We start from the raw sequence: 57671 nt of genomic DNA on the forward strand, positions 1-57671 counted from the left end.
AGGGTATATTATAAGAATTTCAATATCAAAAACCAAATATATTAATAAGAAAGGAGAGGGCTTACCTCCCACGAATGAATTCGTGGGATTCACGCCCAGTTTTATTGAATAGAAATTCTTTTACGTAATTTAAATTGTATTAATTTTTTTAGTTCTAGCACTAACTAGGTAATAAAGAACAGCAGTGATGATCATAGCGGGGAAGGTGGCGCCAACTGTTTGAACTATGAAGTCTATTTTGTTTAGTCCTAAGTAACTCAAGACTCCGATTGCCCAAGTGATGACTGCCATTAGATTGATACCTTTTGTGTACCAGTATTTACCTTGAGGTTTGGAAAGTTCGCTGACTTGATAGTCTTTTTTCTTAATAAAGAAGAAGTCAACTAAGAAGATAGCAATTTCTGGTCCTAAGAACATTCCGATACCGTCTAAGAAAGTTTCAAAAGTAGTTAAGAAACTAGCTACGTAAACGGGAATGAAGGTCATGACAGTAGCAACTAGAGTGACGATCCACAGAGCTGGTGTTAATTTGAGTTTGTGGAAGATGTTAGTCATAGCAGATCCTGCAGCCATTAAATTAACTGCATTGGCCGTGGTACTAGTGATGACGATAACTAACATGGCTAAGATTCCAAGCCCTAGTTTAGCAGCAATCGTACTAGGGTCGGCGTTGTTAGGATCGAATTTGTTGATGGTGATAGCTGTAGCAATGGTTGCAATTAAACCGATAAAGGCAAACCAGAATAAACCGATATTAGCACCGAAGAATGAGACTGTTGTTGCGGCATGTTTGTCTTTAGTGAATCGACTGAAATCGGCAGCCGCAGTGACCCAAGCTAGGTTAAAGGCTGCTAAAATATCGACGATTTTTCCACTAGAAAGTTGGAACTTAGCAGCAGGTTGCCATTTAATGATTTCTTGGAAGGGAACAGTTTTTAAAACAACAACTGATTCCCAAGTTACTAAGATGATAACTAAGATAATCCCAAAACGTTCGATCCATTTTACTGATTTTTCCCCAACTGAAATACTGATTAGATGTAGAATGGACATAACGACAATTCCAATGATGATGCTGAATTGATTGTGGAAAGCTGAATTGTTCCAGCCTAAGATGTCTTTTAGGATGAAACTGATGGAAGTAGCAGCGATAAAAGTATTGATAGCCGCCCAACCGATGAATTGAATGACGTTGACTAGAGATGGCAAGATTGAACCTTTAACACCAAATGACGGTCTAGTCAAGGTCATAGCTGGTAAGCCAGTTTTATATCCCATGTAAGATGCTAAAGCTAATAAAACATAGGATAGAGAACCAACGATTACTAATGAAGTTGATGCCTTGATTAATCCGACAGCGGCGATAACACCTCCGATGTACCAAGTTCCATTATTGGCGTTAGCACCGATCCAAGTGGCAAATAGATCCCATTTGGACATAGCTCGTTGATCAGGCGTTGTAGCTTGAATGTGTTCTTTCATAGTTGTTTACCCCCATAATCAGAGCAGTAAAAAAGGGAACCGCACCTGAGCAGTTCCCTCAATAATTAACTATTTACCGCTCTTTTATCAGCCTCACTGGACTGCCTTTAAAAAGATTTTTATATTGTTGTCAGTTTAGTTTATGAACTTGGCAATGTCAACTAATAAATTGTATACTATATCAAAAATTCAAAGGAGTGTATCTCGATGTTATTACAACAAGTCAGAATCCAAAATCAATCCGCTCAAGATATTAGAATTGAAGATGGTAAGTTTACTGAAATTGCTGATCATTTAACGCCAAAAGATGGTGAGGAAGTAATCGTTGGTCACGAAAAATTAGTTTTGCCACCATTCATTGATCCTCATGTTCATTTAGATTCAACGTTAACAGCTGGTCAACCAGAGTGGAATGAAAATGGAACCTTGTTCGATGGGATTCGTATTTGGACTGAACGTAAGAAATCATTGACGTATCAAGATGTTAAAAAGAGGGCTACTTTAGCTTTGAAGATGCAAGCTAGCCACGGAATTCAATTTGTTCGTTCTCATGTTGATGTAACTGATCCTAGTTTGAAGGCTTTAAAAGCTTTGATCGATGTTCGTGAAAGCGTTAAAGATTGGATGACTTTACAATTAGTTGCATTCCCACAAGAAGGTATCCTTTCTTATCCAAATGGTAAAGAATTGATGCAAAAGGCTGTTGATTTGGGTGTTGATGTAGTCGGAGCTATTCCACATTATGAATTTAATCGTGAATATTCAGTTGAATCATTACGCTTTGCCTTTGATTTGGCACAAAAAAATGACTTGTTGTTCGATGCACATACTGATGAAATTGATGATCCTAGTTCTAGAAGCCTAGAAACACTTGCTACCCTAGCTTATGAAAGTGGTATGGGACAACGTGTTACAGCTTCACATACAACGGCTATGGGGTCATATAATGATGCTTACATGTATAAATTGATGCGTCTATTAAAGATGTCAGGAATGAACTTTATTTCTAATCCTTTGGTAAACATGTACTTAGGTGGACGTTTTGATACTTATCCTAAGCGTCGTGGCTTGACTAGAGTGAAGGAATTGACTGATGAAGGCATCAACGTGGCCTTTGGTGAGGATGATATTAAAGATCCTTGGTACCCAATGGGTAACGGTAATATGTTCGATGTCTTAGCTGAAGGTTTGCACGCAACGCAAATGATGGGTCATCAACAAATTATGGACTCATACAAGTTCATTACTTTGAATAGTGCTCGTGCTTTACAAGTTGAGGACCAATACGGAATTGAAGTCGGAAAACCTGCTAACTTCGTCTTGTTGGATGCACACAATTTCTATGATGCAATCAATAAGCGAGCTGCAGTTTTATTATCAGTTCATAATGGAAAAGTTATTGGTAAAACTAAACCTGCTGAAACAGAGTTGTATATTTAATAAATCGGGGGCAGCCAATAGGTTGTCCTTTTTTGTAAGGATGGAATAATGATATTAGAAAGACCCAATGTTATTAATTTACGTAAATTACAATCGCAATTAGGTGGTTTAAAAAATCGCCCAGATATTAATGAACTATCTAAAATGATCAAGATGTTTCAACTATATCAAGCTGGTCAAAAAGAAATCAGTACCAAGCTGGAAAATCTTGATTCAGAATTTCAAGTTAATTACGATTACAATCCAATTCATCACATGGAATCCAGAATGAAAGATATGCAAAGTCTTTTACAAAAAGCTGATCGTAAAGGTTATGAACTGACAGTTGAGAGTATTGAAAAAAATATTTTTGATATTGCCGGTATTCGGGTAATCACTAATTATGTCGATGATATTTATAAAATTGAAAAAATGTTAAAAAAACAGTCGGATGTTACGTTGTTGCGCCGAAAAGACTATGTTAAGCATCCAAAAACTAGTGGTTATCGTAGTTTGCACATTGTTGTCAAGGTACCTGTTTTTCAAGCTGAAGGACCAATCGATGTTCCAGTAGAAATTCAAATTAGAACTGTCGGCATGGATATGTGGGCTAGTTTGGAACATAAGTTGCGTTATAAGACTAATGTCGAAAAAAAATTAGTCGATAAGTATGGCGATCAATTGCAAGAATATGCGGATGAATTAGAAAAAATTGAACGTGGTATGCAAGATATACATCAAAGTTTAATCTAAAAAAAGGGCCTTAGTTCACTGATATTAGCGAATTAAGGTCCTTTTTACACAGCCTGTTCGGGGGTATTATTTATTAACCAATTTTCTTTGGTCAGCTCGTAAGCCATAACTGTTCTGATTTCTCCCGTATGTGGAGATGGGAAGGTGCCAATGGAACCCAAATCAGTCATACCCATTTTTTCCATAACCCGACCAGATCTAGGGTTGAGACTGGCGTAGTGGGCCTCTACTCGTTCGAAGTTTAAATCTTCGAATCCATAAGCCATCATAATATTGCCAACTTCAGCAACGAATCCTTTGCCCCAAGCACTTTGAGCTAGAGCATAAGTTAATAGTGCACTGTATCCCTCAGGATGGAATTCGTAAAAGCCAATTAATTGGTGGGTATCTTTAGTTTCGATACCAAAAGAATAGATTGATCCTAGAAAATGAGAGTTAAAAAGTTCAGCGAAATTATTCGCGGCTTGAACATTGCGATACCTAGTGTATCTAACTACCATAGGATCATACAAGATAGCTTGTAAGTCGTTAAAGTCCTCAACTTGAATCGGACGAATAAGTAATCTCTCTGTTGTAATTTGACGCATCTTTTTTTCTCCAAATCCTCGATTAGAATTAGAATATAAACTATTATTTTGCGTCTGTAAACTGTTTTATTTCGAAAAAAACAATAAATCAAAATAATTTAAATCATTGACAGCTGTATAAACATATTATAGAATTACGGCGTTAAGTAGGTGCATTTTTAAATTCAAATATTGAGGAGTTTTAATTAATGAGGGAATGGCAAAAAGAAACTGTGTATCAGATTTATCCACGCAGTTTTCAAGACTCTAATGGGGATGGTGTCGGTGATATCAACGGTATTATTTCTCGATTAGATTATTTACAAAAGCTTGGAATCGGTTTGATTTGGCTAACTCCAATGTATCGTTCACCAGGCAATGACAATGGTTACGATATCGCAGATTACTATCAAATTGATCCTGTTTTTGGAACGATGGAAGATTTCGAGAATTTATTGAATGAAGCTCATAAACGTAATATCAAAATTATTATGGATATGGTTTTGAATCATACGTCTAATGAGAATCATTGGTTCCAAGAAGCTTTGAAGTCAAAAGACAATCCATATCATGATTTTTATATTTGGAAAGATCCAGTCGACGGGCATGAACCTAATAATTGGGTTTCCAAATTCAGCGGTAGTGCATGGAAATACGTACCAGAATTAGATCAATATTATTTACACTTGTATGACGTGACAATGCCGGACTTAAATTGGCGTAATGAAAAATTGCGTAATAAAATTTTCAAAATGTTAAAATACTGGGCTGCTAAAGGAATCGATGGCTTCCGTTTGGACGTTATCAATAATATTTCTAAGGCTAAAGAGATGCCTAATGACACTTTTGTTACACCTCTAGACGACGGACGTAACTTCTATACCAATGGGCCACACGTGCACGAATACATCCATGAAATGTATGAAAAAGTTTTTGGACCTAATAATTTTGTGACAGTTGGAGAATTGTCTTCAACGCCGATTTCTGAAGCAATTAAATATACTAATCCTGACCGCCAAGAACTCTCAATGGCCTTTACTTTCCACCATGTCAAAGTTGACTATACTAATGGGAATAAATGGACGCTTGGACAATACAAATTGTCTGATTTAACGAGAGTTTTGAGCGAATGGCAAGTGAAAATGAATGCTCATGGTGGTTGGAATGCATTATTCTGGAACAATCACGATCAACCACGAGCCATTTCAAGATTCACTAATGATACGAAATATCGTGATCAATCAGCCAAATTGTTAGCGATGGTCGAATTTGGATTGCAAGGCACGCCTTATATTTATCAAGGTGACGAAATTGCGATGAAGAATGCTTATTTCACTGATATTAAGCAATATAACGATCACGAGTCGATCAATGCCTACAACGAATTGGTAAAAAATGGTGTTGCTGAAGAAACAGCTATTAAAATCTTGCAGCAAAAATCGCGTGAAAATGCCCGTTTGCCAATGCAATGGAATTCACAGCGAAACTATGGATTTACTACTGGTCAACCATGGTTAAAACCACTACACCATGATGACTATTCAGTTGAAAAAGTCTTAAAAATGAAAAATAATATTTTTGATTTCTATCGAGCTTTAATTTTTCTACGTAAGCATAAAGAAATTCTCATAAATGGACAATATAAATTATTAAATTCGCAAGATAATAGCGTTTATAGCTATGAAAGAATTAATAATAAGGGTAAAATTTTAGTAATGGCTAATTTCACTGATCAAATGCAAGAAAGAAAAATCGCTAATGGTTTTGACTTGCTGCTTGGTAATTATGAGGGAATCAAGTTAAACAAAGACACAGTAACTTTACGACCATATGAATCAGTCATGTTAGAAAAATAAAATATAATTTTGACTAAATTGTTACGGTTGCCAATCACAAGACTTGTGTGGAAGACGGAATATTACATTAGTCAAATTAAAAAAGCTCGATTAGAGAGGGTATTCAAATTTTGCACCACTGAAATTGAGGAGAAAAAAATGCCAAAGAACTTATATTCAGATATTTATCATATATTAAAAGGTGAAATTGATAGCAATGTTTATCCACCTAAGACAATTTTGCCTGGTGAGGAAGAATTATCGCAACGTTTCAGCGTAACTAGAAATACGATTAGAAGAGCGTTGAAAAAGCTTCAATCTGACGGTTTAGTTTATACAGTTAAAGGCCGCGGAGTGGTTGTTCTGGAACCAATCGTGGACAATCGAGTAATCTTTTCAGCAGCTAATCATTATGGATTCCAAGATTTGATGAGTTTTCCTCAGAATAAGTTCATTAAGAAATTGAGCACGAAAGTTTTGAAATTTGAAGAAGTTGAGATCGATGATGAATTATCGAAGCATACTTCTTTTTCAATTGGAGATATGGCCTACTATGTTGAACGTTTGCGTTTAGTTAATGGCAAAGCTATGGCTATGGATACTAGTTATTTTAGACAAGATAACATGCCTAATTTAACAATTGAAAATGCTCAAAATTCGATCTACCAATATATACGAGATGAAAAACTATTTAAGATTGCGGCAGCACGTTCAGTTGCTACCGTGGAAACAGTAACTCAAAAAGAGGCCGATGTTTTAGATCTCAAAGAGGCTAATTGTGTTGGCGCCTTAAAAAAATATGTCTACACTGATCTGGGTAATTTGTTCGAATGTACTGAAACGAAATATGTACCTGATCATTTCTCATTAGTGGGATTTGAATCTTATTAGAAACAAAAAAGTCGACCAAAACGGTCGGCTCTTTTTGTTTAAAATTTAATAATTTGATTGAAAATAAAGTTATCAGGAATAAAATGTGATTCCGTATATTCAAATTGTTTACCATCGTCATTAAAGGCAAAACTGACCATGTTACCGACACAATTGTTGATGCCAAGGTTAAGGTTTTCATAGTCGACTTGTTCGGCGTGCTCGATTCTTAATTGACGCTTAACTACAGCTATTTTCATTTGCATGTCATCTTTGATGTATGAATAAATGGAATCTTTAGCAATTTCTGCAGTGATACCGGGAACAATTTGCGCGTTGAAGTAGTTTAAATCTAAGACAGCGTTTTTATTGTTGATACGACGGACACGTTTGATTGCATAAACTGGAATACCAACGGCGAAAGAAGTTTTATGACTGAGTTTTTCATCAACAATTACTTGTTGGAAGTCAGCAATAATTGTTGCTCGTTTTAAATCTTCTGCCTTATTTAGATTTTGTAAACTGTTAATATCACGAAGACTCAAGTTGATTTCTTGAGTTTTGGGTGTTTGTTCTAAGACGACAACGCCTTTTCCTTTAACACTATATACAAGACCTTCATCGGAAAGCTGTTTGATTGCCTTACGGATAGCATAACGACTAGCTTTGAATTCGGCAATTAACGATTCTTCAGTAGGTAAACGCATTTTTATATTATATTTTCCATTGATTACACGTTGTTTAAGTTCTTGATAGATATCTTTATTTGTAGTCTCAGTCATTTATAACGCTCCAATACAATTGATCAATATATACTATTAATAATATATTATATTGAAAATGATTTAAATACGATATTGCAAGAAATAGTACATTTATGTATAATGCCATATTCCAAAATTTAATACTGATAAAAATTACGGGAATAATTAAAACATTCTTTTTCGAATTAGTTGTTCTTTGATATAATTTGCAACAATTTTACCGCCTTCATTAGAAAAGTGGACGTGGTCGCCGCAATCGAACTCTGATTTCAGATGATCATTTTCACTAACTAAGGTAGATAAATCGATGATGTGTGGCATTTTCAATAATTCACGATTAATAGCCAAACGTACTTGTTCTTTCTTATTGTCCCACCCAGGTACGCCATTGTTCATATTTCCGTTAGCAGGGGTTATCGTCATTGGAACAAAAGTTGTATCGTGTTTTTTACATTTAGCCTTTAAAAGATGGACTGCGGTGATGACTGCATTGGATGTTGGCAATTCGCTAATTGGAGTTCCAGTTCCAGGATGCAGTAAATCATTGATACCCTCCATAAAAATCACGATATTAGGTTGGAAGTTGGCTAACATGTGATCAAAGCGAGTAAATCCAGCTTCGCCAAAACTCGTGGACCATTGAGAAGTACTATTTCCCTGATGTAATAGGCGATTACCTGATATTCCAAAATTACCCGTCATAATATGAAAATTCTGTTCTAAATCCTTTGCTAAAGGTGCCGAAAAATTCCCTTGATTAGTTAGAGAATCACCGAAGAAGGCTATCTTTTCGTAAGTTTGTTCAGTTTGAACTTGAATGGCTGATATTCCAAAGAAATATTTGGGCATTTGGGGATGATTGATTTGTGTCTTGATTAAGTCATTAGAAATGGTTAGGCCAACTGAATGGATTTCAACTTTAGGTGAGGTAATGTCGATCGATAAGAATGTATTAGAAGGTAAGTCGACATCGATCCAGTCTGACCATTGAATTAAGCGTGGTTCAATTTTAAAACTAGTTTTACCGTTTAAAGTTACATAAACTTTGTGTGCTGCTGAGTTGTAAATTTCCAAATGTGAAATCGTAAGTGGCGTTTCGTCGTAAAGATTATTCATTTGAAAGCGAATTTTTTTAGTCGCCAAAGGTTGAAAAATTTTTAGATGTTGAAATTTAGCCTTGTTAATCTCAGTTAAATTGTCATAATTAGTAAAATTATGCTTCCACGTCGTCGTAATTATCATTTTTATGCCTTCTTTAAGTGGTAAATTATTCTCTACTAATATGATAGCATGTTTAAACAATTTAAACTTGATAAAAACATAAAAATTAATGAAATTTAAGCAAAAAAAATCCATAGAATCTGATAAGCAATTCTATGGCAAATAAGAAAATAATTATTGAGTAACACTAGGTTTAGCACTCAAAGTCCAAGTAATTACTGCATTTCTCTTCTTGGATGATTTTTCAGTACCATTATTAGTACCACCAACATGTAATTTTGCTGAATCAGGAGTGTTGAATTTAGCGCTGATAATACCAGCATTATAACTACCTTTTTCGAGATTCATAATAGTTGCTGGAGCGTCTTGTTTAGTGCTATCAATCGTTGCAGCCTGAGTAGATAAGTCTTTGGAACTGTTGGAAATATTTTGTTGATCACCATTTAATAGTGGAATAGCACTTAAATATAAAATGGCATCTAAATCGGCCGATGTATCAGTATCGATTGTTTTAAGAGGTCCCATTGAAGCTGTTAAAGTAAAACCAGGCATGTCGCTAGTCATGTTACGTGAATCAATGACTTCTAAAAGTCCGTCATCATTACCATCAATACCGGCAGTAGTGCCATCAGTAAAACCAGTTGTATCAGTAGTATTGCTCTTTAATTTACCAGTTGAATTGGCCATTAGAGTTCCAAAGTTGAAATCAGGAACCGCTTCCAAGGTTAAAATTCCAGAAAGAACGGTAACGTTAACGTTAGAAGTAGCTGTTGTTTGGTCAGAATTTGTACTGTCGGATTCTATAGTGGTGTCTAAAGTATCCTGAACTTGGATGGCATCTGCTGCTTGAGCTGTGGTTAAAGGAGACAGGGATAGACTAAGGCTGATTAGTAGCAATAAACGAACGACATTTTTAAACCATTTCATCATTTGTCCCCCTAACTTCTTATTTAGGTTTCAAAACACACCTATACCATGTCTAAAGTTTAGCAAAATAAATCATACGGTTTGTATCGTAATTCATAAATGTTTTTTATCTAAACTGAAACAAGATTAATTTTTACGAACTATTATTTTGGTTACTGAATATTCGATTTTTTTTGTTGAGACTTATAAATTGCTTTCAAACAAATTATTTGATAGTGTTTGTTTTTACTGATAAGTTTGAGATGATAAAAGAAATCACTAGTAATGACTTCCTAACAAACATAAAAAAGAGGTTAGGTAAGATATGGCTCGCAAAGCTAAAATTGAACGTGAAAAAAGATTACAAGAAACAGTGGCTCATTACGCTAATTTGCGTAAACAACTAAAGGCAGCTCATGATTATCAAGGATTGAGTGAATTACCAAGAGATGCATCTCCAGTTAGAATGCATTCACGTGATCAATATGATGGTCGTCCACATGCATACTTGAGAAAATTTGGTATGTCTAGATTAACATTTCGTAAGTTGGCACATGAGGGTAAGATCCCTGGTGTAAGAAAAGCTAGCTGGTAATAATAAATATGATTTGTGAATGAAGAAAAGACCTCGTTGGAATGAAATATTCTGGCGGGGTCTTTTTATATGCATTCTAATATAATTGGCTATTATTTTAATTATCAAAGATATTGATAGGAAATAACTACCTAACAATATCGTCATTAAGAAAACGCTTTATCTTACAAAAATGTCACACGGGACTAACACTTTGGTAATTGTATCAAGCATTCATTTACTTTTGAAAACTCACGGATAATAATAAAAAGCGGTTGTTGGGGAAATTTATCGCAACAGATTAAAAAATCAAAAAACAAAACTACAGAGCGTATATTTTGAAAAGCTATTATTAATAAATTATAATTAATTTGTTTAAACAGAAGTGATGAAAACCCGCAACGAAATAGTAAAAAATCAAAAAAGACAAAGATCTTTTACAAAATAAGCTGACTATTGATAATTATTTTTTTATTATAATGTTTATACAGGTGATATAGAAATAACAATATTCAATTATTTTGATTCATTTTTTGGTTTGACACCATTTATTTTGAATGGTTATATAGTTTCCGCATGAGCTAAGTCTTTTATCGAGGTGTTATTTATGAAGAATAACTTTCTAGATTTTTTAAAGAAACCAATCACAATGTTCGTTATAAAAGCAATTGTATTTTTCGCGATTTTTATAGTGCTTTTATACATTTATGGATACAACGGCGTCGGCAGTGCCAAATTTATTTATAACGAGTTTTAGTGAGAAGAAGGGAAAATCGTATGAATAAGATTATTGAGAAAATCACAACTACCGCATTACAAAACCCCGAAAAGATTTGCTACCAAAATGGTGAAGAGAAACATACTTTTCAAGAACTATTACAAAAATCAGATCAAGTTGCCAGTTTCTTGCAAGATAAATTCTTGCCTGCTAAAAGTCCTTTGATTATTTTTGGAGGGCAACAATTTGAAATGCTAGTTTTGTTTCTAGGTTCAATCAAAGCTGGACATCCTTATATTCCAGTTGATGATGCTTCTGATCCATCTCGTGTCATTCAAATTAACGGGGTAGCAAAACCAAGCTTGATCTTAAACTGGAGTAACATTACAGACTTTGGCGTGGAAACTCCCCAAGTCACTAAAACTGAATTGGAAGAAATCTTGTCATCAGATAACAATATTTATGACAGTAACAAGAGTGTTGGCTTAGATGACGATTTCTATATCATCTTTACTTCTGGTACAACTGGAACTCCCAAAGGTGTGCAAATAAGTACGAATAATATCTTAGATTTTTCACACTGGGCTCAAGAAGAATTTGATTATACCGACCAAATGAAGATGTTATTACAAGCACCATTTTCATTTGACCTCTCAGTCTTCGATATTTATCCAGGACTTATGAGTGGCGTTACTTTGAATATTGTGGATAAAGACACAACGAAGAACTTTGGTAAACTACAACAAGCTATTTTGAAATCTGATTTCAACACTTGGGTTTCAACACCATCATTTTTTGAAATGTGCTTGTTATTTAGAGAATTTGATGAAGAACATCTACCTCAACTAAATAAGTTTATGTTCTGTGGTGAAGAGTTGACCCATGCCACTGCTCAAAAATTATTAAAGAAGTTTCCAAGTGCTAAAGTTTATAACACTTACGGACCAACTGAAAATACAGTAGCCATCACATCTGTTTTGATCGATCAGACAGCGTTAGATAAGTACGACCGTTTGCCAATTGGTTACCTCAAGTCCAATATGGAACACAAAATTATAGGTAATGTCGATCCAAAGACCGGTATGATGACAGGAGAATTGTTAGTCAGTGGTCCCGATGTTTCTAAGGGATATTTGAACAATCCAATTCAAACTAAAAAAGCTTTTGAAAATATCGACGGCAAGATTTTCTACCATACTGGAGATATGGTTAGCGAGGCTAAAGATGGTTTATTGTATTACCACGGACGAACAGATTTTCAGATTAAGATGCATGGTTATCGAATCGAATTAGAAGAAGTCGATTCACTTTTGGGCAATCTTAAACAGGTTAAACAATCTTGTACGGTACCGCTTTATAACAAGAAGAAACAAGTTAGCAAAATGATTGCTTGTATTGTCTTAGAAGATGAATACGACAATTATGATACTAATGATCTAACAGATACGATCAAAAGTTCACTCAAAGAAACGACGATGGAATATATGATTCCTAATGTTCTCAAATTCGTTAAACAGTTGCCAATTAGTAAAAATGGAAAAATTGATAGAAAGACTTTGATAGGCGAGATTAATGAATAACATTACTCCTTATAGCAGTCCACATTACTTTATCTATTTACTATTACTTTTATTGCCGATCATGATTGGACTGTGGTTTGGCAAACGGCTTCACATTTATGATTTCTTCGCAACTGTTGTAATTCTTTGGATCACTTTCTTTGGCGGAAACATGTCGCAAGGAATTTCATTGATCTTTTACATTCTCTACGAAATGCTTCTAGTGTTTATTTACTTGTCGTATCGTAAAAAACACAATAATTTCTGGATTTTTACTATGTTTGTCGTACTAGCAATTATTCCGTTGGTCTTCGTCAAGCTAGATCCACTGTTGAAAAACGCTACGATTTCCTTATTTGGCTTCATGGGAATCAGTTATTTAACCTTCAAAGCGGTTGAAATTATCATGGAGATCCGTGATGGAGCAATTAAGAATATCAAGCCGTATGAGTTCGTTCGGTTCTTACTATTCTTCCCAACCATCTCTTCAGGACCAATTGATCGTTTCAGACGTTTCCAAAAGGATGTTTTAAAGGTTCCTAGTCGTGATGAATACATTGAGTTATTACATAGTGGTGTTAATAAGTTGATGCAAGGTCTGGCCTATAAGTTCATTATCGGTTATTTCTTCGGAACCTTGTTGTTACCAAAGATTCAAATATTGACCTTATCTTATCGTGGTGAAACGCCATTTGGAATTTCTTGGGCTTTGGTGACTTATATGTACGTTTATAGTATGTATCTGTTCTTTGACTTTGCTGGATACTCACTCTTTGCGGTATCAATCAGTAATTTTATGGGTATCAAGACGCCAATGAACTTCAAGGCACCATTTAAGTCCAAGAACATCAAGGATTTCTGGAATAGATGGCATATCACTTTGTCATTTTGGTTCCGTGATTTCATTTACATGCGTTTGATGTTTACGATGATCAAGCACAAGTGGATCAAGAATCGTGTTCATATTGCTAATTTCGGTTATTTGACCTTGTTCTTGATCATGGGATTTTGGCACGGTGAAACTTGGTACTACATCGTTTATGGTCTGTTCCACGCTTTTGCAATGATCACTAACGATGCTTGGTTGAGATTTAAGAAGAGACATCGCAAGAGTATTCCAAGCAATAAATTTACTCATGCGTTTGCGGTCTTCTTGACTTTCAACGTTGTATGTTTCAGTTTTATGATTTTTTCAGGTATTTTAGATAAATTATGGTTTTAGTTAGGAGAGCTTATTATGGACGAAATTAAAAACAAAATTGTGGATATTTTAAAAGATGTTACAGGTTTGGATGATGCAGGCTCAGATGCTGATCAAGATCTATTTAAAGATGGTGTTTTAGATTCAATGGCAACTGTAGAAGTTTTAGTTACATTACAAGATACTTTTGGTATCCAAGTACCAGTTTCAGAATTTGACCGTTCACAATGGTCGACTGTAAATAAAATTGCTCAACGTGTACAAGAATTGGAATAGAGTAAATTTAGAATAGAGTAGATTATGAAAAAAAAGTTATGGATGATTTTTGGACCTGTTATAGTTGCTATTGTTGCATTGTTGATCCTTCTATTTGCACCAATCAATTTTAAAACTGTCACTCCTAAAAAAATTGACCAGGCGGCCACTTCATTGGATGTAAGAGTTTTAAAAGGTGAGAGCGTTAAGAATGCTGCTGAAAAAGAAAACTACATTCCTATTATTGGTTCATCGGAACTTTCTAGAATGGATCCGTTCCACCCATCTTCCATGGCACAAAAATATCATTGGAAGAATAAACCATTCTTGCAAGGTAATCCTGGTACTGCTTCATTGACTCAAGCTATCAATGTTGGTGGAATGTCTAATTTGAAAGGCAATAAAGCTGTCTTTATTATTTCACCGCAGTGGTTTACTAAAACTGGTGTTCCATCTGACGCATTTAAATACTTCTTGTCACCACTACAATTGACCGGATTCATTTTAAATTCTGACCACGGTGACAAAGCGATGAATAAATACGTTGCCAAAAGAGTACTTGATCTGGGTGTTAGCAAGGGGCCAATTGAAGACGGAGCTTTAGAACGTATTTCAAAAGGTCAACAGATTACTAATTTTCAACGGATGTACATTCAAAGGATTTCACGTTCGAGTTTGCAAAGTCAGGACAATCTCTTTGGAGCACTTTCGATGAATGATCACCAAAAAATGATTGATAAAGCTGCTAGTCAATTACCTGATACTTATGATTACAAACATTTGAACCGACTGGCTACTAAATTGGCAAAGAAACATTCAACTGATAATGATTTACAAATTGGCAATTCTTTTTACAAAAAGGAACTAAGAAAGAGAATCGTCAAGTATAAAAATGCTCATCGACACGTAACTTATACTCGCTCCCCTGAGTACAATGATTTTCAAGCCTTGTTATATATGTTTGCTCAAAATAATACTGAGGTAATGTTTGTCATTCAACCAATCAATCCTTATTGGGTCAAATATACGGGCATGCCAATGAGTTCCATTACTAATTTTGATAAGAAAATCAAATATCAATTGAAGTCTCAAGGTTTCAATAATATTGTAGATTTATCAAATGTTAAGAATCCTAATTATATTGCTGAAGATACGATCCACATGGGCTGGCGTGGCTGGTTAATGCTAGATAAGAGTCTCAAAGGTTATTATCAAACTAAGAAAGCCGATCCAAAGGATACGCAATATCACATGAACAGTTACTTCTTAACGAATGAATGGGCTAGCGATAATCAATTTTAAGAATCGATGAAAAACCTCTCTGAATGGATCAGAGGGGCTTTTTTGATGTAAAGATGTTATTATCACACTATATGTTAAGTTAACTTTAGGTTAAGGAGATTATTATGCAAGAGATAAAAACTACTTATTCAATCGGTGAAGTAGCTGAAAAATTTGGCTTGTCGGTGCCCACATTGCGTTACTATGATAAAGAAGGTTTGATTCCTAATTTAAAGAAAAATTCAGCTGGGGTACGTCGCTTTACTGAAGAGAATTTAAGTACGTTACAGATAGTTGAATGTGTAAAAAATGCCGGGATGCCAATCAAAGAAATCAAACAATTCATTAAATGGACGACTGAAGGTGATGAATCGCTCCAAGAACGTTTTGACATGTTTTTACAATTGCGCTTGTCCGTTCAAGAACAAATACGCCAACTACAAGAAACACTCGATGTTATTAATTTTAAATGTGAGTATTACGGCAAGGCAACTAATGATGGTACGGAAAAATTCGTTAAGGAAGAAATGCACTTGGATAAGCCTTAAAAAATGATACACATAAATAATTGCACATATATAAAATAATTATATTTACATTATATCTAAACTAATATATCATGTGGCTAGATAGATTAGTTTGGATATTTTTTTATTATTATATGTGAAAAAATTAACATTCAAGGAGAGCGCTATGGATCAAAATAAAACGAGTAAAGAAATCCTATTACGGATGGTTAAATCGTTCACTGAAAATGAAGTGGCACCATTTGATATGGAAATTGACCACACGAGATCATATGTAAATGACTTATTAAATAAAATAAAAGAAACAGATTTATTGAGTACGATGTTGCCTAAGGAATATGGTGGAGCGGGCTTTGATGGGTCAACTACTGCCGAGATGATCAATGAAATTGCGCGTGGTAATGCTAGCTTAGCAGTTACTTTGGAAGGGCATTTCAAATCGATCGACCAAATCGTTAAGTTTGGTAATCAAGCTTTGAAAGACGAATATTTGCCTCAAGCAAAATCACGGATCATTGCCTTTTCGATGACTGAACCTAGTGGTGGTTCCAATCCTTTAGGAATTAACTCACATGCCAAACACGTTGGTGACAAGTGGATCATTAATGGTGACAAAATTATGATCACTAATGGTGGATTAGCAGAAATATACTGTGTCCTTGTTAAAACTGCGCCTGAAGAATTGTCTTTCTTTGTCGTTGATAAAGATATGGAAGGCTTTGAATTTGGTAAGCAAGAGAACTTCTTAGGTTTGACCGGTGTACCAGTCGGTGAAATCGTAATGAACAATATCGAAGTCGATGAAAGTCATTTGTTGGGCAAAGTCGGTATGGGTAAAGAAATTGGAGACAGTGCTCATAATGATGCTCGTGTTTTGATGGGAGCCGTATTAACTGGAATCATGGAACACGAATTAGATATTGTGACTGATTACGCAACTCATAGAAAGGCTATCGATACGCCAATTATTCAAATGCAAGGTATTCAAAGAAAGATTGCTGATATTGCCATTGCTAAAGAAACTACTAAATTGCTGTATCAAAAGGCTGCCTGGTTGAAAGATAACCGTCAAGATTATGAAGAAGAGGCTGCTATGGCAAAAGCTTATGGAAGTCGTAGTGCCGTGAAATCCGGTGACGATGCCTTACAAATCTTAGGTGGGTATGGTTATAGTTTGGATTATCCAGTGGAACATTTGATTAGGGATGCTAGAGCAATGGAACTAGCTGAGGGTACCGTTGAAAAAATGCGGACTGAAATTGCTTTGATTGAAGCAAAGAATAGAGCCTAGGGGGAAATTATGAAAATAGTTGTTGGTATTAAACAAGTTCCTGAAACGACAAACGTCAAGATTAACGAAAAAACTAAGAATATTGATCGACGTGGCCTAGGTGGTGTGATTAATTCTTATGATTTGCATGCCCTACAAGCAGCTTTGGCAATTAGGAATCAAGTTGGTGGAGAAGTAATTACTTTATCCATGGGACCAGATGATTTTGCAGTTTCCTTGCAAGAAACCTTAGCTTTAGGTGCCGATAAAGCAGTTCTTTTATCTGACCGGGCTTTTGCTGGAGCAGACACTTTAGCAACAGCCTACGTTTTAAGTGAAGCAATTAAAAAAGTTGGTCAAGTTGATTTGGTATTGGTAGGTCAACAATCAGTTGATGCAGATACTGGCCAAGTTGGACCAATCATTGCTGAAATGTTGAAAGTCCCACAAGTCACTTATGCTGATAAAATTGACGCTTTCAAAGATCATTTAGTGATTGACCGTAAGTTAGAAAATATGGAACAAACAATTACCGCTAAATTACCAATCCTTCTAACGGCTACTGACAAAGCTAATCGTCCTAAATATACTAATGTTGTTGAAATTGCTAAGAGTTTCGATAAACCAATCATTACTTGGCATGCTGGTGATTTAGACTTAGATGAAAAACGAGTTGGACAAGCAGGATCTCCAACAATTGTTCGTTCAATTTCAGAACCACAAAAAGTGGCTAAAAAGAATCATCGTTTGTCAAACGACCCAGCTACTGCAGCTCGTGAATTAGTAGATATTTTAAAGCAAAAAAATATTTTGACGGAGGATAAGTAAATGACAGCAATAGAGGAAAATTGGATTTTTGCGGAAAATGATTTAGATGAAATCAATCCAGTAACTTTTCAATTAATTACTAAAATGAATCAAATCAGCCATGATCCAGTAGTAGTTATCTTGATTGAAAAAAACGCCGCCAATTTAGAAAAGGTCTTGAGTGCTTATGGTCCAGATAAAATTATTACCATTAAAGACGATGCCTTAGCTACTGGAGACGATTTAGAAATCACTGATGCTTTAGCTAACTTGATTGAGAAAAAGGGCACACCTAATACGTTGATTTTTCCAGCTACAGTTGCTGGTCGTTCAATTGCGCCAAGATTGCAAGCTCGTCTACAAACAGGCTTGACAGCTGACTGTTTAGACTTGCATTTTGAAGGCAATTTATTAATTCAAACCAAACCCTCATATGGCGACAATATTATGTGTGAAATCACAATACCAGAGTGTCGCCCACAGATGGTCACAGCCCGTCCCAATGTTTTCAGTTCTGAAAAGAAAATAAATCCAAATTTGGAAATTGAAACAGTTTCCAACATACAATGGAAGAAAGACGATCAATTACAAATAAAAAGTCGTGTTTTACTTGCTCAAAAAGCTAAGGATATCAAGCAAGCAAAGCACGTTGTAGCCATCGGACGTGGTAGTAAAACCGCTAAGGACATTGAAGGTGCTGTGAGCTTAGCTAAGAAGTTAAATGCAAGTCTTGGGGTGACACGTCCACTGACAGATTTGGATACGTTTACGATTGCTGATCAGATTGGTCAAAGTGGCCAAACGATTGCTCCTGATTTACTGATCAATTTGGGAATTTCTGGAGCTGTTCAATATACTTCAGGAATATCAAATGCCAAAATTGTTGTTTCGATTAATACGGATAAAAACGCACAAATTTTCAAGCATTCAGATTATTTTTTTGTTGGGAATGCTCAGGAATTCGCTAAGTCGCTTGAAGCTATACTATAACTACAATACTTCTCCTATTCTAATTCATAGATAGGGGATTTTTTTGGAATAAATGGTTTAAAATAGTAGTAATAATTTGCATAAGCAAAATATATTTGTTAGGGTTATAAGGGTCGTTGTTATTTCTCTATTGTTAAATAACAGCTTTTTTATTTCTAAATATTGAGCATAAAAGTAAGTTTAATCAATTCCAAGAATGGGGGATTTAATGAGTACTAATAAGAGTACAAAAGTAGAAGTCAAAAACTTAACAAAAATCTTTGGTAAGAGAATCGCCAAAGCTAAAGAGTTAAGCAGACAAGGAAAAGATAAATCAGAAATTCTCAAAGAAACAGGTGCCACAGTCGGTGTAGACCGAGCAGATTTCAAGATTTATGATGGTGAAATTTTCGTTATCATGGGTCTATCTGGTAGTGGTAAGTCAACATTGGTAAGAATGATCAATCGTCTTATCGACCCAACAGAGGGGGAAGTTTTGATTGATGGCGAAAACGTCATGAAGATGGATAAGAAGAAGCTTCGTGATGTTCGTCGTAAGAAAATGAGTATGGTTTTCCAAAACTTTGGATTGTTGCCTAACAGAACAATTTTGGAAAACGCTGAATATGGCTTGGAAATTCAAGGGGTAGATAAAGATACTCGTGAAAAGAAAGCCAATGAAGCACTAGAAACAGTCGGTATTACAGGTTACAACGAAGAATACCCTGATCAATTATCAGGTGGTATGCAACAGCGTGTTGGTTTAGCTCGTGCACTAGCCAACGACCCCGAAATATTACTAATGGATGAGGCTTTCTCAGCTCTTGATCCATTGAACAGAACCGACATGCAAGATCAATTGTTGGATATTCAAGATCGATTGCATAAGACAATCATCTTTATCAGTCACGATTTGAACGAAGCGTTGAAGATTGGTGATCGAATTATGATCATGAAGGATGCTCGTGTCATTCAAACTGGTACGCCAGAAGATATCTTGACACACCCTGCTAATGAATATGTCGAAAACTTTATTGAAAACGTTGATAGAAGTAAGGTTCTTACTGCTGGTAATGTTATGATTCGTCCAATGACAATCAACATTGAAAAGGCTGGTCCACGCTTGACCTTGAAGATGATGAAGGCTAACGAAGTTTCAACAGCTTATATCGTCAACAATGAACGTAAATTGATTGGTGTCGTCGATGCCAATGATGTGATTAAATTAGTTCGCGAGAAGAAAGGGGATATTACACCTATTATTCAAACCAAAGTTCCTACAACAGATGAAGATACTCCAATTTCAGACTTGATGGATGATATCTCACAAACAGGTATTCCGTTTGCCGTTGTTAACGACAAGAGACAATTGAAAGGAATCATTGTTCGTGGTGCCGTACTAGGTGCCCTTGCAGGAAATGAGGTGAGCGATTTTGAATAGTCTTTTATTATTAGGTAGTATTCCAAAACTTCCATTAGCTAACTGGATCGATGGTTTCGTCGACTGGTTAGTTCAATTCACTGGTTTCTTCAATGCCGTTACTAATTTCATCGGCTCAATCAACAATGCTTTCCAATGGGTCTTTGATGCTTTGCCAATTTGGTTATTCATCGTTTTGATTTTGGCATTAACTTATTACGTTAACCGTGATAAACAAAATTGGAGCTTATTGATATTTGAATTCTTAGGCTTATTACTTATTTGGAATTTGAATTATTGGCGCGATATGACACAAACTTTGACGTTAGTTTTAACATCTAGTTTGATTGCGTTAGTAATTGGTATTCCACTTGGTATTTTAATGGCTAAGAGTCACATTGCCGAAGTTATCTTGAAACCTATTCTTGATTTCATGCAGACAATGCCAGCTTTCGTTTACTTGATTCCTGCCGTTGCTTTGTTCGGTATCGGTATGGTTCCAGGTATCGTAGCTTCAGTTATTTTCGCTATGCCACCAACAGTTAGAATGACGAATATGGGTATTCGTGAAGTTCCTGATGAATTGATTGAAGCCGCTGATTCATTCGGTTCTACAGAATGGCAAAAATTGTTCAAGGTTGAATTGCCAATCGCCAAAACTAGTTTGATGGCTGGTGTTAACCAAAGTATGATGCTTTCACTTTCAATGGTTGTTATTGCTTCTATGATCGGTGCTATGGGACTTGGTACAAAAGTTTACTTCGCCGTTGGTAGAAATGATGCTGGTAATGGTTTCGCTGCTGGTTTGGCAATCGTTATCTTGGCAATTATTTTGGATAGATTGACTCAATCACTAACAAGAACACGCAGAAAAAACTAGGAGGGATTTTTTGAAAAAACAAAAGTTTATTAAACTTTTCTTATTAGCTTTATTAATTATCCCAATTATTTCCGCATGTAGTTCCCAGACAGCTCCATACAACAGTAAGGAAAAGTTGGGCCCCCAAATTAATTACACGATTACTGGTATTGATGCTGGTGCTGGTGTGATGGCGTCAACTCAAAGTGCCTTGTCTGATTACAAGTTGGCTGATAATAACTGGCAATTACAACCTAGTTCAACTTCAGCTATGACTAGTACACTGGACAAAGCCTACAAAGCCAAGCAACCAATTGTAGTTACTGGTTGGCAACCACATTGGATGTTCACAAAGTACAATATGAAATTCTTGAAAGATCCAAAGAATTCCTTTGGTAAAGCTGAACATATCAGTACTATTGTTCGTAAGGGTTTAAAGAAAGATTCACCTGAAGCTTATACGATTTTAGACCGTTTCCACTGGACTCCTACACAAATGTCTGATGTTATGTTGAAGGTCAATGATGGAATGGAACCTAAAGAAGCTGCTAAACAGTGGATCAAGAAAAATCCTAAGGTCGTTTCACAATGGACTAAGGGTGTCAAAAAAGTTCATGGTAAGTCAATCAAGCTAACTTATGTGGCTTGGGATTCTGAAATTGCTTCGACTAACGTAATTGCTGAAGTGTTGAAAGAACAAGGCTACAAAGTAACCATCCAATCAATGGAAATGCAACCAGTTTGGGCTTCAATTGCCACGAAAGCTGCTGATGCTACCGTTAGTGCTTGGTTACCTAAGACGTCTGCTAAATTCTATTCTGATTATAAGGGTAGATTTGAAGATTTAGGTGCTAACTTAAATGGTGCCAAAGTTGGATTGGCCGTGCCAACTTACATGAAAAACATCAATTCTATTGAAGATTTAAAAACAAAATAATAAAAGTTAAAAAATGGAAGAAATTCCATTTTTTTTTGCGCTTAAAATCTTTTTTATATACTAATGGAATATTTAATTAATTTGTTATTCCTTATATCATATGAAATAATATTTAGAAATAAGACAAAACATCTACTTATTGTGTATTTCAATGACATGGCATAAAGGAGGGGATATAATTAAATTAATTATAATATGAAATTTTTATATAGGGGCGATGGCGTGGATATACAGACGTTTATTGATAAAAGAAAAAAATTAGGTCTCTCCCAAAAAGAATTAAGTAACGGCATTTGCACTCAAGCGACTCTCAGCAAATTTGAAAATAATGGTAAGATTCCTTCCTTGAAGATTTTGATTCAATTGTGCAATCGTTTGGATTTGTCTCTAGATAGTATCATTGGTGTCAGTGATAATAAGAGTCAACAAGTTATCAAGCAAATGAATAAAGCTGAATTCAATTTGATAATTCAAGAATATGAAGAATCTTGGGAAATCATTAAGGCAATTGATCCAAAAGATTTGGCTGATGATCGTGATGCCATGATGCAATATTATTATCTCAAAGGTTACTTAAATGTTTTGGACGATGGAGACTTGTTTGATGCGGTCTTCGATTTCAATCGGATTCTCTCCGAATTAGATAGCCACGGTGAAACCATCTTTACTTTCTTGTCATTTGTTGGCATGGGAATGGTTTACGCTAAGCAAGGCGATGATCAAAAGAGTGAATACTATTTCAGCAAAGTATTTAGCAATATTTATACGATGTCGATCGATGATGTAAACAAGATTTGGCGTTATATTAATATTATTTTTTATTGTGCTATTTACTACTCAGAGAGAAATGATTTGGAAACAGCTAATGCACTTTTGAAATACGGTGTAAAGATTTGTGCAGAAAATCATGTGACTTATTACATTGCACGGATTTATGCACAGTTAGCTATGAATGAAAGTCGTGTCAATGGCAACAATAAAAGAGTACGCAACTTTATGAACAAAGCGTTGGTCTTTTCAGAATTTAATCAAAATGAAAAAGAAGTTGCTTTGATCAAACGTTGGGTTGCCAGCAATAAATTATAATTCTTATTAAAGAAGACTCTACAAATTATTGTGGGGTCTTCTTTTTTGTTATGATAGACAATAAATATAGTTAGGAGAGAAATTATGAATATCAGCCGCAAGCAAGTTATTAAATACGGGATAGTAGTCGTGATATTGCTATTTTTATTAGTTTATCCAGCACAAATTTATAAAATAACCTTAAACTTATTCGGTGTTATTTTGCCATTAGTTTTGGGAGCCGTTTTGGCTTATGCACTCAATATTTTGTGCGTCCGGATAGAAAAACATTTCTTTCCTAATACTAAAATCAAATGGATTCAAAAGACACGGCGGATGTGGGTGATCTTATTGTCACTGTTGATTGTGATTTTAGTCATGATTGGAGTATTCAGATTAGTCTTACCACAATTTATCAGTGCTTTGACTAATTTCTTTAGTTCAATTCCTTCAATTGTGTCGGATTTATCTAATTTTGCTGAGAAATTAAATAAGAATTCTGTTATTTCTGATCAATTGGAATCTCTCAACGTTGATTGGACTAGTGTGCAAAATAAAGTTATGAAATTTTTAACAAGTGTTGGTGGTGGTGCATTAGGATCATCCATTAAATTAGTAACAAGTTTTGCTAAAGGTTTGTTCAATTTCATTCTAGCTTTTACTTTTGCTATTTATATTTTGGCCTCCAAAGAAAAATTAGTTGCCCAAATAAAAAAAGCTGGTCGTGCTTTTATCAAGCCGGTTCATTTGAAAAAGGCAAATTATGTTTTGTCGGTAACTAACAAAATGTTCAGTAGTTTCATTGTTGGACAAGTTACTGAAGCAATTATTTTAGGGACATTGTGTTCCTTAGGTATGGTCTTGTTCAAATTTCCTTATGCGCTACCAGTTGGAGCTTTTGTCGGCGTGACATCCTTGATTCCAATCTTGGGTGCTTGGATGGGTGGAGCCGTCGGTTTCTTGTTGATTGCCGTGGAATCGCCAATTGATGCGATTTTGTTCATCATCTTTATCTTAGTATTGCAACAATTAGAGAGCAATTTGATTTATCCAAAAGTTGTTGGTACTTCGATTGGACTACCGGGTATCTGGGTATTGGGTGCTATCACGATTGGTGGCGGTCTTGGAGGAATTGTCGGGATGCTATTGGGAGTTCCTGTGGCAGCCACAATTTATCAATTAGTAAAAAATGAATCTGATCGTCGTTTAAGTAAAACGAATTTATAAAAAATGAGGTGCAATAATTGTGTGGGATAGTTATTTTGGCTTCGTAATCACTTTCGTAGCTGTTTTTACGTTAGTTCCTTATTTGACATCATTATTAACATCATGGTTGGGACATCTTTCTAAAATTACCTTAGTCAATAATTTAGGCAACAATAGTCAATTAGTCGTTGGTGGTCTGGGTGTGATAATCCATGAGTTAGGACATGCCATCTTTGCTTATTTATTTGGTCATCAAGTTACCAAAGTGCAATTGTTAAACTTGAACTATCGTCAATCGGGCTCTTTAGGCTCAGTTGATCATCGTTACAATGATCGCAATGTGTATCAATTGTTAGGAAATTTCTTTATTGGTTTGGCACCGTATTATACGTGTTCATTGGCTTTATACTTTTTGCAAAAATTTCTGTTGAAAGCTCAATTCAGTGTGACTTCTTTAATTCAAGGATTGGATGTCAATACGACATTGTCATTTCAGATGATCTTTGAATCAGTTTTGGACAATTTGAAGTCCAGTTTTGCTAACGCTTCTTGGGCGATGGTGGCCTTGTATATTTTGTTGACGATTATGATTGCTAGTACCGGCTATGATTTGAGCAGAAACGACTTCATGACGGTGAATAAAGGAATCTTGCCTTGGGTAGTTGTTTTGATAGTCTTTGGGTCGGTTTTTTATTGGTTCAATATTAGAACGGCTATCATTAGTGGCTCAGTTTACTTCATCTCATTTTCAATTTTATTTATGATCCATGCAATTATTAGTATTGTGATTGCTATGTTAGTCATTAAGATATTAGGGATGTTCAATTGAATATAAAGAAGCCCTGTTAGGTGTCTAACAGGGCTCTTTTTTAATTTGATAATGATTGGTGGAACATCTTAATGTGTGGCGTGTGTTGAAAGAGAAATGGCTCTCCGTAGCTGGTGAAGTCGAATTTTTTATAAAAGTTTTCTACATGAGTTTGAGCTTCAATTTCAATTTTTTTCTTAGGGAAATATTGTTCAATGGCTTCAAAAACTTGTTGCATCAATTTATTTCCTAAACCTTGTCCTCTAAAATCTGGAGCAGTGACAACTCTTCCAAAAGTAACATTATTATTTTGAGAAAATACCCGTGCATAGGCAGCAATCTTACCATCGACGATATTGAAGATATGAATAGCATTTAGGTCATTTTGATCGACCTCTTGGTAGATACGTTTCTGCTGTACAACAAAAATTTCAGTTCTCAAATAAAAGATAGCAAATAGTTCCTCAGTTGTTAGTTCATTGAATTTTTTGATTTTCCACATATTTAATCCACCGCCTTTTCGAAAAGTAATTGATCTAGTACTGTGATTGCCTGATAGAACTGCTTTATTTGATTATCATTTAAAGCAGCTAATAGGTCCCTTATCTGCTGATCAGAGCGTTCATCCAACTCGTGGACTAAAGTCGAACCTTTGTCAGTTAATTGTAATTCTATTGAACGAGAATCTGTTACTGAGGGAGTTTTAGTTAGTAGACCGTGTTTTTCGAATCGATTTAAAATTCGACTAGTGTAGCTTTTGTCTAAGCCCAAGTTGTTGGCTATTTCAATAGGAGTTTTATCATGGTTAAATGAAATTTCTAGAATAACACGACCTTCAGTCCAAGAGAGAGGTGTTTCTAGAACACGACGATTTAAAATTCCCAATAATTTCGTATAATTACGGTTAAAATCACGAATCGTAGTTATTTCAGTTTGTTTTAGCATAGAGTCACTTCCTAAAAATAAATTAAAATTATTATAGCACTTTAGTGGACAAAGTCCACTATATTACAAAAAAAGATTGCCCGAAGGCAACCTCTTTTATATATTTTTATAGTTTTCAGCTTTGAGGTTAGTGATAGTCAACATTACTAACAAACTGATGATGTAAAGTGTTGAAATGAAGACCATTACGGTCATGATATTGTAGTTATCTAAAATGAATCCAATGGCTAAACTTGAAAAACCACCGATACAACGGCCAACATTCATGATGACGTTGTTAGCAGTAGCTCTGACCTCAGTTGGATAAAGGCGACTGACGATAGCACCGTAACCGGCAAACATTCCATTAGAGAAGTAACCAACGATGGCACCGACGAGAATTAATGACCAGACGTTACTTGGTAGAGTTAAAACATAAACGCCAATAGCTGAAGCAGCTAAGAAGATTCCGAAGGCTAGACGTGGTCCTAAATTGTCCAAGATCCAACCAAATGTTAACATTCCGGCACACATTCCTAGGATTGTTGCAATCATCCAAGTTGAAGCACCGACAGTTAAATTCATTTGTTTTTGCATGATAGTGGGTAACCAATTCATCAAACCAAAGTAGCCGGCGATTTGGACGATAGCCATAATCATTAAGGCAATAGTTTGATAAGCAATCTTAGGTGTAGCGAAGAGTTGTTTAATGTTACCGTGTTTTTCTTTGGAGGAATTAGTGAAAGCAGTACTTTCTTTCAAATGTCTTCTGATAAAGAAGGTAATGACGACGGGGATGACACCAAATAAGAAGAGTGCATGCCAACCTAATGTAGGTAGAATCAAAGCTGCCAGTAGTGAAGCAAAGATAGCTCCAATTTGACCAGCCATACCGACCCACGATGAAACGCGACCTAATTTTTCCTTTGAGAAGCTTTCGGCTAGAACAGTCATACCGATTCCGTATTCACCACCGGCACCGATACCAGCGATGAAACGACAAATATAAATTGCAGTAAGATTATGAGCAAAGAACATTGCTGCTGTTGCAAAGGCGAAGATAAAGATTGTATGACTGAAAGTTTTGATACGACCGATTTTATCGGCTAAAATTCCAAAAAAAATACCACCTAATAACATACCAATGTTAGTGATTGTTGAAATCAATCCTGCTTGCGTGCCGCTAAGATGCAATTCAGCGATGATGGATGAAAGAGCAAAGGACAAGAACATTACGTCCATGTTTTCCAATCCAAATCCTGAAGCTGTCGAAGCAACAACTTTAGCTTGGTAGTTATCGAGCTGGTTCTGTTTTGATACTATTTTCATTTTATTCCCTCCAAAATTGATGCTCACTGACATCATTTATTTTGCTTGAATGTATAATAGCACAGGATTTTTTTTTAAACAACAATCGTTTACGCTTTTAGATAGACTTTTGGGCAGTAAAAAAGCTAGCTGATAAGCTTTTTATCAACTAGCTAATTTTTTAGTCTGTGAATGATTGATTTAATTTATTTAAGTCACTGCCTTTGAACTTGATGTCGTCCAATTGGTCAGCTTTATCATGTAAAGCGTTGGTGATTTTTTCTGTCAAAAGATCAACGTCGTTTTGTGGAGTATTGCTTGGGAACATCCCAACAATCAAATAATCGATTGGAGTTCTGTCATTTCCCCAAGCCACAGGATCTTTGAAAGTTAAAGTCATAGTGTGAGCCTGGCTCTTCTTATCACTAGTAACGAACATGAAAACAGCACGCTCCTCGATAAAATTGTCATCTTGAGCAGCACTAGCAAAAATACTACTTTGAATGTTTTGTTCGTCAACACTGAATTCTTCAGCAGTTTTTGAAGCAGCTAGTTTCAAAGCGCTCATTTCATTGTTGTCTTTTAATTCGATGTTTGCGGTTGTGTGGTTCTTTCTGAAAATTTTGAACATAATTGTTATCTCCCTTGCATAGTTATTTTACAAGTATCGACATGTCTAACTCTTTACAACTATTATGTTATCTTATCGAACCCGTTTCATAGCAAGGGGAAAAAACAAATTATTTAAATTCTTTTACGGCATTTGGAATATCATTAACGTGTTCAACGATTAAATCAGCACCAGATTCTGCTAATTCTTTGTGGTCACCAAAGCCATATGTGATGCCCAAAGTGTGAACGTTATTTTGAACTCCACCTTGCATATCAGTCATCCGATCACCAATCATAATGGAATCTTCAGCAGCAGATTTACTGTCATCGAGACCATATTTAAGAATAGCTGGTTTAGTATTACGGGAGAACCCATCTTCTGATTGTCCATAAAAACCTTCAAAGTAATCGTCTAAACCTAAATGGGGGATGAGAATTTTTAACATTGATTCAGTTTTGACTGATGAAATATAAAGATTGTAACCAGCATCTTTTAATTGTTGCAGCATGTCTTTCATACCAGGGTATAGTTTTAACTGATAAACTCCCTTAGTGTTGTAATAACTTTGGAAAGATTTAACTGCTTCTTGATAGCGATCTTTAGGAAAATTAGGATAAAATCTCTCAAGACTATCTACTAAAGAAGGTCCAATAAATTTTTTATAAGTATCAATACCAAGGTGTTCCATCTTTAAGTCATTGACCATGTATTCTAACGCATTAACGATACCCTCTTGGGTATTAGCAATCGTGCCATCAAAATCAAAAAACAAATTTTTCATAAATTTTTCTCCTCAATGATTTATATTATTTAATTATAATACAGAATAGTTAATGTTCTGCAATGGGTTGATGACGAGCAATTAAAATTCCTGATAAAACGAGTAGGACGGATACTAAAACTAAAATCCATAGAACTAAATTCCAAGAACCTAAGGCGTTTTCCAAGTATCCGAATAAAACCGGACCAATAGCACCCAATAGATATCCAGCTGATTGAGCCATACCGGATACTTCAGCAGTTTGATAATGGTTGTTTGTTTTTTCGGTGAAGAAAATAACTGCCATATTGAAAGCAATCCCTGAACCAAAACCAGTCACAACTGTTACGATACTTAGAAAAATCAAATTACCTGTGGGGAATAAATATCCAAGCGGAGCAATCGCGTAACCAATTGTTAACATGATCAATAAATGTTTGAAGCCGTGTTTCTTAGTTGAAAAATAAGGCACAATAAATGAACATGGCAAGCCACTCAATTGCAAAACAGTTAATAAATTACTAGCCAAAATAGCACTGATACCATGGCTCGTTAACATTGAAGGTAACCAAGTGACGAATGAATAATAAACCAGTGATTGAAAACCGAAAAAGGCAGTTATCAACCAGCCGAGTGATTGATTCCAAACGCTACGGTAAGTGACACGTTTAGTACTAGCGGTGTCACGTTGATTATAGCGTAAATTAGGAATCCAAAAGACCAGAGCAATAATAGCTGCGATTGATAAAATCATTAAGGTGAGTTGCAAACTGATTTTGGTAATTAATACTCCTGCTAAAGCCGTTCCAATCGCACCAATCAATAACATCGACATTGTATACAGACTAGTTCCTAAAGGAATTTGATTAGGTAGGTGGTCTTTGATCATAGCTGGAACCAAAACGTTCCCACTGTCGATACCAACTCCGACTAAAAAAGTTCCAAACATCAGGGCTCCAATTGTAGGGATGACACGTAAATAACTACCGATAATTAACAGTATAAAAAATAAGAAAACCGTCAATTCATTACCGAATTTCTTGGCAACTTTGACGATAATTGGTGAAAGTAAAGCAAAGGTGACTAGTGGAATTGATGTGATAAGTCCGGCTAAAGATTTAGGAATACCGAGATTTTTCTCAATCGTGTTGAGTAGTGGTGGAATCATGGTAATTGGTAATCTTAAGTTAGCAGCAATTAACATCATGCTAAATAAGAACCACGATTTATTGATTTTTGTGGATGCTGTCATAATTTCCCTCGAAGTGTTTGATATTAACCTAATTTTAAACCTAATAAAAGATTGTGCCAAATTTGCTTTGCCATGGAGGACGGAAAGATAAACACTAACAAACCAAAAAGCCTCATCAAAATGAATTAATCATCTTGATGAGGCTTAAAAATAATTTTATTTGGACCATTTGGCAAAGAAATTCTCGGTAAATTCAATAAATTTAGTACGTGAAACTTTAAAATCATTATCTTCTAAATATTCAACTAGTCCAATCAAACCACCAACAATGAAACTGATCATTAATTCGGGTGCATCTGATTCGGTAATCATTTTGATTAGAGGGTCTTTTTGACTGTTAGGATCTTTACTTTTAGTTTTAACAATATCTTGCAAAATGCTCCTAAACTCAGGGTAGAGGTTAGCTTTAGTTTGATATTGCGGTGAAATATGGTGGATAAAATTGCTATTCTTTTCCATAAAGTCAGCGATTTGATAAACAATTGTCTTCGCATTAGAAGTGTTGTTGATCAAATCATCCAATAAATAAGAAAAAACCGAATGCAGCAATTCATATTTATCACTAAAGTAGCGGTAGAAGGTACTGTGGTTAATTAGAGCCTCGTCACAAATATCACCAACAGTGATTTTTTCAAATGGTTTCTTTTGAAGTAAAGAAATCATTGCCGTGATAATGGATTTTTCTGTTCGTTGTGTTACTTGTGACATTTTAGTTCCTCCTAGAACACTTTTACATTTTCATAACGAGTCATCAATGTGTTGAAATCATAATCTTTAATTTCCTTGATGTTTTCAGAACCATTGAAGAAGGCAGTTAAACTAGCAGCTAGCATTAAGTTCAATGGTTGGTCATCGACGTTTCTGACACCAATTACGGGGATGTTGTGAGCTGTTGCATAGCCGCATTCCCAAACGGTTCCAGAGTCCGGTTCAAACTCGTTTTCTTCTATTTTATAGTCTAACATTGCGATGACTATATCTGAAACATTAATATTGTTAATATCATGTTTGAAGACAGCTGTTTGCCATTCAAATGAGCCAAATTCAGCCGCATCATAGGCGTGCTTACCAGGACGGAAAACATCGCCAATAGTAGGATTTTGTTCTAAGAGAGCTTGAACGTCATCTAGACGTTTGACTTGTTGATCACTGAAAAATGGACCTGCTAAGTAAACACGATTCTTTTTTTCCATGGTTTTAGTAATAACTCCTTTATATTTATACTTTAATTATACTGAAATGTTCGGTAAATGCTCATAAAATCGTTTCCAAAGATGATATTAATTCCTTAATAAATCGCAAAATTAATCAATAATAATTTCTAAAAATGTCAAAAAAGCCTTTTCATTTGATTTAGAAGATGATATAACTTTCCTAGGGTACGGAGGCAATGCTTATGAATAAAAAATTACCCAATGTCGATAAAGACAAAAAGAAAGTCAGCTGGTTAACCATGTTTGGTATTTTGCTGGCATTGATTCTTTTAATTTTTTAGGATTAAACGTGCTTATAGATGGGAAAAAATGTAGTATTCTTAATATATAGAAGAATTAAACTGAGACTAAAATTTAGTCTCAGTTTTTTGATGGGAGATGAATTAAGATGCGAGCGTACCAAATAGAGAACATTCTTTATGCTGGTGTAGTCGGGGATGCATTAGGAGTTCCAGTCGAATTTGACAAGAGAGATTCATATTATATTGATTCCATGACTACAGGTACTTGGGAACAACCTGCGGGAAGTTGGTCAGATGATACATCATTTACTTTACCGCTACTAGAGAATTTAACGGCTGACCAAAGTTATGATGAATTGATGCAAAAGTTCGTCAATTATATGTTTCACAATGAATATACACCGAATGGCGTAGCTTTTGGAATTGGTAACACCTGTGCAAAAGCCTTACGAAATTGGTCAGTTAATCAATATCCAGCTTTAGAGTGTGGGGATCCAAGCGTTGAAGCTAACGGTAACGGGGCATTAATGAGATTAGCTCCTTTAGCAATTTACTTGGCGAATGAAAAAAATCTTGATAAACGTCTCGATTTAGAACGTGAGTATACTAGTTTAACTCATCGTCATCCTAGAAGTATCGTTGCCAGTTATATTTATTTAGAAATTATTCATAATTTATTAAACGGTTATTCTTTACTAACTACATTAAATATTTTACCTGATAAACTTACGAGAGCTTTAGAGAATCGTCCTGATGAGTTATCAGAATTACCTTACTTTGAAGCAATGTTCCAACCAGAATTTGCCTCAACTTTACGTAAGGATATTAAATCTACCGGTTATGTCGTAGATACATTGTTAGCTAGTACGTGGAGTGTTTTAAACTCTACAAGTATTGATGGAGCAGTAATTTTGGCAGTTAATTTAGGTGAAGATACTGATACGATTGCCAGTATTACAGCTACATTAGCCAGTTGTGAAAACTTGAGTGATCATATCAATGATGAGTGGAAGAGTCAGTTACAGAACAAGCCGTTATTAGAGAAGTTTATTAAGTCTTTTGCTAAAAAAGAAGCTACAAAATCATAAAAAAAATCGTCAGAATGTAAACTGACGATTTTTTTATTTTTCTGGTTGAATCAATGAATTATCAGAATTACCAAACCATTTCTTGTTGATTTGTTGTAATTCTCCGGTATTAGCCAGGTTTTGTAAGCCTTGATCAATCTTCTTCTTCAAAGTTTTATCACCTTTTCTCATACCGGCCGCAAAATCTTCACCTGTGAAACCACCTTGGGTAACACGATATGAGTCAGGATTCTTTTCTTTACTGATGTAATAACCTGCGTAAACACTGTCGATCAAGAGTCCTTGGATTCGATTGGCATCAAGATCCATTAAGGCGTTGTTGAAAGAATCGTAAAGAACGGGAGTCTGATTTTTGATGTAATTTTTCAACATCTTAGGGTGTTCATCTAGTAAACTGGCGCCGGATGAACTTGTTTGCGCTCCAAGAGTTTTGCCTTTCATGCCTTTAAATGAAGTGATATTTTGGTTAGTTTTGGTTACCAGAACTTGACGGTTAGCCATGTAAGGACGTGAGAACATCAATTGTTTTTTACGAGCTGGTGTAATCGTATAACCATTCCAAATCAAGTCGATTGTTCGGTTTCTTAATTCAGTTTCTTTCATATTCCAATCGATAGGCTGAAAGTCAGCTTCGATACCGTATTGTTTGAAAACAGCTTTGGCTAGGTCAATATCGTAGCCAACTAGATTACCGTCTTTTTGACGAAAACCCATGGGAACGAAGGTATCGTCCAAACCGATAATAACACGGCCTCTTTTTTTGATTGATGACCAAGTATCAGTCGTATTGGCTTCTTGAGCTACTGACTTCTTATTATCGCTGCAACCAGCTAATAAACCAAAGAAGGCTAAAAAGGTCATGAATATTAAAATTTTTTTCTTCATAAATTTAATCCCCCTATGATTAATTGTTCAATGGTTTTACTTCTAGTAATTGGTCAGCAATTTTTTTGGCAAAGTCAGGATCGTGGGTAATGACGATTTGAGTGATGCCAGTCTTTTTAAGATCCAAGATGACTTGTGCGACAGTATCACGAAGACTTGGATCTAGTGCTGAAGTTGGTTCGTCGTAGCAAAGAATTTGTGGTTTCATGGCTAAAGCACGGGCAATGGCGACACGTTGTTTTTGACCACCAGACAATTCAAAGGGATATTGTTTTTTGAGACTAGCAAGGCCTAATTGAGCTAAAAGTTCATCGACATTTTTTTCAACAGTTTGTTTATCTTGTTTTAAGACCATTTGAGGAGCTAGAGCAACGTTTTCCATAACGGATAGATGAGGGAAGAGATTGAAATCTTGGAAAACAACACCAACAACACGTTCTTTGACTGATTCATCGAAAGGATCAAATGGTTTGTCGTTTAAAGTAAAGCTACCAGAATCGATTTTTTCCAGTCCAGCGATGCAACGTAAGAGAGTAGTTTTACCGGCACCACTAGGTCCAACGATACTAAGAATAGAATTATCTTTAACTTCGAGATTTAAATTATTTAAGATGGTCTTGCCATCAAAGCTTTTAGTAATATTATTTAATTTCAACATATTTTCTCTCTCCTAACGATAATAACTGAAACGTTTTTCTAGAACTTTTAGTACCCAGGTACAAATTAGAGTTAATAACAAGTAGATGATACCAACTAAGACTAATGGAAGTAAGGTAACATCACGTGAACTGGCAATATTTCCGGCACGAAGCAAATCGCCTAAACCAATTACATAAACTAAAGATGAATCCTTAACCAAGTTGATGACTTCATTACCAATTGAAGGTGGTACGATTTTGACAACTTGAGGAATAATGATTTTACGAATCGTTTGCCAATAACTAAGTCCAAGTACTTTAGCACCTTCGAATTGTCCCTTGCTGACAGTGGAAAAACCACCACGGAAGATTTCTGCAAAGTAAGCAGTGTAATTAAGAATAAAAGCAAACAATGCAGCGTCATATCTTTCAAAGACGATATGTGCAAATGGCATGTTAGGCAAGCCGTAGAAAACAAAAATTAATTGTAATAGTAAAGGAGTTCCTCGCATTACCCAGATGTAAAAGGAAATGATCCAACTGAGTGGTTTGAATTTGGAACTTCGTCCTAGCGATACCAAAACTCCTAATGGCAATGAACAAACAAGTGTCCAGAAGAAGACTTTTAAAGTCATTACCGTACCACTAAGAAGTGACGGTAAAATTTCAAAAATATAATTCATCATAATATCTCTCCCCTTTACAAATATAAAAAAACGCCCACTAGCATATAGCTAGAGGACGTCTTGACGTGGTTCCACCTCGAGTTCGTTAGTATCTCACGATACTAACCTCAAGAAGTTATTGTAAAAAAATACCCTCCTAGTCAAAAGACTAAGAGGGCGAATATTCGCGGTTCCACCTCTGGTTCCTAATACCTCACGATATTAGGCTCACGAAGTTACAATAACTTCAGTTTTAACGGTGCTACCGAAATGACCTACTTGATTCAATCATTCAACTTACAGATGTGTTTCGTCAAGGACTAGATCAACTCGCACCAACGTTGATTCTCTGGACTAGTTAACTTGATTACTCTTCTGTCGTCGTTTTTTATATTTGTTTTAAAATGTTGAAACTATCGTACGGCCTAAAATAAATAATGTCAAGTTTTATTTATTAGAAATTGACATATGATGTTATTTATAATATATTGTTACTGAAATGATATTATACGTCGTATAGTATTAGAGAAATGAGGAGATAATATGGCAATTCAAGTTTCAACTGAGATTCTTGAAGGTTCAGTTTTAGCTCTGTTAACTAAGCAAGATTACTACGGTTATGCGATTACTCGGGAGATAAAGAAGAGTTTTCCCATTTCGGAATCAACGATGTATCCAATTCTTCGGCGGTTAAAAAAGGAAGAATGGTTAAGTACATACGATGAGGCTTACGAAGGTAGAAATCGTCGCTATTATCAAATAACAGACTTAGGCAAAAAACATTTAGAACAAATCAAAGTTAATTGGCAGGAATTAAAGGCAGCCACAGATGCTATCTTGGAGGGGAAAAATGAAGAATAAAGCAATTAATTCGTACATTGATGAATTTAAAATTTATTTACATCAACTGGACGAAAAAGAACAAGATGATGTTATTGAATTTTATCGTGAATATATGATCGATGCTAATTTGCAAACTTCAGATAAAATAATCAATGAGTTGGGAACGCCCAAACATTTGGCCAGAAAGGTCTTAGCAGATTATTCTATTAAGATGTCAGAAGATAATTATCAAAACATCAATAATGGTCAAATGACTAGTAATGAACGAGTGTCACGTAATTTGAAGATGATTGGATTAGTAATTTTGGCTTTGATGGCTTCTCCAGTAGCAATAATGATTGCAATCATCTTAATTCCACTCTTATTGACCATTTTAGGAATGATTGCCCTTATGGTGTTGTTATTTTTATTTTTGGTCGCAATGTCGGTCGTCGGTGGAATAGGAGCTATCTTTATTGGTTTATCAGTTATTTTTCAATCATTTGGGACAGCTATCTTCTACGTTGGGATTGGATTATTGATATTGGGTGTTGATTTCTTCTTGATTCCCATCGTTATAGCGCTAGTAAAATGGTGCTTTAGCGTAGTAGTTATTTTCTTCCGTTGGCTAGGCAAGAAACTACTTTACGGACGTAAAACACCGATGAAGGGGGATAGGACTAATGCGTAAGTATTTTGTCACAGGTTTTTATTTATTGATAGTTGGTGGAATTCTCCTACTAGGTGGTATTTTGATGGGAGCTAATCGTTCAGTTGTTTGGAATCATGGTTTTAAAGTAGAGCAACATATCAACGAAACTTATCCATTAACGGACTTTAAAAATGTCTACGTTGAAGGCAATGACACAAATGTTAATTTTAAATTGGGTGACCGTTATAAAATCCATATCGATGGTGATAAATCACAAATGCCAAGTTATCGAGTAAAAAAAGATACTTTAACTGTTACTGGCAAGAAGAAAAATAAGCACGTTGGCGTTGATGTTTTAGGGCGTGCCAAAGTAACTATCACCATTCCGATGAATAAAACACTTGAAAATGTTAATCTTCGTTTGGCTGACAGTGCCATATACATTAATGATGTAACGATAGAACATCTCATTAAAACAGCCAAAGATATGGATTATGATGCGCAACTCTATATTAAAGATGCAACGATAAATAATTTAGATAAAATTAATTTGTATGACGCTAACTTTGAGGCAACTAATTCTAAAATAAATAACATGACATTGGTTGCCAGCCAGTATTCTGATATCGTAATAAAGAATTCAACACTAGTTAAAACGAGTATCAATTTAAATGAATCGTCGTTAAAGGTAAAACAGTCTAATTTAGATTCAATGAACTCTTTAGCTAATCACAGTCGAATAACAATGGATAAAGTGGTTTATATGAATACAAATGATTTCAGGATTTTCAGTGGTGGTCATTTTACAGGTAGCGATATGACTGCTGATGGACTGGATTTATCAACGGATGATGGAGTAGTTCGCTATCTAGATAAAGATTACGGGCATGAGTATCAAAATAAAATTGATGCAGGCAATCTTTTACGTGTAAAAGCAACCAAAGGTTCAATTACAATCAAGTAAATTAGTAGCTATTAACTATCTTTGTTATAATGGCGTTATTGTAATTGTGAGGGATATAGATGAATAATAATCGAATATCTGCCTTGGAGATCAGACGTGAAGCCCACAAAGCTTTTCGAAAAGACATTAAAGGAAATATTTCACTTAATGTTGTTCCAATTCTTTTGAGATTTCTGGCAGTGTACTTTGGAACTAAAATTTACACAACGTGGATGGCTAACTTAAATGTTAATTTGGCTGATCCATCACAGGCTAGTCAACGACTATCAGAAATTTCTACCAGTATGGCAAATGATCCTAGTTCAGCTAGTAAATTTATGCTGACGTTAACTCCTGAAACGAGTGTGGCTGTTTATGCCTTTATGTTTTTCTTTATCATGATTTGTATCGGCGTTTCATATACTTTGATTGATAAATTGCGCAATCCGGATTATCAAATCAACGCTTTAAAAGGAAGTCTACAGGCTTTTTCTGGCCGTTATTTCTTTCCACTATTGTTCATAACGGCGTTATTTGGACTATTTTTAGAGGCCGGTTTAATGTTGTACATTATTCCTGGAATTTGGTTCTTGATGATCTTTTCGCAGGCTTTCTTTATTTTTAAAGATGATGTGGCTGATCAGAATAAATGGACTTTGCGTATGGCTTTTTCTAGTTTTAGTCGTAGTTCAGTCTTGATGCGTGGATATAAGTGGGCTTATTTCTCACTTTGTCTTGAATTCTTCTTTTGGGAAATTTTGAATATTTTGACACATGAATTATTGTCGATTTGGTTACAACCGTATGAACAGTTAACGATGGCTATTTTTTATCAAAAAGTTTTAGAAAATAATCAGCAAAAATAAAAGAATCCCCAGTGTGTAATCACATTGAGGATTCTTTTTTAGCGTGTTTCTACAAATATATAATCGATGGCCTTAGCACCAATTGTTAGGTTAGAACCATCTGCTTTTTTAACGACTAAAGAATTGTCGAATTTTTCATGTTTGATAACTTCAATTGTATCGTCGATATCTAAGTTTAAACTGCCAAAGTATTGAAGAAAGTCATAGTTGTCAGATACACGGACAATTTGAACTTTAGTTCCATCAGGAATCATACTGAGTAACTTATCGTCGGCATCAGTTTCACCTTGACCGTTACCGGGGATGATACCACCATGGGGACAACGTTGGGGATGATCAAGGAAATCATTTAGATGATCAATCAAATCGTCGTCAGAAGCATGTTCAAGCGCATCAGCGTTGTGATGAACATTGTCAACTGGATATTTGAGACATTGATTGAGAAATACTTCCCAGAGTCTATGTGTACGAACTAGTTTTTCAGAAACTTTATTTCCTTTAGGTGTTAAAACAATTTTGTTGTATGGAGAATGTGTTAGGTAGCCTTCAGAGGCTAGAGCATTCAACATTTCAGTAACGGATGGAGCAGACACATTCATGATTTCTGAAATACGTTTGTTAGTGATCTTTGTGAAGTCATAATTCAATTCATAAATGGTTTTTAAATAATTTTCTTTGTTAGGGGACAATTTTACAACCTTTCGTTTAGCCTAATAATATTCTTAGCCCTTCTATTATAGCGCATATTGTTCAACTTTGATATTGCTTAATGTTAAAATAAAAATGTGCTTGAGAAATTGAGAAGGGGAAGATTTATATGAGTGAACCAAAGCGCCATTTCGATTGGTTTGGTTTTATCATTGGTCTGATTTCTTTGTATGCGGGTTATTTAGTATTGTGGTATCCTCTCAATAGTTTATCGACCATTGCTGGGATTTTCGGCTTTTTTGTAATTTTAAGAGGGGGTTACCAATTATGGTTTGGCTCTCAAATGACACGTTTTTTAGGTGTTAGAAGTGGTTGGACGATTTTTTCAGCCATTGTGAATATTATTATCGGTATTATTTTCATTGCTCACCTTAATGTGGGAGTGATCGTAATCATTTATATGTTTTCAATTTGGTTTTTGCTAGATGCGGCTTTCCAGATTTTTACCGCTCGTTTTTACCATTTCTTCGGTAAAAAATATTATTGGTTGATCGTGATTTTAGCAGGATTGAATCTCTTATTTGCGATTGTTTTATTGTTCAATCCAGTTTTGGCAGGAGGTTTCATTGTTTTCTTGTTAGCCTTTTTCTTCTTTGCCACAGGAGTAGCCGAAATTATTGAAGCATTTTAAATAAAAGCATTCTCTACACGAGACAATTTTGCTAAAATGTAGAGAGTGTTAATGCCGTCTTAGCTCAGATAGGTAGAGCATCACCATGGTAAGGTGGGGGTCGTCGGTTCAAATCCGATAGACGGCTCTTTGATAGCAGCTGTACGTTTTGCGTATAGCTGCTTTTTTCTTTAAAAAAATCCTAATAATCGTTCATTAAACATATAGTTTTAAGAACTAGATGACATAGTTTACAGAATTAAAATTAATGGTATTATTAATCGGTGACTTAAATACAATTGGTCACTATTTAATTTTGAGGGGGTAGACTATGTATCAAATTTTAACGGATTCAGAATGCGACCTACCTTTGGCAACACTGAAGGATAGCAATGTTGATGCAATCTGCTTCCATACGAAAATTGGTGCTAAAGACATCTACAATGATTTTGGTCAAAGCTACGATATTGAAAAGTTTTACCAAAAGATTCAACAAGGAATCATGCCCACTACCACGCAAGTAAATATTGGTGAGTACCTTGAATTCTTCAGACCATATGTAGAAAAAAAGATCCCAATCGTTTATGTTGGCTTTTCTGGAGGATTGAGTGGTTCTTTAGCTAGTTCAAAACAAGCTAGAGACATTTTGTTAGAATCATTTCCAAAGGCAACGATAGAAATCATTGATACAGCTGCAGCCAGTGGGGGTGAAAGCCTATTAGTTTTACAAGCTATCAGATTACAAAAAGCTGGTAAAAGTTTACAAGAACTAGTCGAATGGTTTACAAATAATAAATTACGGCTTCAACAATGGTTTACAGTTGATAATTTAAATTATTTGTACCATGGTGGTCGAATTTCCCATACATCGGCGGCTTTAGGTACATTACTAAAGGTAAAACCTATTTTGGATGTTGATCCTAATGGAAAATTACGCATGGTTGAAAAAACACGGACACGTAAGAAATCACTTTTAGATCTGGCTAATAAAATAATTCCGGCAATTCAAAATGATGTTGATCAACCAATCATTATTACAACTAGCGGAGATTATGAGGCTGCTCAAGTTGTTAAAGATAAAATTCAGGAGACGATTTCTGAAGCGGACATTCAAATTTATCCGATTGGAATGACTATTTCAAGTCATACAGGTTTTGGTTGCGTAGCAGTATTTGCTATGGGATCTGACAATCGACAATAATTTTTTCTCCCCACGACTATATTTACGAAATAATCCAAGCTCAATTCAAGTAAATTGGGCTTTTTTCTTATCAAAAAATAAAAATTGTATAAAAGTAAGCTCTTTTGATTTCTCATAATTGCTTAGTAATGCTGTTAAATTAATCTTTTTCGTAATTTCTCGGTAATGAATAAGTTATAAGATTATAATTTAATATTAATTTGACAATATTTTGGAGTAGCGTAATAATTTTCATAAATAATATTATTACCTGATTTATTACCACTAGATAATAATTATTCTAAATTGAAGAGGGAGATTTAGTTAATTATGTTAATAAAAAAGGGAAAAGAATGGGCTCTATCTTGTGTAGCTGTGAGTGCAGCAGTTTTAATGGGGATGTCAACAACAACCCAAACTGATGCCGCAACTACTGTCAATAATGGTTTTACTAGTACTTCTGTAAGCGATAACTCAACTGCATCACAAACAGCAAATACTACGAATGATGCGACAACTCAAGGTTCAGCACAATCAACGAGTACAGCAAATAGTACGACAACACAAAGTACATCACAAAAACAAACAGCGGTTACTCAATCCGTAAATGATGATGTCCAAAATGGTGGAAGTGTTAGTGATGACTTTAGTAATGAAAAAAGTAATCAATTAGGTTATGCATCAAACTTCCATATTTTTGCTAATGAAGCAACTTTGAATGCACATACTAATGGTAATTTAGCTGTTGGTACTTTAAATGGAAACGTAAACTTTGGTACAAATATTCGTGAGGGCTATTTGAATAAAGATATTTCTTATGTTCAAAATCACAATGCTATCGCTTCTAGTTCATTTGTCCAAGGAACTGATGATCGGACCAATAAAGTTGTTTTTGGTGAAAACAATGATGTGGATGTTACCAACCCAACCAAAACAAATGTTGATGGAACTAACATTGATCACTTGACTAAGGATGAAACATATCAAGATAAGAATGGTAATACGTATATTGATTTTGGTTCACAGTTCTCACAATTAGAGAGTAAATCAAACACACTTTCTAACATGGAACCAACTGTTTCCGTTCAAGCTAGTGATTTTCCAGATCGTAACCAACGAGTTATCAATTTGGAAGATTACAACCCTAATGAAAACAATCAAATTATTATTAATTTGGATGCAGACGTTTTGACTATGGATACACCAATCTATATTTACGGTTTATCTGCTGATAAGGGCGGTACAAGTGTCATCATTAATGTTGATACTAAAGGTCAAGATCCATACGATGTTAATTCACAAGTCAAGTTGACTTTTAACGATGGTGAAGGGGCTGATGCCAATAATAAGGAACGCCCTAACCAAGAAACAGAATATTTTGATGATAATCACTTGCTATGGAACTTCTACGACAGTACAGCTAGTGATAACTTGTACACAGGAACAATCGATGTCAAACGTCCATTCCAAGGTAGTGTTTTGGCTCCAAAGGCAACTGTCATAGCTGATGCTAACCTTGATGGTAATATTGTAGCTGATAAAGTAATCGTCAATGCCGAAACTCACAGATGGGATCTTCAAGATGACAATGCTACAGAAACAGAATTTGAAAGACCTGTAACAATTCCTGGAGAAGTGGATCCTGATGAAGTAATTACTGATAAAGGTGACGAAAATGACGGCGGCAATATCGAAAACCCTGATGAAAAAGAAGAGGAAGAAGATATTGATCCTGACACTGGTGATTTAATCGAAGTTGATGGTGGTTCAGAAGGTCAAAAGCCAGATACTGACGATAATGGTGAAGAAGATAAAGAAGACGAAGATAATGAAGGTTCAGAAGAAGAAAATAATGGTTCTAATGAATCTAACGAATCCGAAGAAGGAACTGATGGACCATTAGATGGTGATGGCAATGCTATTACAAGTGGTGGTTCAGAAGGAAATTCTGAAGGATTATTACCAGGTGTTGCGGGTAACAATATTGCTGAATCACAAGGTTCAAGTTCAGATTCTGGAAAATTGCCACAAACTGGTGAAACAACTGGAATTCTTGCCACAATTTTAGGTGTGATTTTAGTAGCCTTTGGCGCAATTTTGAAATTTACTAGAATCAAAAAAGAAGATTAATTTTAGATAAAAATAAAGCCTCCACGATTGATTTCGTGAAGGTTTTATTTGCGTTTTTTAGAATTACCAGTTAACAAGTAATTGATACCGGGAATCCAATTTAATATCCAAATGATGATGATCGATAAAATTAAGACAACGATATATCTTAAGAAAGTAGCAGCCAATCCACCAATAGCAATGTGATTCATGAACCAAGGTTCGATGAAAAGAATTAATAAATTGTGAATCAAGTAAACTCCGAACACTAGTGGTGATAAGAATTCAAAAGTTTTAATTGTAATCTTAGATTTGATTTTACTGCCCCATTTTTGTAGAAGTATAAAAGCAGCGACTGACATGATAGGAATGTAGATTGAAGTTACATAGTAGCCATTATTGCTATCAAAAATTCTAGGTACAGCTTCAGAAATGAAATTACCGCCTAAACCAGCAATTAAGAAAATGGCAATTAAAACAAGATTATTAGTTTTTTCAATTTTTATTTTTGTTAATAAGTAACCAAGGATAAAGTATCCTGTGAAACCTCCAACTAAGAAAAAACTAGCTACTGGCGATAAAGTTAAGATTTTTGAGTAATCTTTAGGCAACATTACAGCAAGGGATGGTAAGAGTGAACAAGTAACTAACCAGATCCCTGTAACATAAATCAACATTTCGTTAGAAGCTTGTTCAACAAAAGTCCTGATCACTGGAGAAAGAATATAAATTCCAACGAGTGGATACATAAACCAAAGCGTTGGGGAAGTTGGTTGATAAAGAATAGTTTTAACAACGCTCATTACGTTTTTAAAAGATAATGAATGTGCATAAATTCCAACAACAATAGGTGATATAACTGACCACATGATAAATGGAATAGCCACGTGTGGGATTCTTTTTTTCCAAGTATAACTTAAAGAAGTCGTTTTTTTACTATTGAGCAAGAGTGATCCAGAAATCATAAAGAAGACTGGTACACTGATGTGAGCAAAATAATTTAAAATTTTAGTGATCTGCCATTGTCCACTGCCAACGTTCAAAGTAGTATCAATAGCAGAAACATGGATAAAGACCACTAAGAGAATGGCAATAACACGGATAAAGTCTAAATAAAAAATCCGATGGCTTTTATTCATAAAAAAAATCCCTCCAAATGCAGGTTTGGTTAAGATGCTGTCGCTCGTAAAATCTCTGTGGTTGGTTGGAGCGTTGGCGACTAGATTTCAATTCTTTAGTTTGATAGCTTTAAATTAAAGTTAATTAAATACTTGTACTATTTCCCATTTAATTGAAATATGGTTAAAATCCACTATCTAGTCGTGCCCACAGCGTTCCAGCGTTTTCCAGGGCCGAACGGACGACGGTATCTACATCTAATACCAAATCTAAATACTCTATTAATAATAGTTGAAAACAGGAAGAAAATGAAGTATTGGCGTATGATATAATGACAAAGTAAAATTATTGATTGGAAGAAGTTATTATGCGCGTAGGAGAATCTCCAGGAACAGATTTTGTCAGATATTTAATATGGATAGCATTTTCCATCGTAACATTGATGTTGAAAAATAATGCGGCAAATAGCAAAGGATTGGATATGCCAATCATGATAGCCTTCTTTGTCGTTGGATTAATTACGCTATTTTTGATGATTAGAAAATATATTCGAGAAGAAAAATCGTTTTCCGATACAGCAGATGGTTTCGTGTATTCGTTATTATCTAATGCTGGATTGGTCAGTTTAATGATAATTTTGGTTTGCTTGATGCGGATCATGGTCAGTTATTTGCAGATTACTGGTAAATTACCCAAATTTGCTAACGATGATGTTTCAAGTGCTGAGCAGAGCGTTTTCGTCTTTAATATGGTTGCAAATGTTTTTGTCATAACGATTCAACAGCAATTAGTACAGACTGGATTTTTCTTTAATTATTTCTTTAGAAAGAGTTCAGCATACAGTGCCATTATGGGAATTCTGTTGAGTGGAGTTATTGGTGGATTGATTAGTTTACCTGGCTCCTTGTTGCAATTCTTCATGATGATGGCCCTAGGTTGGTGCTATGCTTTGACATACTTGTACACTAAGGATGAAAAGATAGCCATCTTTGTAGCTATGGTTAGTGCAGCAGTAGGAACAATTATTATTTAAATACCGATTAAGTCTAATGTCGTAGTTTGAAACTATGGCATTAGGCTTTTTTTAGTGGGGACTATCAGTAACGAAGTATCTAAAGCAATTCTGGTCAATCCTGATTTTAAATAAAAAAATAGGTTGATGTTGTCACCGTTGGGCTCAAAAAATTGTGTACAATGAAGACAAAAAATAAATGAGGGTGACAGCATGCAGGAATGGTTAGTTCGAGAAAATGTTAAATTGAAAATTGTTGATCCTAAAGATGCAGAGAGTCTTTATGAACAAATCGAGAAAACCAGGCCTCAATTAGCTAAATTTATGCCTTGGGGTGAGTCGACCAAATCCGTTGCCAGTGAACGAGCTTTTCTGGAATATTGTCAGGATCGCATGGCTTCAAAGAATCTCTGGAATGCCAGTATTTGGATCAACGGGCACCCAGTCGGTATGATAGATTTGCACAATATCGATCTTGATAATAAGCGTGCTGAAGTTGGCTATTGGCTAGGAGGAGAATTCCAAGGTAAAGGCATCATGACTGATTGCCTGAAAAGGTTATTAGAAATTGGCTTCGATGAACTAGGTTTACACAAGATTAAACTTATGGCAGAAGAAGTTAATCCTGCTAGTAATGCAGTTGCTAAAAAGGTTGGCTTTCAGCTTGAAGGAACTTTGAAGGATGAAATTTATTCAGCTGGGAAATATCACGATGCATTGTTGTACGGATTGGTAAAATAGCTAGGAATGACAAAAACTCCAATGAGATACCCACGTAGGGATATTTCATTGGAGTTTTTTAGTTATTGTTCAGAAATTAAATCTGAAGATTCATTACTTAACAATGGTGAAACTGTGCTGTCGACACATAAAGTCAAACTGTGCATGGCTCGAGTACAGATAGTATAAAGAACATCAGTACTGCGACTGTCAGGATAATTTTTGGCTGAGACATCATGACCGATTACAGCATCGAATTCTAGTCCCTTAGCTAAGTAAATTGGCAAGACTAGAATTCCCTTTGGAATCGAACGAAAGTCAGCATCAACTAAAGTAATAATCGATTCATCACTGAAGTGAGTGTAAATTTGTTCAGCTTGAGCTTGGTTACGTGTCAAAATAGCGACTGTTTCGTATTTCTTGTTGAGTTCTTTGGCGGTTTCTTTCAAACCTTGGTAATAATCGTCATCATCAAAGACTTTAATGACTGGATCTTCACCTTGGCGAGAGAAGGCTTTGATTTCTTCACCATTTGGCAAGAGTTTAGTAGCAAAGTTAGTTATTTCCGCAGTGGAACGATAACTTTGGTTTAGCGTAATAGTGTTAATGCGTTTTTTACTAAATAATTCGTTGACTTCAGTTACAAGGTCTTTTTGACGATAGGAACTAGTCAAAACATCTTGAGCCCGGTCGCCTAACAAAGTCATCTTAGCATTTGGAAAAGCATGGGCGATGTATTTAAGTTGAGCCATTGTATAATCTTGAACTTCATCAATGAAAATGTGTTGGATCGAGTGATTGACACCACCGTCAGTTACGATATCGCGTAAATAAAGGATAGCAATTGAATCACTGAGATTTAGTTTGTGAGATTCAATGTTGTCGTCGATAGCTTCGATCATGGTTTGCCAAACACTGTCAGAAACTAAGTTTTGATCCATTTCGTTGAGTAAGAAGAGATATTCTTTGTAAGGATTAAAGAAATAGTCGTTGATGAGGGCGTTATAAATTGGTGCATAACGTTCCTTCAAAAACTCTTCGGCAATGATTTCACGTTGATTAGTTGATTCTTCAATGTTGTGGTCAGTGATTATTTGTTGGAAATCTTCATCAGACAAATTATCGATTTCAGCTTGAACCCAATCTTCGTTACGATCCTCGTGGATTCGTCTTTGAAGACGTTTGATCAGAGTGTTTTTTGTCTTTAAGAAACGATCGTTAATATGGTAAGCGTGATTGATAGAATCATAAATTTCAGCCATTTCAGCTTTAGTAAAGAAAGGTTTGCCTTCAAAGATAATATCTTCAAAATGCAAAATATGTTCTGGGTGATCTTCTTCAAGTTCAGCTAACTTATCTAAGAAGTCGCCACTTTCTTTATAAAGACGCATTTTAACAGTTGACTCTGGCAAATTACGTTCATCTTTTTCATAACGTTCAAATAAAGTTTCTACTTGAACCCCGGTCAAACGTAGGGAAATAAATTCATTCAATGTAACTTGACGCATATTTCGTTCACCTAAACTAGGCAAGACTTCAGAGATGTAATTACTGAATAATTTATTAGGTGAGAACAAAACAATATTGTCGGCGTTCATCGTCGAACGACTGTGATAAAGCAAGTAGGCCACTCGTTGCAAGATAGCGGAAGTTTTACCAGATCCAGCGACACCCTGAACCAATAAAACGTCAGAGCGGGTATCACGGATAATTGCATTTTGCTCGTGCTGAATTGTGGCGACGATGTTCTTTAAATATTCATCGCTGTATTCACTCAAGACAGATTGGAGAATTTCGTCCCCAACAGTTTCATTAGTATCGAACATATTTCGAATATGATTTTTAACAATTTGAAATTGGCGTTTCTTTTTTAAATCTACTTCAGCTTTACCATTGGGAGTTTGATAATGGACTTTGCCGAGCATCCCGTTGTAGTAAATTCCTGAAATTGGAGCACGCCAGTCATAAATTAAGAAATTACCGTCATCGTCTTGCAAAGTAGAAGTACCAATATAAAGGGTATCTTCTTCGCCATCTTCGACGATATCAATTCGTCCAAAATAAGGTGAACCTTGGAGGTTTTCTAATTTGAGACGGTTGGCGTTTAAAATATTTTCATTTTCAACTGCCAAGGCAACCAATTGCTTTTGTTGTTGAACAGAGGCATTGGTTTCCATTTGGTCGTCGACTTCAAAGGTATTAACTTTGGTATTTTCACCGTAATTGCGATAAATACGATGAGTTTCTTGATGAGCTTGGGCAATACTTTGGTCAACTCGTTTGATCTTGTTGTCGATTTTTTCAGCAACCGAATTGACTCTTTGTTGTTCTTCATCTTTTGATTGATTAATCGTCATTAAAATCCCTCTCACGTTGACAATTTGTCGATTTTTAATTATGCTAATAGCAATTAGAGTACATTAAAGCATAAGCATTTTTTAGTACTAATTCAAGTAAGTTGGTTCAGAGAATAACTTCATGGCTGCAAAAGTTATCGACCTTGAGTTAGGAAGTGGGTATGGTTAGTCACCTTATAACTTCGAGTGGTAGAGTAATCTACAAGACAGGTGGCACCACGTTTTTGCGTCCTATTATTTAAGATAATAGGACGCTTTTTTTATTGTGGAGAGCCATTATACCACCAGAAAAATCTTTGTGCATTAATTAATTCAGGAGGAAAACATGAAAACAAATACTATTTTAACTGGAGATCGTCCCACAGGGAAATTACACATTGGACATTATTTAGGTTCATTGAAAAATCGCGTTAAGCTTCAAAATGAAGGTAAGTACAAGATGTTTATCATGATTGCTGATATGCAAGCTTTGACTGACAATGCTCGTGATCCTCAAAAAGTCCGTAATAGCTTGATTCAAGTTGCTTTGGATTATCTCTCAGTTGGAATCGATCCTGCTAAAACTAATATTTTAGTACAATCACAAATCCCTGCTTTGAATGAATTAACGATGTATTACTTGGATTTAGTTTCAGTTTCACGTTTGGAAAGAAATCCCACTGTTAAAACAGAAATCAAACAAAAGAGTTTCGGTCAAAGTATTCCTGCCGGATTCTTAACTTATCCAGTTAGCCAAACTGCTGATATTACTGCTTTTAAGGCTGATACAGTTCCAGTTGGCGATGACCAAGAACCAATGATAGAACAAGCACGTGAAATCGTTCGTACTTTCAATAATACATATAACGTTGATACTTTAGTTGAACCAGAAGGCTATTTCCCACCTAAAGGACAAGGTCGTCTACCTGGTATCGATGGTAATGCTAAGATGAGTAAATCGTTAGGCAATTGTATTTATCTATCTGATTCAGCTGACGAAGTTACTAAGAAAGTTATGTCAATGTACACTGATCCAGATCACGTTCACGTTGAAGACCCTGGTAAAATCGAAGGCAACACTGTCTTTACTTACTTAGATGCTTTTGGTACTGATACAGAAAAGATTGCTCAATTAAAGGAACAATATCAAGCTGGTGGTTTAGGTGATGTTAAAGTTAAACGTTATCTAAATGATGTTTTGCAAGAAATCCTTGAACCAATCCGTAATCGTCGTGCTGAATACGAAAAAGATATTCCTGGTGTTTATGACATCCTTAAAAAGGGTAGCGACAATGCCAATATTGTTGCTAACCAAACTTTATCTGAAGTTAGAAAAGCTATTGGAGTCAACTATTTCGACTAGTTTCTGAAAATTAAAAACGTTTTTACAGAAAAATGCTATGCTTAACTCTTGATTTTATCAAGAGTCGGGTGTAGCATATTTTTTGTTCTAAAATATTAAAAGTTTTTTTTGAAAAAATGAGGTGAGTTAATGGACGATTATAATTTGGTTGGATTCGTGATGCGATATTCGATGGTCAAGAAGCGAATTGCTGCTAAATATTTAAAAGAAGAGGATCTGAATACTTTTGAAAGTATCCTCTTGGGCATCGTGTACAAAAAGAAAGAGTGCAGCCAAGATAAAATCGGTGAAATTACATTATTTGACGGTGCTAGCATCGCCAGAGCCTTAAAAAAACTTGAGGATCGTGGTTTTGTCTCTCGACAACCAGACCCCAATAATCGTCGTAAGAAAATCGTAACCATTACTGACGCAGGACAGAAGCTTTATGATGAAGTCCGTAAAGCTTTTCATAAGGGTAATGATGCGATTTTTAAAGACATAACTTCTGAGGAACAAACACAATTAGAGAAAATTTTGATAAAAGTCTATAAAAATTTAGATAATATCAAAATTGAGTCAAATTAAAAAAGAGAAGAGGATTTTGTTATTATGGCGAGCAATAAACCAATTGTTGACGCACATGGGAAGACTTTTAACCGTAATTTATTAGTTTTAGTTCTTCTTGTGGGTACCTTTTGTACGGTTTTAAACGGTACAATTTTAACTACTGCTTTTCCAACTCTGATGAAAGAATTTAACGTAACGACATCTGATGTCCAATGGTTAACAACTGGATTCTTGATGGTCAACGGAATTATGATTCCTGTTACCGCTTGGTTAAGTAATAACTTTAGTACAAAGATTTTGTACATTGTTGCAATGTCGACTTTCTTAGTCGGTACTATTATGGCCTTCGTGGCTCCGACTTTCTGGGTTATCCTAGCAGGTCGTTTGATTCAAGCTATCGGTGTTGGTATTACCATGCCTTTGATGCAGGTAGTTATGCTATCTATATTCCCAGCTAACAAACGTGGTGCTGCCATGGGGTTGGGTGGTCTAGTTATCGGATTAGCTCCAGCTATTGGACCTACACTTTCAGGTTTCATCATTGATAATTTTAGTTGGCGTGCACTTTTTGGAATGATTATTCCAATCGTCATCTTAGTTTTGATTTTAGCATTTTTCTTCATGCGTCCAGTTATTCAAACACATCGTACTAAATTGGATGTTTTATCATTGATTGAATCAACGCTTGGTTTCGGAGCCATCCTTTATGGATTCTCATCAGTTGGTGATGAAGGTTGGGGTTCACCAATCGTTATTGTTTCAATCATAGTCGGTGTTATCTTTATTTTATTGTTTGGCTATCGTCAATTACATATGGACAAGCCATTCTTGGAATTACGTGTGTTTAAGGAAAAGAAATTCGCCATCGCTGCCGCTTTGTCATCAGTTACCAATATGGCCATGGTTGGTGTTGAAATGGTTCTACCACTATACTTACAAATCGTTAAAGGCATGTCAGCTTTCCATTCCGGATTGACATTACTGCCAGGTGCTTTGATGATCGGTGTTATGAGTCCTATTACTGGTAATGCTTTTGATAAGTATGGCCCTAAAGATTTAGCTAGAATGGGTATGTTCTTGTTAACAGCCGGAACGATTCCTTTCCTATTCTTAACTAAGAGTACACCAGTGTTAGATATCGTAATTCTTTACATGATTCGTATGTTTGGTATTTCAATGGTCTTGATGCCTGTTACAACTGATGGTATGAATGCTTTGCCATTCAACTTAATGAGTCATGGTACTGCTGTAAATAATACAGTTCGCCAAGTCTTCAGTTCAATGGGTACAGCTATTTTGATCAGTGTCTTGACTAATGTAACCAACAATCTAAAACCTGGTAAGTCACTCTTATCAGCCGCTCCACTTCACTATCAAGATAAGTTCTATGATGCTACTTTGAGTGGTTATCATGCTGCCTTTGCCGTAGCGATCGTCTTTTGTTTAATTGGTTTCTTGATCACATTCATGGTCAAGAGCAGTTCTAAGTCAAAAGAAGTAGAACTAAAGAAGACAGAAATGGCAGGTGAAGCTTAATGATTTTAATCTCAATTTTAATTTTTGCAGGATTAGCTTATTTCTTTGCTGTCTTTTTACAAAATAAAAAAGTTGGTTATGGTTTGTCTTTCACTTTTATTGCCCTGTTCCTAATCTCTTTGGTTATGTTGATTTCAAATGAATATGGCCATTTTGGAATGGAAAAGGTAACTTCTGAGAAGACTTATCAAATCCAATCTGTTCAAAAAGATACTAACTTATTGCTTGAGAAAAAATTAGGTACTAATGGTAAAGAAAATGTTTATATTTACCGTACCCCTGAAACTGCTAAAGCTAAGAAACCTCAAACAACTAAAGCAGATTCTCATGTCAAAAATGTTGTTAAAACTGGCAATTATAAAAATGCCACAGTAACAAAGAAGACAACTCGTTGGGAATACAAGAACGGTTTCTATTCATTCCTATTTGGAATCTCTGACAACAACAAGGAATTCGTTAAACAAACAAATACCTTTAAAGTTGGCAATGATTGGTTAGTATTGACAACAACTCAAGCTAAACAATTGCAAAAGAAAATGAGTAGTAAATCTTTCAAGGCTCAAATGAAACAAGAAGCTGAAGCTTATGTCAAAGCAGAAGTTACTAAAGCTATGACTCAAAACCCTGCTATGACAACTGCTCAACAAAAGCAAGTAACTAAACAAGCTCAACAAGCATTTCAAGCTCAGGCTCAAGCCAAATTGATCCAAGAAATTAAAAATAAATAGTGATTTTTTATCACTCATGAAAGTAATTCAAAAGCACAAATTCTGTAATGGAATTTGTGCTTTTTTGATGAATTGATTTATTTTTTTATCTTCATTGATACATTAATTCAATTTATGAAAGAATAATAAAATGTTTTCATAAGTATATTTCTTATTTTCATATTGATTAATAATTGCAACTATTCCATAATTATTCCTAGAAAGGGGAATGTTATGGGATTAAATAGGAAAATGCTCTATGCCGCGATTTTGGCCTCTAGTTGTTTACTCTCAACCACGGTTGTTAAAGCTGACCAAGTCGATGCAAATCAAGAGAAAAATGTTAGTCAAAACGTTACGAACCAAACTAATTCAGTAAATGATGGTTCGGTAAATGATAAGCCAGTTAATAACGCACTAGACCAGACAAAAGCACCACAGACAACGACTCCAAAAGAATCAACAACGAGTCAAAGAAATAGTCAGAGTAATACCCAGACTACTCAAGCTAATAGTCAAATTGCTTCTGATAAACAAATTGATGGTGTTTATACGGTAAATAATAGTGTATTCATTCCTTTATATTATGCCGATGGATCAGTTGAGACTAATCGAGCTTTAGCTGCCAACAGTGCCTGGTATACTGACACTTATCATACTTTAGATAATGGCAATAGTTATTATCGTGTCGCAACTAATGAATACGCTAATGCAAAAGACGGTACTTATAAATCATACGTTCAGCCATATTCGGGGAATGCTACGGTAGTTTATCAATCAGGTTCTAGTATTCATTCCTTCAAGGGTTATGGCAATCGTGCTGTTTATGAAGGCAATGATTTAAATACTGGTACGAGTTGGAAAGTAAACAATCACGCTAATATTGGTGGTAAAGAGTGGTATCAAATTAGTTCTGACACTTGGGTTCCACAAGATTATGTCGTCATTAATAATGGCAATTACAAAGAAGCCGATTGGATTTCGGGTGTACCTTTGATTGCTCAAAGACCTGAACTTCCTAATGGTTGTGAAATCACCGCTGTAACGATGATGTTGCAATATGCTGGAGCTAATGTCGATAAGATGCAAATGGCAAGAGAAATGCCACGTAGCAGTAATCCTAATTATGGCTATATTGGTCAACCTTGGGATGGAACGGGAATTACGATTTTTCCACCTGCTTTGATGCGTTTGGTTGAAAAGTATGCTGGAACCGCTAAGAATTTGACCGGTCAAAATTTTGATGCGATTAAATATCAAATTAATATTGGACACCCAGTCGTTACTTGGAATACACTTTATGGATTTCCATATCATGCTTTGGTAGTTACTGGTTATGACAGCAATTATGTTTATTACAATGATTGTTGGACTGACCAAACTTTGCAAATGGGGATTACGCAATTTATCAATAATTGGAATACACAAAATAGACGTGCAATAAGTTATTAGGGGATAGAAAAATGAATAAAAAATCAAAAATGTTTTTTGTCTGCAGTTTTGCACTAGCAATGTTGGCTGTGACTACGCAACAAAATGTAAAAGCTGATACAACAACTGATACTCCAGTTGAAAATGTTCAACAGCCAGTTGCTCAAGCTACACAAGAAGTAACTACACAGGCAAGTACACAAGAAACTTCACCAGAGGCAACACAAGCTGCTGATCAAAACCAAACCGTTAATCAAACACAAACAACAGATCAAACACAAACACCAGTTGTTAATGATGCTGTAACAGAAGATGCTCAACCAGCTGCAAAGACAACAACACAAGCTGACAGTACAACATCAAATATTACTCAAATCAAAGGTGTTGTAACTACGGGAGATCAAATTACTTACCTTTATACACAAGATGGTCAAAAGTTGACTAACCGTGCTTTAGGTCCTAATACTCCTTGGTATACAGACCAAAGAATGGCCTATAACGGTGGAACTTACTATCGTGTTGCTACCAATGAATTTGCTGATGGTCAAAATGTTACGTTGTCATACGGCAGTGCTGCTGATGGAATCGTTCGTGTACAACCATATGGTGCCGTAAATTACAGACGTAATGACACTGGCTTTGCTAGATCAGGCCAACCTAACTTTAAAGGTAATTCAGTTTGGAAATACAATCGTACTGATAATGCCAACGGTAAAACATTCTATCAAATTGCCACTAACGTCTGGATCAATAGCGACGATGCTACAACAACACCCGCTTACCAAAATCCAAATGGCTGGCTTCAAATTCATGATGAACAAATCAAACCAGTTGGTAATGTAGGTTATCCTTTGTACAACGGCGTTGAAGGAATCAAAACTTGGTTAGTTAGAAAGTATTTTGGTTACTCAAATGCTCACACAATTTATGATGGCAATGTTGCTAACAGTGTAAGAAGTTTACAATCAAGAAATGGCCTTCCTGTTACGGGTATCGTTGATTTGAATACTTGGAAAGCTATGGGCTTCACAGAAACCAGCTGGTATGGAATCGACTCATATGTTGCCCCATTAAGAACTAATATCACAAGTTCTAGATCAGACCATATTGAAGCAATGATCAATGAAGCTTACAGATACTTGGGTCAACCTTGGATCTCAGGTGCTTCCAGTTCTCCTGATTATGGTGTTGATTGTTCTGGATTAGTTACCCAAGCTCTTTATGCTTCAGGTATCGATTCGGCTCCAATCTCATCAATCCAACATGCTCAACCAGGTAACGAGTGGAATTGTCAAATGTACTGGAATGACGTTAGAATTCCACACGTTAACTTTAATCAACGTCAAAGAGGAGATTTGATCTTCTTCACAGACCCATCAAGTGGTATGTTATGGCACGTTGGTATTTTATTGGATCCATCAACAATGATTGAATCATGGCCATATGCAGTACAAGTTCACTCAATCTATTCAGGTCGTGGAAACATTGCCGGAGTAAAACGTGTCTTTGCTTAATAGGTTTTGTTTGAATTATTAAGTTGGATTTAGTATTCCGTCCTCCATAGCAAAGCAAATTTGGCTGGAACAATGTGGGCACGACTTGGAGCCTTTGCTATTCCGGACTAGAGAGTTGTCTTATATTTTTATACAATCAAACGAAAAAAAGCATCTATTCAGATCATGGTCGCACTGCGATAATCCTTCTTCTGAATAGATGCTATTTTTTGATTTTGAATTATTTAGAATAAACATGCAAAAAGGCCGACAGCATCTTAATCTAACTTAAGAATCAATTGCCCTAATAAAGATTTTTTTGTAAGCTAATTGCTAGTAACTAAGGGATTTCTTAGAGATAATGTTATGAGGATTGAGGTGGGATTGTGGAAAAAATATTTCAAGTTAAGCATCTTTTTTATAAGGTGAACGAAACAACAATTTTAAAAGATATAAATTTAGATATTCAAAAAGGTAAATACATTACCGTCGTTGGACCATCAGGGAGTGGAAAAAGTACGTTGATGCGTATTTTGGCCTCGATGATCAGTTCAACTTCTGGGGATGTGATCTTTGATGGCAAATCAATCGAAACTTATGACCCAATTTTGTATCGTCAAAAGGTTTCGTATGCTTTTCAACAACCGACTTTATTTGGAAAAACTGTTAGAGAGAATTTGGCGTTTCCATTTGAAGTTCGTAAAAAAGAAGTTGATGAAGCAAAAATTATCGATTATTTGAAGATGGTCAATTTGGACGAAACTTATATCGACAAGAGTGTCAATGATGTGTCTGGTGGGGAAAAACAACGGATTGCTTTGTTACGTAATTTACTTTTTCCACCTGAAGTGTTGATAACTGATGAAGTTACAGCTGGATTGGATGCTGAGAACAAAGAGATTGTGCATAAGATGTTAAATCAATTCAATCAACGTGGATTAACGATTTTACGAGTAACGCACGATGAAACTGAAATAGAAGTGGCTGACGATAAAATTTCTATTAGAAAAGGGGAACTAGTAAATGACTAATTTAACGGTTTCTAATTCAACTTTAGCCCTAGGTTTTGTCCTAGTTTTAGTAGCATTAGTTATAGGTTATGTCGAAAAATTACATATTAATAAAGATATTTTAATTGGTGTTGTCCGGGCAATCGTGCAACTATCGATTGTTGGGTACGTTTTGAAATTTGTTATCAAGGCTGATGATATTTGGTTAACTGGGGCCTGCTTTGTGATCATCGTTATCAATGCTTCGTGGAATGCAGGTAAGCGTGGTAATGGAATTCCCAAGGCTTTTCAGTCATCTTTACTAGCAATTTCAGTTGGGACAGTTATTACATTAGGAACGTTAGTGTGGACTGGTTCCATCAAATTCGTACCAGAACAAATTGTGCCAGTTACGGGAATGATTGCCAGTAATATCATGGTTGCTATTGGTCTTTGCTATCGCAATATGATGCAAACCTTTACTGATCGTCATCAACAAGTTTTAGAAAAATTAGCTTTGGGTGCTGACATCAAAATGGCTTGTCTAGATATTTTACGAGATAGTATCAGAAGCGGTATGCAACCAACGATTGATTCTATCAAGACATTAGGATTAGTTAGTTTGCCAGGGATGATGTCTGGTTTGATTTTTGCTGGGGTTGATCCAGTCAAAGCCATTAAATATCAAATCATAGTAACTTTCATGCTCTTGGCATCGACAGGTTTGGGTTCAATTATTTCTTGTTATTTGGCTTATAAACAGTTCTTCAACGAAAGAAAACAATTGCGAAACGAGTTAATTTCGTAAAAAAACGTATATCATTTTCGATATACGTTTTTTTGATACTTAATTTACTTGTAAGTTAACGCTCCCCAAGCCATTGTCAAAATCAGCTCGCCAGGTTCCTTTAGTTAGTGATGGTGGTAGGACAAAAGTTCCAGAAGATACTCGTTGCCCCCTTAATAGTCGTTTTCCTTGAGAATCTAGCTTCTTTACCAACCACTGCAAAGACTTCAAAGGATTATCGAGAACTTCTGAAGATTTACCAGATTTTAAATTTTCTTGATCGTGAAAAAGGGTGGCGGAGACGTTTGCTAGAGTTTCAACTGACCCTAGTGTCTTGGTGTCTTTTTCATCTCCATAAACGACTAGACCGCTGACAGCCCCATCTGACATGACCATGTATTTGGACAAGCTAGGGAACCAATTGCTGAATCGAGAGTCGGGAACTTCCAAGGCCGGTGCTACGGTAGTTTTTTCCAGCAAGTCTTCTAAGGAATCTGTAGGCAAGAGGTCCTCTTTAGCTCGGAAGCACAATTCGACTTCTACTAGGGGTTCCATTAGGCTCTTTAACGAGACTACTGCAGTGGATTTCAAAAAATTGTTGGTCATTTCAGCTCCGTACAACGGTTCGTTTGAATCAAACATATCTTGAGTCTGTTTGCTAGTCAGTGAAACCTTGTATCCACCGACAGAATCATCTTTCAAATCGGTAAAGACATCCTGAACTTGATAGGCTGAATTTTCATCGGTGACCAAATTAGTCCAGTCGTCTTCTAATAAAGGCTTTTTAGATTGAAGTGCTTCTGCTAATTCATTTGCAAATTCCTTTTGATCATAAGTTAAAGTAGTAGTTTGAGTTGTAGTTGTAGTTGTATTTTGTG

Annotated in this window: 58 protein-coding genes, 1 tRNA gene and 1 other annotated feature (1 of these 60 running past the window's edge); of the genes, 39 read left to right on the top strand and 20 right to left on the bottom strand. The window is 35.5% G+C overall.

From position 1 onward, the window contains the following. Positions 1 to 129: 129 nt before the first annotated feature. On the bottom strand, positions 130 to 1482 hold the full coding sequence (locus FC88_RS02615; RefSeq protein WP_057812494.1) for a cytosine permease: 1353 nt from the start codon (positions 1480 to 1482) through the stop codon (positions 130 to 132). Between the two features lie 207 nt (positions 1483 to 1689). On the opposite strand from FC88_RS02615, the gene codA reads away from it, so the two are divergent. Together codA and FC88_RS02625 are read left to right on the top strand one after the other, a co-directional pair. Beyond that, complete coding sequence (codA, locus tag FC88_RS02620; RefSeq protein WP_057812496.1) at positions 1690 to 2922, top strand: cytosine deaminase; 1233 nt, start codon at positions 1690 to 1692, stop codon at positions 2920 to 2922. 48 nt (positions 2923 to 2970) lie between these two features. After that, complete coding sequence (locus tag FC88_RS02625; RefSeq protein ID WP_057812498.1) at positions 2971 to 3654, top strand: GTP pyrophosphokinase; 684 nt, start codon at positions 2971 to 2973, stop codon at positions 3652 to 3654. Positions 3655 to 3698: 44 nt separating this feature from the next. Here the strand turns inward: FC88_RS02625 and FC88_RS02630 are convergent, their stop codons facing one another. Further along, positions 3699 to 4241: a GNAT family N-acetyltransferase gene (locus tag FC88_RS02630; protein WP_057812501.1), complete on the bottom strand. Its 543-nt coding sequence runs from the start codon at positions 4239 to 4241 to the stop codon at positions 3699 to 3701. Between the two features lie 188 nt (positions 4242 to 4429). On the opposite strand from FC88_RS02630, the gene FC88_RS02635 reads away from it, so the two are divergent. Together FC88_RS02635 and FC88_RS02640 are read left to right on the top strand one after the other, a co-directional pair. Continuing rightward, on the top strand, positions 4430 to 6076 hold the full coding sequence (locus FC88_RS02635) for an alpha,alpha-phosphotrehalase (protein ID WP_057812503.1): 1647 nt from the start codon (positions 4430 to 4432) through the stop codon (positions 6074 to 6076). A 138-nt stretch (positions 6077 to 6214) separates the two neighbouring features. After that, complete coding sequence (locus FC88_RS02640) at positions 6215 to 6946, top strand: GntR family transcriptional regulator (RefSeq protein ID WP_057812506.1); 732 nt, start codon at positions 6215 to 6217, stop codon at positions 6944 to 6946. Positions 6947 to 6984: 38 nt separating this feature from the next. Here FC88_RS02640 and FC88_RS02645 read toward each other — a convergent pair whose 3' ends face one another. From FC88_RS02645 to FC88_RS02655, 3 genes are all read right to left on the bottom strand, one after another. After that, positions 6985 to 7707: a UTRA domain-containing protein gene (locus FC88_RS02645; RefSeq protein WP_057812508.1), complete on the bottom strand. Its 723-nt coding sequence runs from the start codon at positions 7705 to 7707 to the stop codon at positions 6985 to 6987. 147 nt (positions 7708 to 7854) lie between these two features. Beyond that, entirely contained in the window at positions 7855 to 8931 is a 1077-nt protein-coding gene (locus tag FC88_RS02650; protein ID WP_057812510.1) for a GDSL-type esterase/lipase family protein, read from the bottom strand. 153 nt (positions 8932 to 9084) lie between these two features. Further along, positions 9085 to 9840 carry a WxL domain-containing protein gene (locus FC88_RS02655; RefSeq protein ID WP_083484538.1) on the bottom strand — a complete coding sequence of 252 codons (756 nt, stop codon included), beginning with the start codon at positions 9838 to 9840 and terminating at the stop codon, positions 9085 to 9087. 301 nt (positions 9841 to 10141) lie between these two features. Between FC88_RS02655 and rpsN the strand changes: the two genes are divergently transcribed. From rpsN to FC88_RS02735, 16 genes are all read left to right on the top strand, one after another. After that, entirely contained in the window at positions 10142 to 10411 is a 270-nt protein-coding gene (rpsN, locus tag FC88_RS02660; protein ID WP_057812514.1) for a 30S ribosomal protein S14, read from the top strand. A gap of 586 nt (positions 10412 to 10997) precedes the next feature. Further along, the gene (locus FC88_RS02665) at positions 10998 to 11147 is read left to right on the top strand and encodes a teichoic acid D-Ala incorporation-associated protein DltX (RefSeq protein WP_057812516.1); all 150 of its coding nucleotides are present in this window, start codon (positions 10998 to 11000) and stop codon (positions 11145 to 11147) included. 20 nt (positions 11148 to 11167) lie between these two features. Next, positions 11168 to 12688: a D-alanine--poly(phosphoribitol) ligase subunit DltA gene (gene dltA, locus FC88_RS02670; RefSeq protein WP_057812518.1), complete on the top strand. Its 1521-nt coding sequence runs from the start codon at positions 11168 to 11170 to the stop codon at positions 12686 to 12688. Continuing rightward, entirely contained in the window at positions 12681 to 13889 is a 1209-nt protein-coding gene (gene dltB, locus FC88_RS02675) for a D-alanyl-lipoteichoic acid biosynthesis protein DltB (protein ID WP_057812520.1), read from the top strand. The genes dltA and dltB overlap by 8 nt, the downstream gene beginning before the upstream one ends. 15 nt (positions 13890 to 13904) lie before the next feature. Then, positions 13905 to 14144, top strand: a complete 240-nt coding sequence (gene dltC, locus FC88_RS02680) for a D-alanine--poly(phosphoribitol) ligase subunit DltC (protein WP_010018389.1) — start codon at positions 13905 to 13907, stop codon at positions 14142 to 14144. A gap of 24 nt (positions 14145 to 14168) precedes the next feature. Then, a complete protein-coding gene (gene dltD, locus FC88_RS02685; protein ID WP_057812522.1) occupies positions 14169 to 15425 on the top strand; it encodes a D-alanyl-lipoteichoic acid biosynthesis protein DltD in 1257 nt (418 codons plus the stop codon). A gap of 113 nt (positions 15426 to 15538) precedes the next feature. Beyond that, entirely contained in the window at positions 15539 to 15952 is a 414-nt protein-coding gene (locus FC88_RS02690) for a MerR family transcriptional regulator (RefSeq protein WP_187323390.1), read from the top strand. A 145-nt stretch (positions 15953 to 16097) separates the two neighbouring features. Then, the gene (locus FC88_RS02695; protein ID WP_057812526.1) at positions 16098 to 17222 is read left to right on the top strand and encodes an acyl-CoA dehydrogenase family protein; all 1125 of its coding nucleotides are present in this window, start codon (positions 16098 to 16100) and stop codon (positions 17220 to 17222) included. A 9-nt stretch (positions 17223 to 17231) separates the two neighbouring features. Beyond that, positions 17232 to 18029, top strand: a complete 798-nt coding sequence (locus tag FC88_RS02700) for an electron transfer flavoprotein subunit beta/FixA family protein (RefSeq protein ID WP_057812529.1) — start codon at positions 17232 to 17234, stop codon at positions 18027 to 18029. After that, entirely contained in the window at positions 18030 to 18998 is a 969-nt protein-coding gene (locus FC88_RS02705; protein WP_057812531.1) for an electron transfer flavoprotein subunit alpha/FixB family protein, read from the top strand. Between the two features lie 208 nt (positions 18999 to 19206). Further along, positions 19207 to 20418 carry a quaternary amine ABC transporter ATP-binding protein gene (locus tag FC88_RS02710; RefSeq protein ID WP_057812532.1) on the top strand — a complete coding sequence of 404 codons (1212 nt, stop codon included), beginning with the start codon at positions 19207 to 19209 and terminating at the stop codon, positions 20416 to 20418. Beyond that, the gene (locus FC88_RS02715) at positions 20411 to 21277 is read left to right on the top strand and encodes an ABC transporter permease (RefSeq protein ID WP_057812534.1); all 867 of its coding nucleotides are present in this window, start codon (positions 20411 to 20413) and stop codon (positions 21275 to 21277) included. The genes FC88_RS02710 and FC88_RS02715 overlap by 8 nt, the downstream gene beginning before the upstream one ends. A 10-nt stretch (positions 21278 to 21287) precedes the next feature. Then, the gene (locus FC88_RS02720) at positions 21288 to 22193 is read left to right on the top strand and encodes a glycine betaine ABC transporter substrate-binding protein (RefSeq protein WP_057812536.1); all 906 of its coding nucleotides are present in this window, start codon (positions 21288 to 21290) and stop codon (positions 22191 to 22193) included. A gap of 222 nt (positions 22194 to 22415) precedes the next feature. Beyond that, positions 22416 to 23279, top strand: a complete 864-nt coding sequence (locus tag FC88_RS02725) for a helix-turn-helix domain-containing protein (protein WP_187323354.1) — start codon at positions 22416 to 22418, stop codon at positions 23277 to 23279. Between the two features lie 84 nt (positions 23280 to 23363). Continuing rightward, the gene (locus FC88_RS02730) at positions 23364 to 24485 is read left to right on the top strand and encodes an AI-2E family transporter (protein ID WP_057812538.1); all 1122 of its coding nucleotides are present in this window, start codon (positions 23364 to 23366) and stop codon (positions 24483 to 24485) included. Between the two features lie 19 nt (positions 24486 to 24504). Further along, entirely contained in the window at positions 24505 to 25293 is a 789-nt protein-coding gene (locus FC88_RS02735; RefSeq protein ID WP_057812540.1) for a hypothetical protein, read from the top strand. 40 nt (positions 25294 to 25333) lie between these two features. Here FC88_RS02735 and FC88_RS02740 read toward each other — a convergent pair whose 3' ends face one another. From FC88_RS02740 to FC88_RS02775, 8 genes are all read right to left on the bottom strand, one after another. Then, positions 25334 to 25774, bottom strand: coding sequence for a GNAT family N-acetyltransferase (locus tag FC88_RS02740; RefSeq protein WP_057812542.1), 441 nt, complete (start codon positions 25772 to 25774; stop codon positions 25334 to 25336). A gap of 2 nt (positions 25775 to 25776) precedes the next feature. Beyond that, complete coding sequence (locus tag FC88_RS02745; RefSeq protein WP_057812544.1) at positions 25777 to 26217, bottom strand: MarR family winged helix-turn-helix transcriptional regulator; 441 nt, start codon at positions 26215 to 26217, stop codon at positions 25777 to 25779. A gap of 96 nt (positions 26218 to 26313) precedes the next feature. Continuing rightward, positions 26314 to 27525, bottom strand: coding sequence for an MFS transporter (locus FC88_RS02750; RefSeq protein WP_057812546.1), 1212 nt, complete (start codon positions 27523 to 27525; stop codon positions 26314 to 26316). Between the two features lie 160 nt (positions 27526 to 27685). After that, entirely contained in the window at positions 27686 to 28135 is a 450-nt protein-coding gene (locus FC88_RS02755) for a hypothetical protein (RefSeq protein ID WP_057812548.1), read from the bottom strand. 109 nt (positions 28136 to 28244) lie between these two features. Next, entirely contained in the window at positions 28245 to 28898 is a 654-nt protein-coding gene (locus FC88_RS02760; RefSeq protein WP_057812550.1) for an HAD hydrolase-like protein, read from the bottom strand. Between the two features lie 49 nt (positions 28899 to 28947). Further along, a complete protein-coding gene (locus FC88_RS02765; protein ID WP_057812552.1) occupies positions 28948 to 30129 on the bottom strand; it encodes a CynX/NimT family MFS transporter in 1182 nt (393 codons plus the stop codon). Positions 30130 to 30285: 156 nt separating this feature from the next. After that, entirely contained in the window at positions 30286 to 30837 is a 552-nt protein-coding gene (locus FC88_RS02770) for a TetR/AcrR family transcriptional regulator (RefSeq protein ID WP_057812555.1), read from the bottom strand. 11 nt (positions 30838 to 30848) lie between these two features. Further along, a complete protein-coding gene (locus FC88_RS02775; RefSeq protein WP_057812557.1) occupies positions 30849 to 31322 on the bottom strand; it encodes a nucleoside 2-deoxyribosyltransferase in 474 nt (157 codons plus the stop codon). Positions 31323 to 31731: 409 nt separating this feature from the next. On the opposite strand from FC88_RS02775, the gene FC88_RS02780 reads away from it, so the two are divergent. Next, positions 31732 to 32673 (top strand): ADP-ribosylglycohydrolase family protein, encoded by a 942-nt coding sequence (locus FC88_RS02780; protein ID WP_057812559.1) that lies wholly within the window; start codon positions 31732 to 31734, stop codon positions 32671 to 32673. Positions 32674 to 32706: 33 nt separating this feature from the next. Here the strand turns inward: FC88_RS02780 and FC88_RS02785 are convergent, their stop codons facing one another. The 3 genes from FC88_RS02785 to FC88_RS02795 are packed head-to-tail and all read right to left on the bottom strand — an operon-like array spanning position 32707 to position 34882. Further along, the gene (locus FC88_RS02785) at positions 32707 to 33558 is read right to left on the bottom strand and encodes a transporter substrate-binding domain-containing protein (RefSeq protein WP_057812561.1); all 852 of its coding nucleotides are present in this window, start codon (positions 33556 to 33558) and stop codon (positions 32707 to 32709) included. Positions 33559 to 33577: 19 nt separating this feature from the next. Next, the gene (locus FC88_RS02790; protein WP_057812563.1) at positions 33578 to 34216 is read right to left on the bottom strand and encodes an amino acid ABC transporter ATP-binding protein; all 639 of its coding nucleotides are present in this window, start codon (positions 34214 to 34216) and stop codon (positions 33578 to 33580) included. Positions 34217 to 34228: 12 nt separating this feature from the next. Next, on the bottom strand, positions 34229 to 34882 hold the full coding sequence (locus FC88_RS02795; protein ID WP_057812564.1) for an amino acid ABC transporter permease: 654 nt from the start codon (positions 34880 to 34882) through the stop codon (positions 34229 to 34231). Positions 34883 to 35031: 149 nt separating this feature from the next. After that, positions 35032 to 35252: a binding site (T-box leader), on the bottom strand. Between the two features lie 152 nt (positions 35253 to 35404). Between FC88_RS02795 and FC88_RS02800 the strand changes: the two genes are divergently transcribed. The 4 genes from FC88_RS02800 to FC88_RS02815 are packed head-to-tail and all read left to right on the top strand — an operon-like array spanning position 35405 to position 38144. Next, positions 35405 to 35722 (top strand): PadR family transcriptional regulator, encoded by a 318-nt coding sequence (locus FC88_RS02800; RefSeq protein WP_057812566.1) that lies wholly within the window; start codon positions 35405 to 35407, stop codon positions 35720 to 35722. Further along, entirely contained in the window at positions 35712 to 36374 is a 663-nt protein-coding gene (locus FC88_RS02805) for a DUF1700 domain-containing protein (protein WP_057812568.1), read from the top strand. Before FC88_RS02800 ends, FC88_RS02805 begins: the two co-directional genes overlap by 11 nt. Next, positions 36367 to 37299, top strand: a complete 933-nt coding sequence (locus FC88_RS02810) for a DUF4097 family beta strand repeat-containing protein (protein WP_057812570.1) — start codon at positions 36367 to 36369, stop codon at positions 37297 to 37299. The genes FC88_RS02805 and FC88_RS02810 overlap by 8 nt, the downstream gene beginning before the upstream one ends. 59 nt (positions 37300 to 37358) lie before the next feature. Beyond that, a complete protein-coding gene (locus FC88_RS02815) occupies positions 37359 to 38144 on the top strand; it encodes a DUF975 family protein (RefSeq protein WP_057812572.1) in 786 nt (261 codons plus the stop codon). 38 nt (positions 38145 to 38182) lie between these two features. On the opposite strand, the gene FC88_RS02820 is transcribed toward FC88_RS02815, so the two are convergent. Next, positions 38183 to 38833, bottom strand: a complete 651-nt coding sequence (locus FC88_RS02820) for a metal-dependent transcriptional regulator (RefSeq protein ID WP_057812574.1) — start codon at positions 38831 to 38833, stop codon at positions 38183 to 38185. Positions 38834 to 38961: 128 nt separating this feature from the next. Here FC88_RS02820 and FC88_RS02825 point away from each other — a divergent pair, with 128 nt between their 5' ends. The 4 genes from FC88_RS02825 to FC88_RS02840 all read left to right on the top strand — a co-directional run bounded on the left by FC88_RS02825 (position 38962) and on the right by FC88_RS02840 (position 42772). Beyond that, the gene (locus FC88_RS02825; RefSeq protein WP_057812576.1) at positions 38962 to 39483 is read left to right on the top strand and encodes a DUF308 domain-containing protein; all 522 of its coding nucleotides are present in this window, start codon (positions 38962 to 38964) and stop codon (positions 39481 to 39483) included. Positions 39484 to 39536: 53 nt separating this feature from the next. Further along, a tRNA-Thr gene (locus FC88_RS02830) sits at positions 39537 to 39610 on the top strand. Positions 39611 to 39793: 183 nt separating this feature from the next. Further along, on the top strand, positions 39794 to 40663 hold the full coding sequence (locus tag FC88_RS02835) for a DegV family protein (RefSeq protein ID WP_057812578.1): 870 nt from the start codon (positions 39794 to 39796) through the stop codon (positions 40661 to 40663). A 309-nt stretch (positions 40664 to 40972) separates the two neighbouring features. Next, entirely contained in the window at positions 40973 to 42772 is a 1800-nt protein-coding gene (locus FC88_RS02840) for a collagen-binding domain-containing protein (protein WP_057812580.1), read from the top strand. A gap of 44 nt (positions 42773 to 42816) precedes the next feature. Here the strand turns inward: FC88_RS02840 and FC88_RS02845 are convergent, their stop codons facing one another. Continuing rightward, the gene (locus tag FC88_RS02845) at positions 42817 to 43890 is read right to left on the bottom strand and encodes an acyltransferase (RefSeq protein ID WP_057812583.1); all 1074 of its coding nucleotides are present in this window, start codon (positions 43888 to 43890) and stop codon (positions 42817 to 42819) included. A 347-nt stretch (positions 43891 to 44237) separates the two neighbouring features. Here FC88_RS02845 and FC88_RS02850 point away from each other — a divergent pair, with 347 nt between their 5' ends. Continuing rightward, positions 44238 to 44903 (top strand): CPBP family glutamic-type intramembrane protease, encoded by a 666-nt coding sequence (locus FC88_RS02850; protein WP_057812585.1) that lies wholly within the window; start codon positions 44238 to 44240, stop codon positions 44901 to 44903. A 192-nt stretch (positions 44904 to 45095) separates the two neighbouring features. Continuing rightward, positions 45096 to 45623, top strand: a complete 528-nt coding sequence (locus FC88_RS02855; RefSeq protein WP_057812587.1) for a GNAT family N-acetyltransferase — start codon at positions 45096 to 45098, stop codon at positions 45621 to 45623. A gap of 62 nt (positions 45624 to 45685) precedes the next feature. On the opposite strand, the gene helD is transcribed toward FC88_RS02855, so the two are convergent. After that, positions 45686 to 47959: an RNA polymerase recycling motor HelD gene (helD, locus tag FC88_RS02860; RefSeq protein ID WP_057812589.1), complete on the bottom strand. Its 2274-nt coding sequence runs from the start codon at positions 47957 to 47959 to the stop codon at positions 45686 to 45688. A gap of 325 nt (positions 47960 to 48284) precedes the next feature. On the opposite strand from helD, the gene trpS reads away from it, so the two are divergent. From trpS to FC88_RS02900, 8 genes are all read left to right on the top strand, one after another. Next, the gene (gene trpS, locus FC88_RS02865; RefSeq protein ID WP_057812591.1) at positions 48285 to 49301 is read left to right on the top strand and encodes a tryptophan--tRNA ligase; all 1017 of its coding nucleotides are present in this window, start codon (positions 48285 to 48287) and stop codon (positions 49299 to 49301) included. A 129-nt stretch (positions 49302 to 49430) separates the two neighbouring features. After that, positions 49431 to 49868, top strand: a complete 438-nt coding sequence (locus FC88_RS02870; RefSeq protein WP_057812593.1) for a MarR family winged helix-turn-helix transcriptional regulator — start codon at positions 49431 to 49433, stop codon at positions 49866 to 49868. A gap of 24 nt (positions 49869 to 49892) precedes the next feature. Beyond that, positions 49893 to 51386 carry an MDR family MFS transporter gene (locus FC88_RS02875; RefSeq protein ID WP_057812595.1) on the top strand — a complete coding sequence of 498 codons (1494 nt, stop codon included), beginning with the start codon at positions 49893 to 49895 and terminating at the stop codon, positions 51384 to 51386. Next, positions 51386 to 52114, top strand: coding sequence for a DUF4811 domain-containing protein (locus FC88_RS02880; protein ID WP_057812597.1), 729 nt, complete (start codon positions 51386 to 51388; stop codon positions 52112 to 52114). The genes FC88_RS02875 and FC88_RS02880 overlap by 1 nt, the downstream gene beginning before the upstream one ends. A 213-nt stretch (positions 52115 to 52327) precedes the next feature. Further along, positions 52328 to 53545 carry a C39 family peptidase gene (locus tag FC88_RS02885; protein WP_057812599.1) on the top strand — a complete coding sequence of 406 codons (1218 nt, stop codon included), beginning with the start codon at positions 52328 to 52330 and terminating at the stop codon, positions 53543 to 53545. Positions 53546 to 53556: 11 nt separating this feature from the next. Continuing rightward, positions 53557 to 55038: a peptidoglycan-binding protein gene (locus tag FC88_RS02890; protein WP_057812601.1), complete on the top strand. Its 1482-nt coding sequence runs from the start codon at positions 53557 to 53559 to the stop codon at positions 55036 to 55038. A gap of 365 nt (positions 55039 to 55403) precedes the next feature. Then, positions 55404 to 56048 carry an ABC transporter ATP-binding protein gene (locus FC88_RS02895; RefSeq protein WP_057812603.1) on the top strand — a complete coding sequence of 215 codons (645 nt, stop codon included), beginning with the start codon at positions 55404 to 55406 and terminating at the stop codon, positions 56046 to 56048. After that, the gene (locus FC88_RS02900) at positions 56041 to 56814 is read left to right on the top strand and encodes an ABC transporter permease (RefSeq protein ID WP_057812604.1); all 774 of its coding nucleotides are present in this window, start codon (positions 56041 to 56043) and stop codon (positions 56812 to 56814) included. The genes FC88_RS02895 and FC88_RS02900 overlap by 8 nt, the downstream gene beginning before the upstream one ends. A gap of 39 nt (positions 56815 to 56853) precedes the next feature. On the opposite strand, the gene FC88_RS02905 is transcribed toward FC88_RS02900, so the two are convergent. Further along, positions 56854 to 57671, bottom strand: the 3' portion of a protein-coding gene (locus tag FC88_RS02905; protein WP_057812605.1) for a 2-keto-4-pentenoate hydratase. Its footprint extends 4 nt past the window's final position; 818 of the gene's 822 nt are visible here — the last part of the coding sequence; its start codon lies off the right edge, out of view; its stop codon occupies positions 56854 to 56856.

Origin of the sequence: Companilactobacillus futsaii JCM 17355, from assembly GCF_001435505.1 — a bacterium.
GTDB classification, from domain to species: Bacteria; Bacillota; Bacilli; order Lactobacillales; family Lactobacillaceae; genus Companilactobacillus; species Companilactobacillus futsaii.

Bases quoted from the DNA above. Each gene is read 5' to 3' on its own strand.
- FC88_RS02615 (WP_057812494.1), bottom strand. From the start codon at position 1,482: ATGAAAGAACACATTCAAGCTACAACGCCTGATCAACGAGCTATGTCC.
- codA (WP_057812496.1), top strand. From the start codon at position 1,690: ATGTTATTACAACAAGTCAGAATCCAAAATCAATCCGCTCAAGATATT.
- FC88_RS02625 (WP_057812498.1), top strand. From the start codon at position 2,971: ATGATATTAGAAAGACCCAATGTTATTAATTTACGTAAATTACAATCG.
- FC88_RS02630 (WP_057812501.1), bottom strand. From the start codon at position 4,241: ATGCGTCAAATTACAACAGAGAGATTACTTATTCGTCCGATTCAAGTT.
- FC88_RS02635 (WP_057812503.1), top strand. From the start codon at position 4,430: ATGAGGGAATGGCAAAAAGAAACTGTGTATCAGATTTATCCACGCAGT.
- FC88_RS02640 (WP_057812506.1), top strand. From the start codon at position 6,215: ATGCCAAAGAACTTATATTCAGATATTTATCATATATTAAAAGGTGAA.
- FC88_RS02645 (WP_057812508.1), bottom strand. From the start codon at position 7,707: ATGACTGAGACTACAAATAAAGATATCTATCAAGAACTTAAACAACGT.
- FC88_RS02650 (WP_057812510.1), bottom strand. From the start codon at position 8,931: ATGATAATTACGACGACGTGGAAGCATAATTTTACTAATTATGACAAT.
- FC88_RS02655 (WP_083484538.1), bottom strand. From the start codon at position 9,840: ATGATGAAATGGTTTAAAAATGTCGTTCGTTTATTGCTACTAATCAGC.
- rpsN (WP_057812514.1), top strand. From the start codon at position 10,142: ATGGCTCGCAAAGCTAAAATTGAACGTGAAAAAAGATTACAAGAAACA.
- FC88_RS02665 (WP_057812516.1), top strand. From the start codon at position 10,998: ATGAAGAATAACTTTCTAGATTTTTTAAAGAAACCAATCACAATGTTC.
- dltA (WP_057812518.1), top strand. From the start codon at position 11,168: ATGAATAAGATTATTGAGAAAATCACAACTACCGCATTACAAAACCCC.
- dltB (WP_057812520.1), top strand. From the start codon at position 12,681: ATGAATAACATTACTCCTTATAGCAGTCCACATTACTTTATCTATTTA.
- dltC (WP_010018389.1), top strand. From the start codon at position 13,905: ATGGACGAAATTAAAAACAAAATTGTGGATATTTTAAAAGATGTTACA.
- dltD (WP_057812522.1), top strand. From the start codon at position 14,169: ATGAAAAAAAAGTTATGGATGATTTTTGGACCTGTTATAGTTGCTATT.
- FC88_RS02695 (WP_057812526.1), top strand. From the start codon at position 16,098: ATGGATCAAAATAAAACGAGTAAAGAAATCCTATTACGGATGGTTAAA.
- FC88_RS02700 (WP_057812529.1), top strand. From the start codon at position 17,232: ATGAAAATAGTTGTTGGTATTAAACAAGTTCCTGAAACGACAAACGTC.
- FC88_RS02705 (WP_057812531.1), top strand. From the start codon at position 18,030: ATGACAGCAATAGAGGAAAATTGGATTTTTGCGGAAAATGATTTAGAT.
- FC88_RS02710 (WP_057812532.1), top strand. From the start codon at position 19,207: ATGAGTACTAATAAGAGTACAAAAGTAGAAGTCAAAAACTTAACAAAA.
- FC88_RS02730 (WP_057812538.1), top strand. From the start codon at position 23,364: ATGAATATCAGCCGCAAGCAAGTTATTAAATACGGGATAGTAGTCGTG.
- FC88_RS02740 (WP_057812542.1), bottom strand. From the start codon at position 25,774: ATGTGGAAAATCAAAAAATTCAATGAACTAACAACTGAGGAACTATTT.
- FC88_RS02745 (WP_057812544.1), bottom strand. From the start codon at position 26,217: ATGCTAAAACAAACTGAAATAACTACGATTCGTGATTTTAACCGTAAT.
- FC88_RS02750 (WP_057812546.1), bottom strand. From the start codon at position 27,525: ATGAAAATAGTATCAAAACAGAACCAGCTCGATAACTACCAAGCTAAA.
- FC88_RS02755 (WP_057812548.1), bottom strand. From the start codon at position 28,135: ATGTTCAAAATTTTCAGAAAGAACCACACAACCGCAAACATCGAATTA.
- FC88_RS02760 (WP_057812550.1), bottom strand. From the start codon at position 28,898: ATGAAAAATTTGTTTTTTGATTTTGATGGCACGATTGCTAATACCCAA.
- FC88_RS02765 (WP_057812552.1), bottom strand. From the start codon at position 30,129: ATGACAGCATCCACAAAAATCAATAAATCGTGGTTCTTATTTAGCATG.
- FC88_RS02770 (WP_057812555.1), bottom strand. From the start codon at position 30,837: ATGTCACAAGTAACACAACGAACAGAAAAATCCATTATCACGGCAATG.
- FC88_RS02775 (WP_057812557.1), bottom strand. From the start codon at position 31,322: ATGGAAAAAAAGAATCGTGTTTACTTAGCAGGTCCATTTTTCAGTGAT.
- FC88_RS02780 (WP_057812559.1), top strand. From the start codon at position 31,732: ATGCGAGCGTACCAAATAGAGAACATTCTTTATGCTGGTGTAGTCGGG.
- FC88_RS02785 (WP_057812561.1), bottom strand. From the start codon at position 33,558: ATGAAGAAAAAAATTTTAATATTCATGACCTTTTTAGCCTTCTTTGGT.
- FC88_RS02790 (WP_057812563.1), bottom strand. From the start codon at position 34,216: ATGTTGAAATTAAATAATATTACTAAAAGCTTTGATGGCAAGACCATC.
- FC88_RS02795 (WP_057812564.1), bottom strand. From the start codon at position 34,882: ATGATGAATTATATTTTTGAAATTTTACCGTCACTTCTTAGTGGTACG.
- FC88_RS02800 (WP_057812566.1), top strand. From the start codon at position 35,405: ATGGCAATTCAAGTTTCAACTGAGATTCTTGAAGGTTCAGTTTTAGCT.
- FC88_RS02805 (WP_057812568.1), top strand. From the start codon at position 35,712: ATGAAGAATAAAGCAATTAATTCGTACATTGATGAATTTAAAATTTAT.
- FC88_RS02810 (WP_057812570.1), top strand. From the start codon at position 36,367: ATGCGTAAGTATTTTGTCACAGGTTTTTATTTATTGATAGTTGGTGGA.
- FC88_RS02815 (WP_057812572.1), top strand. From the start codon at position 37,359: ATGAATAATAATCGAATATCTGCCTTGGAGATCAGACGTGAAGCCCAC.
- FC88_RS02825 (WP_057812576.1), top strand. From the start codon at position 38,962: ATGAGTGAACCAAAGCGCCATTTCGATTGGTTTGGTTTTATCATTGGT.
- FC88_RS02835 (WP_057812578.1), top strand. From the start codon at position 39,794: ATGTATCAAATTTTAACGGATTCAGAATGCGACCTACCTTTGGCAACA.
- FC88_RS02840 (WP_057812580.1), top strand. From the start codon at position 40,973: ATGTTAATAAAAAAGGGAAAAGAATGGGCTCTATCTTGTGTAGCTGTG.
- FC88_RS02845 (WP_057812583.1), bottom strand. From the start codon at position 43,890: ATGAATAAAAGCCATCGGATTTTTTATTTAGACTTTATCCGTGTTATT.
- FC88_RS02850 (WP_057812585.1), top strand. From the start codon at position 44,238: ATGCGCGTAGGAGAATCTCCAGGAACAGATTTTGTCAGATATTTAATA.
- FC88_RS02855 (WP_057812587.1), top strand. From the start codon at position 45,096: ATGCAGGAATGGTTAGTTCGAGAAAATGTTAAATTGAAAATTGTTGAT.
- helD (WP_057812589.1), bottom strand. From the start codon at position 47,959: ATGACGATTAATCAATCAAAAGATGAAGAACAACAAAGAGTCAATTCG.
- trpS (WP_057812591.1), top strand. From the start codon at position 48,285: ATGAAAACAAATACTATTTTAACTGGAGATCGTCCCACAGGGAAATTA.
- FC88_RS02870 (WP_057812593.1), top strand. From the start codon at position 49,431: ATGGACGATTATAATTTGGTTGGATTCGTGATGCGATATTCGATGGTC.
- FC88_RS02875 (WP_057812595.1), top strand. From the start codon at position 49,893: ATGGCGAGCAATAAACCAATTGTTGACGCACATGGGAAGACTTTTAAC.
- FC88_RS02880 (WP_057812597.1), top strand. From the start codon at position 51,386: ATGATTTTAATCTCAATTTTAATTTTTGCAGGATTAGCTTATTTCTTT.
- FC88_RS02885 (WP_057812599.1), top strand. From the start codon at position 52,328: ATGGGATTAAATAGGAAAATGCTCTATGCCGCGATTTTGGCCTCTAGT.
- FC88_RS02890 (WP_057812601.1), top strand. From the start codon at position 53,557: ATGAATAAAAAATCAAAAATGTTTTTTGTCTGCAGTTTTGCACTAGCA.
- FC88_RS02900 (WP_057812604.1), top strand. From the start codon at position 56,041: ATGACTAATTTAACGGTTTCTAATTCAACTTTAGCCCTAGGTTTTGTC.